We start from the raw sequence: 57,482 nt of genomic DNA, 5'->3' as shown, positions 1-57,482 counted from the left end.
ACGTCGGCGGCATCGCAGGTCAGGCGTTTCACCATGTAGCTCACGTCCTTGTCGCCGCCTTCGGCCGCCAGCTTTAAACAGCGCAGGTTTACATCGTAAAAGGCCATGTTGGTGAGGTGGGCGCCGCTGTCGTTAAAACCGGGCAACAGAAGCGGGTTCATAATCAGCTCGCGGACCTTTTGCGGGTCTCTATTCGCGGTGATCGTGCTCCACGATAGCGCGGTGTCAAAGCTGCGCAGCAATTGCAGCATAAAGTCGGCTTCGTCGTTGATTGCGGTGAAGTCGCGTTCGACGAGCTGCCGCTCTTCTTCGCCGAGGTCTTGCGGTGGCCGCTGCTGCAATATTGCCAGTACGCGCTCATACACGGTTTGCAGGTCTTTGCCCTGCCAGTTTTCGATGGGGCAGCGCTCGACGGTCATATCGGCAAGGGTGCGATTGAAGGCATAGTCTTCGAGCTTGAGTTTGCGCTTCAGGCGCGCCAACCCCCAGCCCTGTTTACCGCTCATCCACATGCGCTTAAAGGCGCGAATATAGTCCGGGTCATTGAGGATGGCGAGGCGCGCAGCGCGGTCTTCTAAGTCGGTTTCATTGAGCGCGCGAAGTTCGGGGATTTCCTCTGATAGTGGCGTAATGACGCCGTCGGCCCAGGTTTTGAACGCGGCGCCGAGGGCCTGCATATGGAAGTTGCCTTTCAGCCAGCGGCTGTTGAGCATTCGAGCCAAAAACAGGGCCAGGCGAACGATCTTCTTGTTGTTGGCGATATCCAGTGCGGCGACCACGGTGGTGGTGAGAGGGCGGCCGTGTAAGCGGCCGCTGGTGAGCAGAAACGTTTTCAGTGTGCCTAGAGCACTGTCTTTAGGCGGTGTTGCCTGCCAGATGCCGCCGGCGTCACGCACCACTTGGGTGAGCGCTTTTAGCTCGCCATATTTGGCAAATTGTGTGGGGATGGTTTTGTGGCAGTTGGGTTGGTTCGCCAGATAGTGAAAGGGCAGGGCGTCGGTGGAAAGGCCGACGTAGCCGTCGGCGAGCGCGCCTTTCAGTGTACGTTGCATGGCACTGAGCTCGGCCTGGCTGGGGTCGCGACTAATGCTGTCATTAAAGCCCATCGCATCAATGCGCAGCATGGAGTGGGGCAGCAGGGTGACCACATTCGGGCCGAGTGCGAGGCCATCGAGATGGTTCAGGTATTCGGCCGGTGTCTGCCAGGAGACTTTCTCGGCGCAGTCTCGCAGTACGCCCTTGGGAATATTCTCGACGCGGGCATAGCAGTCAACGATGGGGTCGGCGCCGTTTTCGCGTTGCGCGCCGAAAGCCAGCCCCAGGCTGCAGTTGGCGATCACCACTGTGGTAGTGCCGTGGCGGGTGGACTCGGGCAGTCCCGGTGCGACCTCCAATTCCAGGTCATAGTGGGTGTGAATATCAAAGAGGCCGGGCATGGCCCACAGGCCCTTGGCGTCGATGACTTCGGTGTTTGGCCCGGGTTCAAGTGCGGGGCCGCGGGCGACAATGCGGCCGTTGCCGATGGCAATGTCTTCGATAACCGGGTCATGGCCGCGGTTAAACACCTTGGTCTGTTTAATCAGGGTATCTATGTCGGTCGGGGCGATGCTGCTGTGTTGGTTTGTCATTATTGTTATTCCCGTTTTGGTTTAGCTTGGGTGGTGTAAATAGCTGGCGAGCATTCGGGCTGCCTGCTGAATAACCGCGTCTTTGTCCTGTTTTGTTTCGCTGTGAAATACATGGCGATGAACCACGCCTTCGGCCATCGCAAAGAGGTTGTAGGCCACGAGGTCAGCATTGGGCAGCTTGAGCGCGTGGACAAACTGCACCACGTGCTGCTGCAGTTTGGCTTCGCCGCGGTTGAGAATGTCGGCGAGCGTGCCGTCAACGTTGCGGCGGTGTTCGAAGATCTGGTGGAGCTCGGGCTTTTGTTCGTGGAAGTCGTAGATAAAACGCAGGCTGTTTTCCAGGCGCGCCTCGATGTCTGTCGTGGGCGGGCTGCTCTGGTGATCATCGAGGGCGTGCTCGAGCTCGAAAAACCACTGCTCCGCCAGCGTATGAAGCATGTCGTCTTTGTTGTCGAAATACTGATAGAAGGTTCCCGTCGCAACCTCGGCATGCTCAGCAACAATTTTTGCCGTACAACCCTCGTAACCCAGTTTGGCAAAGCAGCGCTCAGCGGCGCTAATCAGTGCATTGCGTTTGGCGAGTGCGCGCTGTTGTGTGGGCAGGGCTTTCATGAGTGTTAGTGAGCCTTGTGTCGTTGTGGTGGCTAAAGTCAGTTCAGTATAAATTGAACTAGACGTCAAGTTCGGATTTAGCTACGGTGATTGCAACAACAATAAAAAGGGGCGAAATAATGGCTGCCGCTAACGATAAAACACTGTGGAATGAGGCCAACAAACAGCTTTGGCGAGAACAAGGGCGGATGCTGACAGTGCTGGGCCACCGTCTGTTCGTGCGCGATGACGGCGCGGCAGATCAACCGACAATACTTCTGATTCACGGCTTTCCCACATCCAGTTGGGACTGGCAGGGTTTATGGGAAGGGCTGCGCCCGGACTACCGCCTGATCACTTTGGATATGCTCGGGTTTGGCTTTTCGGATAAGCCCAAGCGCCGCGACTACAGTATCCATTTGCAGGCTGATCTGGTGGAGGCCGTGCTCAGCGAGCTGGGCGTGCAGCGCTATCACGTGCTGGCCCACGATTACGGTGACACCGTCGCGCAGGAGCTACTAGCCCGTCAGCAGGAGGGCGGCGGCGTCGGGCAGTGGTTGTCAGGCTGTTTTTTAAACGGTGGCTTATTCCCGGAAACCCATCGCGCCTTGTTAACGCAGAAATTATTGCTGTCGCCGATCGGGCCGCTGCTGAATCGCCTGTCGGGCTTTGCCCAATTTCGCAAGAATTTCAGCCGGGTATTCGGCCCGGATACTCAGCCCAGCGACACGGAGTTAAACGCCTTTTGGTCGTTGATCAACGAAAATGATGGCAAGCATATCTTCCATAACCTGATCACCTATATGCGAGACCGAAAGCAACACCGGCAGCGTTGGCTGGAGCCATTGCAGCGCGCGGAGCTGCCGCTGGCGCTGATTAATGGCTCGGTTGATCCGGTTTCCGGCGACCACATGGTGCAGCGCTACCAGCAGCTTGAGTGCCGCCTGGACTTTCTTGCGCGCCTGCCGCGCATCGGCCACTACCCGCAGGTGGAAGCCCCCAATGAGGTGCTGACGGCGTACAAAAACTTCCTGGCCACGGCGTCTGCGGAAGACTAGCGCCAATATAAGACGGCGCGGCTTTCGCTAAATTTCGGTTCACGGCGCTGAGGCGGGGGCATTTATTGCGATGATTCCTGCCCCAGCGGGCCTGCGGCATGGCACCAGCGGCCAAAGAGCGTTAAAATGGCGGCCTTTTTCCCACCCTGCGGCCCAGGTGCCTGCAGGCGTTTTTCGGAGTGTGTTATGTCGGATATCAACAAGGTGGTACTGGCCTATTCTGGCGGCCTGGACACCTCGGTCATTGTTAGATGGCTTCAGGAAACCTATGACTGCGAAGTGGTGACCTTTACTGCTGACATCGGTCAGGGCGAAGAGGTTGAGCCAGCCCGCGCCAAGGCTGAGGCGCTGGGTGTGAAAGAAATCTACATCGATGATCTGCGCGAAGAATACGTGCGCGACTTTGTGTTTCCGATGTTCCGCGCCAATGCCATTTATGAAGGCGAGTACCTGCTGGGCACCTCCATTGCCCGCCCGCTGATCGCCAAGCGCCTGATCGAGATCGCTAATGAAACCGGCGCCGATGCCATTTCGCACGGTGCGACAGGTAAGGGCAATGACCAGGTACGCTTCGAGCTGGGCGCGTACTCACTGAAGCCGGGTATTCAGGTGATTGCTCCTTGGCGCGAGTGGGATCTGACCTCTCGTGAAACGCTGATGGCCTACTGCGAGACCCACAACATCCCAGTGGATTTCTCCAGCAAAAAGAAGAAGTCACCCTATTCTATGGATGCCAACCTGCTGCATATCTCCTATGAAGGCGGCAAGCTGGAAGACCCTTACTGGGAGCCTGAAGAAGACATGTGGCGCTGGAGCGTTAGCCCAGAGGCGGCGCCCGACACGCCAACCTATATCGAGATCGGCTACCAAAACGGCGACCCGGTTACGCTGAACGGCGAAGCCCTGAGCCCTGCGACCATGCTTGAGACCTTGAACAAGCTTGGCGGCGCCAACGGTATTGGTCGTCTGGACTTGGTTGAAAACCGCTACGTGGGTATGAAGTCGCGCGGCTGTTACGAAACACCGGGTGGCACGATCATGCTCAAGGCCCACCGCGCTATCGAATCAATCACGCTGGACCGCGAAGCGGCCCACCTGAAAGATGAGCTGATGCCGCGCTACGCCAAGCTGGTATACAACGGTTACTGGTTTAGCCCCGAGCGCCGGATGCTGCAAACGGCCATTGATGAGTCGCAGGGCTTTGTGAATGGCACCGTGCGTCTGAAACTCTACAAAGGCAATGTGGTCGTAGTAGGTCGCAAGTCAGACAACTCCTTGTTCGACGAAGCGATTGCCACCTTTGAAGATGATGCCGGCGCCTATGATCAAAAAGACGCCGAAGGCTTTATCAAGCTCAATGCACTGCGCTTGCGCATCGCGGCGAACAAAGGCCGCTCGCAACTGTAAGGCAGGGCGAGGATGAGTAAGGGGGCTGCGCAGGCCCCCTTTTGCTGTGCGTGGCAGTGACTTAACAACAATAGTAATGAATAAATGGCGCTGCGGCGCCTTCCTCTGATTTAAGGCGTATTGATGATGGGATCCACCAAGGCTTTTGCAAAAACTCTATCGGTGCTTGCCGCTGCCGCACTCGGCCTGGCTGCCTGTAGTGGCGACAGTAGCTCCAGCAGCCGCAGCTTGTCCTATGAACTCAATTCGCGACAGTTTTTTGTTGAGGAGTCACTCGGCAGCGTGCAATTCCAAGGTGGCGCCAGCTTGGATCTCAGCCTGTCTATTGGCAGTAGCGCATTTCGCTCGACCGATGAGGGGAATAATTTTTTCTACACCTTAAGCGATCGCGGTCCGACCTTTGACTGTTCGGAGAGCCAGGCAATTATCGGTGTAGCGAATTTGTGTGGCGGAAATGCGGGTACGGTTTTCGCTCTGCCACAGTTTGCGCCGCAAATTCAAAAGTGGAAACTCAGCGGTGTGGGCACCAAGCTCAGCATTGAAAAGCTTGAGACCATTCGTATTTCCACGCAAAACGGTTCGGATGTAAACGGCCTGCCCAATGAGGGCTCAGGCGAAGTGGGTTACGACCCCAATGGCAATGAGCTGGGCACCAGCGCCAATGGCTTCGACCCCGAGGCGCTGGTGCGCCTGAATAATGGCCGCTTCTGGGTGGCCGATGAATACGGCCCCAGCCTGGTGTTGTTGGAAAGTGACGGCCGCATTGTGCGCCGCGAAGTTCCTCAGGGGCGTGGCGTCGACTACGTTGCTGCCGGGTACACCGTGAGTGAAGGCTTCCTGCCCGGTATTCTTGCTCGTCGCCAAGTCGACCGCGGGATTTCAGCCTTGGCCGTGACGCCAGACAACGAATTCTTATACTTTGTGATGGAAGCGCCGCTGGCTAACCCCAGCGTGGCAGCGGTAGCCGATTCGCGCGTGGTGCGTATCGTTAAACTGGCGTTGAATGACGACGGCAGCATTGCCAGTGTTGATGGTGAATACCTGTATCGCCTGGATACGCCCTCGCAGTTTGCGACCAAACACGATGGTAAAGGCGCGCTGGACAATGGTGAGTTTGTCAGCCAAAACGAGGTGCGCGTAACCGAAGCGGCCGCCGTGGATGTGGATAGCCTGGTGGTGGTTGAGCAGGCTCGCGACGTGAGTAAGTACTACCGAATCAACCTCGCCAATGCGACCAGTATTCTGGGCAGTCAGTGGGACCAGGAGAGCACCTCGCCCAGCCTGGAAGAGCAGTTCCTGGTTAGCGACGCGCCCTTTGTCGTGAAGCAATTGGGCTTTGACAGTTTGAGCATGCCGCTGCCGGCGGGTATTGATGCGCTCGGCGAAAATATTGAAGGTCTGGCACTACTCAGCTCGGCGTTTGTCGCCGTGGTGTCGGATAACCGCTATGGCGTGTATGACCAAAGCAGTGCTGGCGCGCGCAGCCGTATCAGCATTCTGCCGCTGGGTAGCTTCATTATCAGCAGCACGCCGCCCTATCGTCCAAGCCTGGATTATGCCGAGTCGGCCAGCTATCAACGTGCCGATGCCCAACCCGATACTGGCGCGGCAGAGATTGTTGCCGTGGATACCACCAATGACCAGCTGTTTGTGGTCAATGCCCAGCTTGGCATTGTCGAAGTGTTAGATATTGAAACGCCACTGCAGCCTACGCTGTTAGGGCAGCTCGATATTGCGGCGGCGGCCACCGATAGCGGTGTGACCCTCGGTGCAATCAATAGCGTGGCTGTGGGCACACAACACGTTGCCGTTGCTATTGAAAACAGCGACCGTCAGCAAAACGGTATTGCCGCACTATACAACCTTGAAGACCTCACCCTCGCGGCTACGTTCGAGGTGGGTGCCGGGCCGGATATGCTGACCTTTGACCTGCTGGCGCAGCGCTTGCTGGTTGCCAATGAAGGCGAGCCCAATGATGACTACAGCATTGACCCCGAAGGCAGCGTAACCCTCATTGACCTGACTGACGGCGTTGATGCCGCGGAAGTCACACAGATCGGTTTCAGCGAATTTAATGCGGGCGGTGCGCGCGCCAGCGAATTGCCCGCGGGTGTACGGGTGTTCGGGCCGGGTGCCAGCGTCGCCCAGGATTTGGAGCCGGAGTACATAGGCGTTGCGCTGAACAACAGCAAAGCCTTCGTCAGCTTGCAGGAAAACAACGCCGTAGCGGTGATCGATTTCGATAGCAAATCCGTCAGCGAGATTTTCGCGCTGGGCACCAAAGACTTTGGTGTGAAGGGCAATGAGCTGGATGTTAACGATGACGGCAGCATTAATTTTGGGCTGTGGCCGGGCGTGGTGGGTATGTACCAGCCGGATGCGATCGCGGCCTATCAGTTTGCAGGTAAGAATTTCTTTGTTACCGCCAACGAAGGTGATGCCCGCGATTACAGCGGTTTTTCCGAGGAGCTGCGCGCCAGTGACCTCGATGGTGTGAGTGGCCCGGATATCGACCCGGCAAACCCCAGTGCCAATGCAGCCGCTGACGACAACCAACTTGGCCGCTTGAAGGTGAGCGGCGAGGCGGGTAACGCCGATGCTGACAACGACATTGAAGAAATCAGTGCCTTCGGTGCTCGGTCCTTTGCGATCTGGGATGAAGAGGGCAACTTAGTCTTCGACTCCGGCGCGGATTTGCTGCGCGTGACCCACGCTTTGCTGGGCAATAATGCCAACGACCGCGACACCCGCAGCGACGACAAAGGCGCCGAGCCGGAAGGCTTGACGCTGATCGCCAGCCTGGGACGTGTCTATGCCTTTATTGGTTTGGAGCGTACCGGCGGCATTGCGGTGTACGACGTGACCTCGCCCTACGGCGTGCAGTTTGTACAGTATGTGAACAATCGCAATTTTGCGGCTGACCTGCAAAACGAAACGGGCGATGTGGGTCCAGAAGGGCTGACCGGCTTCCTGAAAGAGGGCGTGGGTTACATTGTTGTCGGCAACGAGGTGAGCGGCAATGTACGCATCTTCGAACTCGATGCCGGAAACAGCGTTAGCGATTAATTCTGAGCCCTGCGGGGCCTTGCATCTCTGCCCTGGGTGTTGCCCGGGGCTGCTGACTTATATAGCCGTTTTTAAGACTTAACTGGCCGCTTCTGTAGTTTTCGCTGCAAGGTGCGTCGGTGCATCCCCAGCTGCCGTGCCGTGGCAGAAATATTGCCATCGTTATCCTTCAGAGCCTGTTGAATATGCTCCCAGGTCATGCGCTCCAGCGACGGTGCGTTACTGGGGGGAAGTGCTTGCCCCGGCTCAGGCTTTGAGCTCTCCTCCAGCGCGGCGAGAATCGCGGCGGTGCCAGCGGGCTTCTGCAGATAATTATCTGCACCCAGTTTTATGGCATCCACTGCGGTCGCGATGCTGGAATAGCCGGTCAGCATCAGCATGCGTATGTCGGGGAAGCGGTTGCGCAAATAGGGAATAATGTTCAGGCCCGACTCCTGGTCAATTTTCAGGTCCACCACCGCATAATTCGGAACGTACTGCTGACAGCATTCGCGGGCCTCATCGAGATTATTCGCCAGCTTTACCTCATAGCCCTTGCGCGTTAGCGAACGTTGCAAGGCGGTGCAAAAGGCGTCGTCATCATCAATGACTAAAAAGCGTTTAGCGGTCATGGCGTATCCCCTCAATAGCTTCGCTGAGTAATCGCGGCCAGCGGCAGGCTTAGCTCCAGGCGACTGCCGCCTTCCGGGCGGCGCTGCCACTGTAGCTGGCCGCCGTAGCGTTCGGCCGTGGCGTGGCTGAGCAATAGGCCCAGCCCGAGGCCCTTTCCTTTGGTGCTGACATAGGCGCGGTGAATACGCCCCTCCGCGCCGGGCAGGCCCGGACCGCGGTCACAAATCGTTATGTATAAATGAATGTCGTCGCGATGAACCGCCAGCGCAACATCGTCGGGGCTGGCGTCGGCGGCATTGTTTAGCAGGTTGAGAATGCTCTGCGAGACGGTGCCGTCTAAGTTGATGGACAGGCTCTTGCAGTCGTCGGCAATGGACACGGCGACAGCGCAAGCGGGGCGCATAAGCTGCCAGCGGTCGATAACACCGTCGATATAGCTAACCACTGCTGTGGCTTCTGCTTGCTGGGTACTCAGGTCGCGAGCGGTGCTCACCAATTTATCGAGAATCTGTTTGCAGTGGTCGACTTGCTCGCTAAGTGCCTCCACATCGTCGGCATAGTTGTCGTCTATTTCGTCCAGCAAATCCTCGCTAATTACCTTAATTGTGGCTAGCGGCGTGCCGAGTTCGTGCGCTGTACCGGCCGCAAGTGTGGCGACGGCGAGCAGTTGTTCGTCTTGTAGCTGGCGTTCACGCACCTGGGCGAGCTCGTTTTCTTTTTGGCGTAGGCTGGACGCCATGGCGGATACGAAGTAGCTAATAAGCAGGGCGCTGACCACGAAGTTCATCCACATGCCGACCATATGCATATTGATGGCCGGGGCGTTGTGCATATGCTGAGCGTGGGGCGAAAGGGGCGCCAGCGGGATGAAGTAAAACAGCAGTAGCCCATATGCCAGTAGCGATACGATGACCAGACCCCAGGTGTAGCGCAGCGGTAGTGTTGTCGCCGAGATGCACAAGGGCACTAACAGGTAAGAGATAAAGGGGTTGCTACTGCCACCGGAGAGGTACAGAACAGCGGTAAAGCCGGCGACATCAATGCACAGTTGAACGAAAAATTCTAAGTCGGTAACGGGCCAGCGCTGATAGCTGCGCCACCAGCAAAAGGCGGCAAAAATAGCGATGACGCCAAGCAGCAGCTCGAGTGTTACGTAGGGCAGGAGCCAGCCAAGCTGGTATTTGGCGAACTGCAAGGCACCGAATTGCCCGGCGATAACAACGCTACGAATCGCGCAGAGTCGGCGCATATTGGCGATGTCTGAGTTCACAGGCCGCTCCAGATAAAGAGGCGAGTATAGCGCTTGTCGCCATGTAGGCGAATGGCTGCGACATTTTGTCGCAGAGAGGGTGGCGGCGATTTTGCTACCATGTAGCCCACTTTAGGCTTAGTCATAACAACAGGCAATTTCTATGTCCCGCTCTACTCTTTGCACGGCGCTGCTGTCGGCTGCGGTTTTAAGCTCAACCCCTGTATTTGCGCACGACGACATTGTGCAGGTGGCGTCGATGGGCGCGGCCGCCCACGGCCCCATTGGGGTAATGGGTGACCACACTCACAAGGCGGGTGAGTGGATGTTCTCCTACCGCTATATGGCGATGGAGATGGAAGGCAATCTCGACGGTGGTGACTCGCTCTCTGCCCGAGAGATTACCGGCACGATGATGAACCCCGGCCCCTATATGGTTGCGCCGCTAAGCATGGATATGGAAATGCATATGTTTGGTGCCATGTATGCACCCAGCGATGACGTTACGCTGATGTTTATGCTGCCCTACCTGAGTAACGAAATGGATCACCAAACGCGCATGGGTGGCCGCTTTACGACAGAGAGCAGTGGTTGGGGCGACGTGAAGGCCTCGGCGCTGGTCACACTGTATACCTCTGCCGATAATGCCCATCGAGTGCACGCCAACCTCGGCCTAAGCTTGCCAACTGGTAGCATTGACGAGCGCGATGACACGCCAGCAATGAAAAATGCCAAGTTGCCCTACCGCATGCAACTGGGTAGTGGCAGCGTCGACCTCCTGCCGGGTGTGACCTACAGCGGTCAGGACGCGTCACTAAGCTGGGGCGCCCAGCTGGCGTTGACCATTCGCAGTGACTACAACGACAACGACTACCGTCTTGGCAATCGCGCCCAAGTAAGTGCGTGGTTGGCGCACAGCTTCTCTCCGGCGTTGAGCGCTTCGCTGCGCGTAACTCACAGCGCCTGGGGAAATATCGACGGTGCGCGAGACGATCTGAATCCGATGATGGTGCCAACGGCGGACCCCGATGCGCAGGGCGGCGAGCGCAGCGAGCTCTCATTGGGCCTCAATTACCTGTTCCTGAAAGGGGCCGCGAAGGGGCACCGGCTGGCGCTGGAATATGGCGAGCCGGTTTACCAGCACTTGGACGGCCCGCAAATGGAACTGGACTCGACGCTAACCGCAGGCTGGCAATACGCATTTTAATGCGCCTGTCATAGAGCTGCGTCAAACTCCTACATCAATGGCATGCTATTCTGGCATGCCATTTTTGGTTGTAAGGGAGTGCAGTAATGTCCAGAAAGCTAGTTATCAATATCCACCTGTATTTAGCCGCGTTCTTTGCGCCGATGGTGGTGATCATGGCGCTCTCAGGTGGGCTCTACCTGTTGGGTGTAAAGGGCAGTGTCGAAAAAGAGACCGTGGCCGTTGTGCCGGTAAAGATCGATACCCAAAGCCCCGACCTGGAGCAGCAGGTGCGCGACTTACTCCAAGAGCAGGGCCTTAACAGCAACTTCCAATATTTGAAGCACCGCGGCGAAAACCTGGATACTCGTCCGACCAACCGTCAGTTCTACCAGTTGTTGCAACGCGACGATGGCCTGCATATTGTCGCTGCCAAGCCCGATTTGATTGCCGCTTTAATCGAGCTGCACAAGGGGCACGGCCCCACGTTGTATAAGCAGTTTGAAATTGCGTTCTCGATGGCGCTGGTCGTGATTATGCTCAGTGGTTTGTATTTGGGCCTTGCCTCAAAAGGGCTGAAAACACGCACCATACAGCTGAGCTTGTCCGGCACAGCGCTATTTCTGATTCTTGCCTTATTGGCCTGACAAACTTGTGCAGCGGGCGAGCTGTGGTATGCTCCCCCGCGTTCTGAAGGTGCCTGTCGACACGAGCAATCGGTCTGGCAGGTTAAACGGGAAGTTTGGTAAACCGCCAAGGTGAATCCAACGCTGCCCCCGCAACGGTGATCATTTCGATGAGAGCCCGATACCGGCCTTTAGACGTTAACAGCAATGAAGCGGAGGGCTTCATGCGTTGGACTTCTTCTGGCCCTTGCGGCTCGCTGTCGAATTCCCTCGTCCCCTCCCTCATGCGTTTTTTAACTTACGTTTGAGGTTTCACAATGAACAATACGCGATGTTTGCTGCTGTGCAGCGGGCTGGTGTGGTGCGCGCCAAATTTTGCGGAGCATCTTCAACTTGAAGAAATGGCGGTGACCGCCGAAGCCGACACGTCGGTGGGCTTATCGTTGTATGAGCAACACCAGGCCGGGTCCCGGCTGGGCTTAACCGTGATGGAAATTCCCGCCAGTGTGGCGGTCATCACCGGAGAAGACATTGCTGAAAAGGGCGACTTCTCGGGCTTGTCTGCGCTAACGCGGGCGGCGGGCTTCGCCGCCAATGCCTCACCGGGAAATGGCGGCAGTGCCACGTCCGTTCGCGGGTTTGCCGGGCACAGTTCGGTGGTTAGCACCTATGATGGCAAGCGCTTGTATGTGGGCAGTGGCACGGTCAGCTTCCCTGCCGACACCTGGACAATGGCGCGCATTGAGGTGCTGCGTGGCCCTGGTTCGGTGATTAATGGTGTGGGCGCCATTGGCGCCACGGTGAATTACGTGCCGAAAAAGCCGTCCTTCGAGAAGGCGCCGAATGAGCTTGATATCAGTGCAGGCAGTTTTGGTTTACGACGTTTTGCGCTGGGCCTGGGGGATGCGGTATCCGACCAGCTCGCCTATCGCATTGATGCGGTGGATCACCGCAGCGATGGTTACGTGGACCGCGCCGATGAACATCGGCAGGCGCTGGCAGTTGGTGTCTTGTTTCAGCAGACGGCGCAGTTGTCGTGGCAGCTTGCCGTCGATATTGCCGACACTGATGCCGCGCCCTACTGGGGAACACCACTGGTCGATGGTCGGGTGCATCCGTCGACACGTCGCAATAATTACAATGTTAGTGATGCCATCGTGTCTTACCAGGATTTGTGGCCGCGGCTCTCTGTCACTTGGCAGATCAGCGAGGCGGCGGTACTGCGCAGTGAACTCTACTACATGCGTGCCGATCGCCACTGGCGCAATGTTGAGAGTTACGCCTACAACTCGGCCTCTGGTGAGGTGGATCGGAGTTTCTATCTGGAAATACTGCACGACCAGGAGCAGTTGGGCTATCGCGCGGATGTCACCTTAGCGCAACCCTTACTGGGGCGTGACAACCGATTCAACATCGGTTTGGAAGTGAACGATATCGACTTCAGCCACCGCAACAACTCCCCTTACCAAGGCAGCAGTAGCGTCGACCTGGAGCAGCCTGCGCCGGGCCGTTGGCGCGACGGTGTGCAGAGTGCCACCAGCGATGACTTCAGCAGTGAGACACAGCAAGTCGCCTTGTTTCTCGACGATCATCTGCAAATCACGCCACAGTGGAGTGCCGTGTTGGGCTTGCGCTACGACCGACTTGAGATCGAGCGCAACGACGTTGCGCGCAGCAACGGCCAGAGCGCGTCGCGCAGTACCTCGTCGCCCAGTGGTGGCAGTTGGCGTGTTGGTGTGGTTTACCAGCCGTCAGAGGAAACCTCTGTCTATGCGCAATACAGCCGTGCACTCGACCCCATTGGATCGGTACTGACATCGGTGAACGATGACGTAGAGCTGGCCAAGGGTGAGCAAGTAGAGCTCGGCGTAAAACAGCAGTACTGGCAGGGGCGTTTGCAAACCAGTTTAGCGGTATACGATATCGTCAAACGCGACCTGTTGAGCGCTGACCCCGGCGGTGTGCAGCGGCAAATTGGTGAGCAATCTTCCCGAGGTATCGAGTGGGAGGTGTATACACAGGTAAGCGAGTCGGTCAGCCTGGATTTTAATCTGGCATTGGCGCGGGCGCGTTACGAGGAGTTCGTGAAAGGTGGCGATGATCTCTCCGGGAACACCCCGCGCAATGTCGCCGAGAAAACCGCCAACCTGTGGCTGCGTTGGCAGTGGCACCCTCACTGGCAGCTCGGTGCGGGCCTGCGCTATGTGGGTAAGCGCTATGCCAACGACAGTAATACCTCGGTATTGCCGTCCTACCGCGTTGTCGACGCGGCCCTTCACTGGCAGGTTAGTGATGCCCTGCAAATAAGTTTGCGCGGTAAAAACCTGTCGGACACCCGCGACTATGTGTTGGCACCCTATGGTGATCAATGGATCCTGGCAGATGGGCGCGCTGCCGACCTCAGTGTGAATTATCGCTTCTGAGGCGCGGCGCGATGAAACTAAAGCGGTATTTATATCTGGGGCATCGCTGGCTGGGTGTGGCTATGTGCGTACTGTTTGCCATGTGGTTTATCAGCGGCATTGTGCTGATGTATGTGCCCTATCCTGGCTTGAGCGAGGAGGAGCGACTGGCGGGCTTGCCGCCGCTGCGGGCCTCTGCCGTTGCCGTTTCCCCGCGGCAGTTGTTGAGCGAGGCGGGCGTTACTCAGCTCAGCCTGCGCGCCATTGGCGATCGCGCTGCCTATGTTGTTGGTTTCAGCGATGGCCGAACAGAGCGGTATTACGCTGATACGGCCGAGCCCGTCGCCGCAATTTCTGCGGAGGAGGCCGTCGGGTTTGCGCAGGCCTTTGCCCGGCGCAGTGGTCGCCTGGCGGCCGGTGACGCTGGGGTGGTATCGGTGGCGAGTATCGACTACGACCAGTGGAGCTTATCGTCGAGCTTGCGCGAGCATCGCCCGCTCTTTCGGGTGGACCTTGGCACCGAGGATGGGCTTCAGCTTTATGTGTCGTCGCAAACGGGCCAGGTGCTGCGAGATACCACGCGCTTTGAACGCAGCTGGAATTGGCTGGGGGCCAACCTGCATTGGCTCTATCCGGCGGCGCTGCGTCGCCACTCAGAACTGTGGGCACAGTTGGTAATTGCTTTATCGCTATTGGGGTTGCTGTCTATTGCCAGTGGGGCCGTTGTAGGTATTTGGCGTTTGCGTCTGCGCAAACCCTACAAGGGGCGTCGTTATAGCCCCTATCGTGGGGTGATGAAATGGCACCACGTAATGGGGCTGATCTGCGTATTATTCTTCGCCACCTATATGTTCAGCGGTTTGATGTCGATGAGCCCGTGGGGAATTTTTTCGTCAGGCGAGCCCTACTCTCGGCAGGCGCAGCGCTATTACGGCGGAGGGGAAATCGCGGACGAGGTGGCGTCACTGCACGCGCTTCAACAGGTTCTCCGTAGCGGGGAATACCGAGAATTGCATTGGCGACGATTGGGCGGCGAATATTACCTGCTTGGCTCGCGCTCCCCTCGCCACACAGACTTATTGCGGCCGCTGTCCTGGCAGCGTGAGCCGGTGATGGCGGCGAAGGTCGCCGATGCCGCAGCGCAGCTGCTGCCCGGCTACGGCTACCGACTTGAAACGCTGGCCGGGCACGATGTGTACTACTACAGCCATCACCAGCGTTATCGTCCGCTGCCGGTGATGCGGCTGCGTTTTGACGACCCACAGGCAACGTGGTTCCACATTGACCCGCTAACGGGTGAGCTGCGTGGCAGGCTTAATCAGCGCGAGCGATTGCGGCGCTGGCTATACAACGGCTTGCATAGCTGGGACTTTTTGCCGCTGTTGAACCGTCGTCCTCTCTGGGATGTATTGGTGATTACAATGATGGTTTTGGGGGCTGGCTTTTCGATAACCGCGATAATCATCGCGGCGAAACGCCTTCAGGCGCGGCCCAGCAGGCGTCGCGCTTAACCGCGAAAATACACCTGCACCAAGTGATAGCCGAACTTACTCTTGATCGGGCCGTGGGTTTGGCGCAGGGCGTTATTGAAAATCACCTTGTCGATGCTGGGTACCATTTGTCGGCGGCGAACTTCGCCGAGATCGCCGCCTTTCTTCGCTGAGGGGCACGTGGAATACTTGCGTGCCAGCACATCAAAGGCCTGCCCTTTCGAAAGGCGGCGTTTGATATCCAAGGCTTCGGCCTCTGTCGCGACAAGGATGTGGCGCGCCATTGCTGTGTTCATTGCGGGCATTCCCGGGCTGGTAATTAGGGGAGGCTGATTATAATGTGGCGGGCCAACGGTCGCGAATAGTTCCGAGTGTGTATGTACCGCCCCGCCTTTAGCTTTGATGATATCGCTGCAGAATGCACGGTTACTACGGGATGCTATCGCCTGGATGGCCGTTTGTTAGGGCTTCGTATAGCCGTGCCTGAAGCGCTGCACAGCTGCCACCCTTTTAATGCCTCGGCCTACGACTTCTTGCAGCAGCTGCGCAAGGAAATTTTTGAATGGGGCATTATCGAATTCCCCGGTTTGCCGCTGAACCCCACCAATTACACCCTGGCGCAACGCGCGCCTCAGCAGCATGCATACAGCAGCAATCCCTATCTCACTGACTTTTGTCAGAGCCCTCACCAGGACACACCGCCGTATCCGACGGCCTTTTGGCTGGCTGCACCGCGCCGTTATTTCGCTACCTGGGTGATGGGCCATACGATGGCTGAGCGCTTTTACCAGTTGCAGGGCCAGCAGCCACAGCTTTCTGTTGATGCCTTACACGAGCAGTGGGTGGCTCGCAGTCTTGAGGAGGGCAGTGGTCTGCTGCTGAATCGTCAGCCGGGTTTATTGATACTCGATAATAGTCACCACAATCGCTTGTACCATGCGCGAACCAGCCTGCTGTCGGCGCAGCAGGCCGCCGATGTTTGCAGCGATACCCCGATGTACGCGTTTAACGAGGTGGGGCTGCTGCATTATATTGACCAAATGGACAGTCGGCGCGGCGACGAACATCGCGATGCGCAAGCGCGACAACAGGTTGCAGAATTTATGGCCCGCGAGGGCTTGCAGGGCTGAGCTCAGGCTGACAGGCGAGGGATAAAAAATGCGAATTTGTGTGGTGGGCGCTTCGGGCAAGTTGGGGCAATACATGGTTCGGCAGTTGTTGGAGGCGGGTGACGAGGTCGCCGCTGTGTGTCGCCCCGAGAGCGTGAAAAAGCTGGACGAATTTGCCGGCCGCATTGAGATCTTTCCCGGTAAAACCAATGATCGGGCAGTGCTGCGTCGCGCCCTTCAAGGCTGCGATGGTGCCGTAGTTGTGCTGGTGCCCTGGGGTGTCCAGCAGTATGCCTCTGGTACGGCGCAGGCGGTGCTGGATTATGCTGAGCCCGCCGCGCGCTTGGTATTTTCCTGTGGCTGGCACATCACCATGGATGGTCGCGACCGCTACCCCTGGCACTTCACGCTGTTGCTGAAACTGGTGGGTGCGATCGCAAAAATGCTGCGCCTGGTTGAGCTGGACGACCAGGTGGAAGCCTGTCGTCGGGTTTTTGCCAGCGACCGGCGCTGGACGGTAGTGCGTGGTTCCGACTTAGAGGAGGGCCCCAGCGAGGGGTTGCCAGTGTGGAGCGAGCACGTCGGCGACCCGATTTTGGCCAGCAATAAAACGCGGCGGGTGGATTTTGCTGGCTTTATGGTCGCGGCGCTTCGCGACGACAGTTTGCTGCACAAGGCGCCGGCAATCGTCAGTTGCCGCGCGCAATCTGTTATTGCTCAGCGTGGTGAATAGGCGGGTTTGGCTGCGGTTTTTACGGCCTAAAAAAAGCTATACCTCTATTCACTTTACCTATATAGTGGGCACCAGCTAGAAAGTAGCTCCTAATATTTATGCACGCCATTTCGATGTTCTACCTTTAGTTCTCGTCCTGATCTCATAAGTAATAGAAACACTTCCAGCACAACCGCCTCGTGTGAGGCAAAACTTATTTTTGAAAACTCAGGATAGAAATATGTCTACAGTTACTGGCACAGTAAAATGGTTCAACGAAACTAAAGGCTTCGGCTTCATCGAGCAAGAAAATGGCCCAGACGTGTTCGCACACTTCAGCGCTATCTCTGGCAGCGGCTTCAAAACTCTGGTTGAAGGCCAGCGTGTAGAATTCTCTGTAAGCCAAGGCCAAAAAGGCCCACAGGCTGACAACATCGTTGTACTGTAATGATGTGATCCGTTAGTCGGATCAGCATTACTCGGCTACGGCCGAATAACGAGAAGGGGCAGAACCGCGAGGTTCTGCCCTTTTGCTTTTGGGCTTTTAAAACACGGCTGAACTGGCATCATAGCCCTATACCCGCCAGCTCAATATACATAGGTACCACCTTGAATCACTACGATTTCGCCAGCCTGTCGCTCAAAAGTGGGCTGCGCAATAACCTTTCCTCTTTGGGCTATCAGCAAATGACTGCGGTACAGGCTGGCGCCCTGCCGCGCATTCTCGACGGCGTGGACCTGATCGCACAGGCCAAAACCGGCTCAGGCAAAACGGTGGCCTTTGGTTTGGGGGTGTTGCAGAAGCTGGAGGTCAAACGCTTTGCGGTGCAGTCATTGGTGCTGTGCCCAACCCGTGAGCTGGCCGATCAGGTGGCGAGAGAGCTGCGCAAGTTGGCGCGGGGCGTGCACAATGTGAAGGTGCTGACCCTGTGTGGTGGCATGCCCTTTGGGCCGCAGGTCGGCTCGCTGGAGCACGGCGCGCATATTATTGTGGGGACGCCGGGAAGGGTAGAGGAGCACCTGCGCAAGGGCAATCTTAAGCTCGACGCGCTCTCCATGCTGGTTCTGGACGAGGCCGATCGCATGTTGGAAATGGGCTTTCAGGCGACGCTGGACGCCATCGTGGAAAAAATGCCTAAGCAGCGTCAGACCCTGTTGTTCAGTGCAACATACCCGGATGAGATCCGTGCAATTTCCACGCGGGTGATGAACCAGCCTGAATTGCTGCAAATTAAAGAGCAGCACAGCGCAACGACAATCGCGCAGAGTTTTTATTACGTCAATGACAATGCCGAGCGAGTAGAGGCAGTGCTTCGCTTACTGCTTGAACACCGCCCCGACTCCGCCGTGGTATTTTGCAACACGCGGCGCGATACCGAAGAGGTGGCGGCGCGACTGCGCGAGGCCAATCTGAAGGTCATTGCACTGCACGGCGAGTTGGACCAACGCGCTCGTGACCAGGCCTTGGTGTGTTTTGCCAACAAGAGTGTGTCGGTGTTGGTGGCCACCGACGTGGCCGCGCGAGGCCTGGATATTGAAGAGCTGGATATGGTGATCAATTACCACATCGCCCGCGATCCCGAGGTTCACACTCACCGGATTGGTCGAACAGGTCGGGCCGGTGCAAAGGGGCGCGCCTGTAGCTTGTTTGGCGATCGCGAGCGCCAGAAAATTGAGCGGCTCGAAGCGCAGAGTCAGGCGGCGATCCGCCCTGAGCCCCTGCCCAGTGCGGCCGTATTGAGTGCCCCGGGCTACAAACCGGCGATGGTTTGCCTACAATTGGACTCCGGCAAAAAGCAGAAAATTCGCCCGGGTGACATCCTTGGGGCGCTCACTCGTGAAGACGGTGTTGCCGGCAAAGAAGTGGGTAAAATTCATATCTTTGATAACTGCGCCTACGTTGCCGTGCGCAGACATGTCGCCGACCAAGCATTGCGCACGCTGACGGCCGGTAAGCTGAAAGGCCGCAGTGTACGGGTGCGCAAGATTCGCTGATGGCCGCTGGGTGGCACTGCTTGAATTTAGGCGATGCGCTGCTGGCGGAGCCGCAGCACGCCGCTCTGGTAACCGACTTTCAGCGCCGCTACTCGGCGTCTGCCACGCCGCGGGTTTTGATAACCAGGCACGAGTCAGAGGGGCGCTTGCACTGTGAGGTACTGGTGTATTTTTCGCCCGGTTGCGAGGCACTGGCTGCGGTTTGGCAAGCGAGGCCTTGCCGAGCGCCCGGTGGCAGTGGGCTGAGTTATGGCACGGGTGCCGGTAGCGAATGGCAACGTGCGTTTCCACTGGCGTAGCGTCAATTTCGCAAACCGTCCTGCAACTGTTCCACGGGTTTGCCCGACAGACAAAGGGAGCTAGCGTTGATTCATTCACTGCCGCGTTGGTTGGAGCTGGGCGCCTTTACCTTGGCGCTGCTGGCCGGCATCGTTAATGCGGTGGGCCTGCTAGGCTTTGCCCACCAGTCGGTTTCCCACCTGTCTGGCACCGCTACGCTGCTGGGCGCTGGCCTACTGAGCGATACCGGGGCCTGGCATTTATTGGCAATTCTGCTGAGCTTTCTATTGGGCGCCGCAATTTCCGGGTATTTGAACCGCAGCGAAACCCTGAGCCTGGGGCGTCATTACGACACGTTGCTCGTGATAGAGGGGGCACTGTTGTTGATAGCGATCGCGTTTCTTCAGCGTGAGCAGGGCGCCGGGCACTACTTTGCGTCAGCGGCCTGCGGCCTACAAAATGCCATGGCGACCCGGTACAGCGGGGCTGTGGTTCGCACCACCCATGTGACCGGCTTGTTCACTGACCTCGGGATAATGATCGGCGCCGCGCTGCGGGGCGAGCACTTTGACCGCCGCAAAGCCAGCCTGTTTATGCTGATCATTTTGGGTTTTACCGGCGGCGGCAGTGCCGGGGCCTGGCTCTATGCCGGGCTTGGCTTCTTCGCTTTGACAATACCCGCTGTGCTATGTTTTTTGCTGGCGCTGGCCTACCGTATAACGCGGTTGCGTGCGGCGAGTACCCCTATAGGCACAGAGGCGACGCGGGATGAGTAAAGCGATTATTGAAGACTATTTTCGTACCTATAATTCAGAATCCCCCGATGCACTGAGGGATTTTTATCACCCCGACATTGTGTTGCATACCGCCGATGGGGCACTGCGTGGGCCTGACGCGATTCTAGCGGTGTACAAACACATTATCGCCCAGTTCTACGACCACATGACGCCTGAACATATTGCCTGCCAGGGCGACGAATACGTCGTTGATATTCGCGACCGCTTCACTGCCAAGGTGGCGGTGGCAGACTTTATGGGTCACTCATTTGCCGAGGGCGAGAGCCTGGAGTTGTTGTTGCACGCGCGCTATCGCCTGCGAGAGGGCCGCATTGTCAGTGCCGATATTCGCATGGCCGAGGAATCGTAATGGGCGCAGTAATTGTAGTATTGAGCTTGGTTTGCGTGGTGGCCTCGCTATTGCCGGCCCTGCCCAAGCAGCAGTGGTGGGTACGCGCGTTTGATTTCCCGCGCATGCAAATTGCTCTGCTGGCCAGCGCCTTGGTGGCAGCGCAATATCTGCTATTAGATAGCAATCAGGAGTGGGTGCAGGCGATGGTGGGGGTGACCGCAGCCTGCGCCGTCTATCAGTGGTGGTGGATCATTCCCTACACGCCGTTTTATCCCAAGGAGGTGCCAGATGCGCCGGCTCAAACACGGCTACCCACACTGCGTCTGTTAACGGCGAATGTGCTTACCCCCAATCGCAACGCTGAGGCATTTTTGTCGCTGGTGCGAGAGACGCGCCCCGATGTGCTCGTGACCCTGGAAAGTGATGCGTGGTGGCAAAACGCGCTGGCGGAGCTGGATGCCGACTATCCCCACAGCGTTAAATGTCCTCAGGATAATTTATACGGTATGCACTTGTATTCGCGCTGGCCGCTGCTCGATAGCCACGTTGAATTTTTGGTCGAAGAGGATGTGCCGTCGATACATGTGTTGCTGCAAATGCCAGGCGGACCGCGGCTGCGCTTACACTGCCTGCACCCTGCACCACCGAGCCCGACAGAAAATGACGAATCGGCGGAGCGCGATGCCGAGCTGATGGTGGTTGCCAAGAAGCTGGATGCCTGCCGCGAGCCAGTGGTGGTATGCGGCGACCTGAATGATGTGGCCTGGTCGCGAACAACGCGCTTGTTCCGCAAGAAAAGCGGCCTGCTGGACCCCCGGGTTGGGCGCGGGATGTTCAATACCTTCCATGCGAAATATCCGGGCATGCGCTGGCCCTTGGATCACGTGTTTCACAGCAGCCACTTTGCTGTTGCCGAGATTGACCGACTGCCGGCCTTTGGCTCCGACCACTTCGCCTTGTACACCGAGCTGGTATCGGTGGCTGAGCAGCATCGCGCAGATGCCGGTTTGGACGCCGACGCGGATACCGACAGCGAGGTCGATGCCTTGATTGCCCAGCAAGATGTGGGTGTTGACGATGTACCCACACCGAGAGCGTAGGGCGCGTTCGCGGACTGAATGGGATTTTTGCAAAGTGGCGCAGATATTAAAGCGGAACTTTATTTTATGCTGGGCCTCTACGTTAAGGTGAGCTTCACTGCCTGTTGATACCGGCCCACAGCAAGGACGAATCCATGACGCCGCAGGAACTTGGCGCAACCTACGACTACATTGCCCCGCTTTATCAGCGCGATATGCTGCATTCCGACTACGGACTGAGTGCCCTGCGACGCGCGATACGTTATTGCCCGATTGTGGGCGACGCACTGGATGTCGGTTGCGGCGTGGGAGGGCGGATGATTGACGCCCTTCAGCAAGCGGGCTTTACGCCTGAGGGCATCGATGTTTCGGCAGGGATGTTGAGTCTGGCGCAACAGTCGCACCCGGGGCTGGGGTTCTGTCGCGCCGACATTTGCCAATGGCAGAGTCAGCGGCGCTTCGCACTGATTCTGGCATGGGACAGTCTTTTTCACCTCCCGCTCAACGAGCACGAGCCAGTACTGAGAAAGCTGTGTCGACTACTTGATGACAACGGCGTGCTGATATACAGCTTCGGCGACGCCGAGGGCAGCCACATCGACCAGTGGCACGGTCGCGATTTTCACTACAGCTCTATCGGTATTTCGGAAAATCTCCGCGTGCTAATGAGCGAGGGGCTGACCATCCTCCACTGCGAGCGCGATCAGCACCCGCAATCCCATGTCTATGTGATCGCTCACAAGCGCCAAAAAGACGAGGGCGCCAGCGCGCAGCGTCTGCTTTAATCACGCTTTTATCGACAAGAGACTGTGCGAATGAAAGCCCTTCTTCTCTGCCTTGGCGTGCTGCTGGCTGCTGAGTTTGCGGTGGCAGAGCCTGCGCCGCAGACCCATATTGGCCGCTACAATATCCTCGACGCCGATATTCACTACCGCAATCCGAATACCGGGGTGGCACTAAGTCAGAGCGAGACGCGGGAGCTGGTCATCCGCCTTTATAACACCCGGGCGGTGAATCACGCTGATATCGTTGAGCAGCTCGCCCTGCAGAGTGATGTGAATCGCGGCGAGGGCTTTGCCAGCGCCAATCCCTATTATCCTCGCGCGGAGGAGGTCTCGATAGCGTTGCCCAAACCGCGCAGTGTCGTTCGCGACGGCAAAACGGTTCACAACCCGGAGGGTTACGCTGATATTGCTGAAGGCTACGAGCTGGAAAATGGCCGTCCCAATTACTTCCAGCAACAGCGCGTCAGCCAGTGGTTCAGCGACGTGAGTCACGGCAAGGCTGTGGCGCAGGAGGTGTGTGCGGTAAAGTTTACCGATGCAGCGCAGCAGCGCTATGAGCTGAAAACCTTCGCCAATGGCGAGGCAGCTAAACAAGCGGGCTGGACCATTACGCATCAGTACCACTGCGGCACGTGCTCGACGCTACAAGATCTAGCGGCATATATGGGCATTCCCGATCAAACGACACCGGTGCGCGCCTGTACCAAGAAGGGGCGAGGGCAGCTCAGCAAGCTGGACGACGTTAAGCAGTGCATTATCGAGGAAGTGGGCTTCACAGAAATGTGTGCGGAAAGCTGGGCGTACAACGGTATTCATACAGGCGCCGAATGTGCTCTGGACTGTATGCGCAGTTACGGGCGCGATGCCTGGTTATCGCCGCTGTTGCGCGGCGTTTTCAATACCATGGTGAAAGGCGAATTTAGTGCCTGCCCCGCGGATGTGGAAAGCGACGACCCAGCCTTGCGGGCCATCCTTCAGGCCAATGGCTGCCCGCTGGAGAATGAAAAAACCGGTAAGCTCAATGCCTGCTTGTGGTGTGACGAAAAAACCTCCGGCCCCGGTTTTAAGTACACCGCTGCGCGGACGCGGCGTGGCTCGGGCTTGCCCTCGGCCATTCCCCGTCCCAATGATCGTTTATTTTACGAGGCTGATCACAGCGCGTATTTCAATGACTGAGCAGCCTGCGATTAGTGTTTGTGGAGAGAAAACATGATGCCCATTATGCTGGGGATCGCGCTTGCGGTGGTGATCGCGGCATCTGCACGCTGGATGCAGTTTGACCGGGATAGAAGCTTTTACCCCACCGTGTTAATTGTGATCGCCAGTTACTACCTTTTGTTTGCCTGTATGGCTGGGCAAGCTGTTTTTGAGGAGGCGCTTGTTGCGCTGGCGTTTACCGCAGCGGCCTTGCTTGCCGCGTTTTACTGGCCGCTGGGGGTGGGCATTGGCATCGCGTTGCACGGCATATTCGATATCCTCCACGACGGCCTTATCGACAACCCCGGTGTACCGATCTGGTGGCCAGCCTTTTGCGCAGCGGTGGATCTTACCCTAGGCGCTTGGCTGGTGGTCTATTCGCTTAGGGCGCCGCAGAGTCGTCAATAACCGCCGGGGTATTACAGCCGCGATTACCGGGCGCCGATCGCTGGCTGATTTGCATCTTCAGATTTCACCGAGCGGTACGGGAGGTTTTGCGTGGAGCTACTGCTAATTGTCACCGCTGGATTTGTTGGTGGGGCGATGAATGCACTGGCGGGCGGCGGCAGTTTTGTCACCTTACCGGCACTGGTGTTTGCCGGATTGCCGCCGGTAATGGCGAATGCCACGGGTACAGCGGCGTTGCTGCCCGGCTATATCATGAGCGCCTGGCGCTTTCGTCGCGATATTCACGCGCCTGCAGGCCTGTCTTGGTCACGTCTGTTAGGGATTAGCCTACTGGGTGGTAGCCTTGGCGCGGCGCTGTTAACGGTCGGCGACCCGCAGTGGTTTGCGCGCCTGGCGCCCTGGTTGATACTGCTGGCAACCATGCTGTTCGCACTGGCCCCTTCATTACTGGCTTCCGTCCGCGAGGTTAGGCGACCTCTGGCCCTTAGCAGTGTGTTTGTGGTGTGTCTCTATGGCGGCTATTTCAATGGTGGTTTGGGCATTATTTTGTTGGCGGCCCTGGGCTTACTCGGGCAGCGCAATCTGCACAGCATGAACGGGGTGAAAAATGTGTTATCCGCGGTGCTGACTGCTATTGCGGTGTTGGTGTATGCGGCGGGTGACATGGTGGCGTGGGCGTCTTTCCTGCCGATGGCGTTGGCCGCAATTGTTGGCGGGTATGCGGGTGCTGCGCTGGCCTATCGTATTCCGGCGTCGTGGTTACGCGGCGGTATTGTGGTGGTGGGGCTGGTGATGGCAGCGGTCTTCTTTCTTCGTTTGCCTGCGTAAGATTTATTACTTGCATTGTGATACCTTTTTCCTGCCCGCCCGTGAGCGGTGAACCGAGAGGAATAAGGAGCAGAAATGGACGCGTACCTATACGACTGTTTGCGCAGCCCGCGAGCCAAGGCCAAAGCCGAACAGGGGAGTTTGGCGACGATGCCGCCGCACGAGATGGTTAGGCAGTTGTTGTCGGCCATGGAAGGGCGTCACCCGGGCGTGCGTGAGTCGGCTCAGCAGCTGCTGCTGGGCTGTGTCGGTCAAGTGTCCAGCCAGGGGGGCAATATTGCCCTGGTCAGCAAAATGGCCGCAGGGCTTAGCGACAGTGCAGCCGCTTACACGCTGAATAACTACTGCGTATCGGGTCTCACGGCCATTAGCCAGGCGGTGCTGGCAGTGCAGGCTGGCATGAGTCATATGAGCCTGGCGGGCGGCGTCGAGAATTTAAGCCAGGTACCTTTTATGGCCGACCGCGCAAGCTATTACAGTGACGCTAGTCTGCCGCGCAAGGGACGATTCATTCCTGTTCCGGTGGCCGCTGACCTGTTGGCCAGTCAGTTTGATGTGACGGTTGAACAACTCAATGCACAGGCATTGCGCTCCCACCAGCGAGCGGCGGCTGCGCAGCAACAGACGGCGTTCAATGCGTCGCTGGTGGCGATGACGTCGGCCGACGGCAGTGTGCTGGCAGATCGCGACGAAGCGATTCAGGCGCAGCTTTCTGCTGAAAGCCTGGCGGCGATGCCGCCGGCCTTTGCCGACTTTGCCAAGCCTTATGCTGAGACGCTGCATGGCCGCGCATTGGAAGCGCGACACAGTTTTGCGCATATGCCGCCCATGGTGGATGGTGCTGCGGTGGCGTTGATCGGCCCTGCGAATTTGCCGCTGGAAAGCGCGCCGCGGGCCCGCTTCATTGCACTGTCAGAGCACTGCGGCAGTCCTGAGGAGTCCCTGACGGGCGGCTTTGCGGCGATGGAGCAGGTGCTGAGCCGCGCGGGTTTATCGCTGGACGATATCGATGTTATCGAGATGATGGAGGCCTTTGCCGTTGTGCCGGCGCTGTTTGAGCAACGTTATCGCGTTGACCCCAGTAAAGTGAATATTGCTGGCGGCCACTTGGCAAAAGGGCACCCAATGGGCGCCACCGGTGCGGTACTATTGTCGTGTTTGGTGGATGCGTTGGAGCAGCGCGATGGCCGCCTGGGGATGGTTGTTGCAACCGGAGCCTCGGGTATTGGCGCCGCTGTCATCATAGAGCGACTGTGACGATAACGGTGACTGAGCGCGCGCGGCGGCGATGATATTGAGGAGCGAGTGTGAGTCTTAAATTGGCATTTGGCGAGGGCGATGCGTCCTACAAAGCGGCGGGGGAGCTGGCGGGCATTACTGCGCTGGTCGATGATTTTTACGCCGTTATGGACACCGAACCCCATGCGGCGGTAATCCGCGCCATGCACCCTGACGACCTGTCCTCTTCGCGCCAGCGCTTGAGTTATTTTCTGTCGGGCTGGTTGGGCGGGCCGCGCCTGTATCGTGAGCACTTCGGTGCGATCAGTATTCCCGATATCCACAAGCATTTGCGAATCGGGTCAGAAGAGCGAGACCAATGGCTGTGGTGCATGCAGCGCGCACTGGATCGGCAGGACTACCCGCCGGAGTTCAAAGAATATTTGCTCGCCCAACTCAGTATTCCTGCTGAGCGGGTTCGCCAGCGCAGCCAACTAGAGCACGCCGCCAAATCGGGTTGAATCCTGGCGGCCTTGGTCGGTCACAGTATTGATCTCGCCAAAAAGGATGCCGCGATGAGTGAGCCAGAAGAATCCGCGAAGAGCCGTCACAGCCGCCAACAGAGTAGCCGCCTGGAAGAGCAGTTGCTGCTGTTGTGGGATCTGTTGGTGATATTGTTAGTGTCGGCCAACCTGCTGCTTATTGTCTTCGATAGCCTGTTTATTTTCGCACCGTTTAACCAGTTTTTAGCTGACGTGTTGCCTGCTTTTCATCAGCGTTACACCGATCAGGTGCATGCAAATTTCCAAACTATCGACTTACTTTTTGTGGCGGTGTTTGTCTTCGACGTTGTTTTGGGCTGGGGCTTGGCAGCGTGGGAGCGCCGCTATGAGCGCTGGTGGTTTTATCCCTTCGTTCACTGGTACGACGTGCTGGGTTGCATACCCCTGGCGGGCTTCCGCTGGCTGAGAATATTGCGGGTGTTTTCGATATTGTTCCGCCTGCAGCGTTTGGGCCTGATCCATGTTCAGCAGTGGCCCGCCTACGGCATCGTGATGCGTTACTACCGCATTTTGATTGAAGAGCTCTCGGACCGCATTGTCGACAATGTGCTCTCCGGCGTTCAGTCTGAACTGCGCAGTGGTGCGTCGGAGCTACCTGACCAAATTTTGCAGAAGGTCATTGCGCCGCGTCGGGAGTCATTGTCATCGGCGCTGGCCGAGCGCATCGGTACAACGGCAAATACCGTTTACGGGCAGCGCCGCCAGGATATTCATCGTTACGTTACCGAACTTGTGCAGCGCACTCTTGCGCACAATGCGGCAGCGCAGCGCCTGGATCGGTTGCCGGGCGTCGGCGATGCCATTATCGAGGCACTGGAGAGTATTCTGGTCAGCGCCAGTTGCGACACCATTGATGAGTTATTTGGCTACGGCGACAACAACGCGGCTCTGGGTGGAGAACTACTGGAGAGCTTGGTGCGCAGTGTTATCGATGACCTCGTCGATGAGCACCGCGCCAGACCGCAAGATTTCGGCCCCGCGCTTGATGAGGTGGTTAGCCTGCTGCGCGCCCAGGTGCGACGCAAGCGCTGGTTGGAGGAAGATGGTTGCAATCAATGATAGAGTTGATAATCAATATCATTTGCAATAGCATGCTGCGCTCTTTCGTTAGATCATGGAGCGTGCAGTATGTCGTCTTGGCGGATTTACACCGGGCCACTGGCCCTGAGCCTTATTTTTAGCCCCCCTATTTTTGCCAATGACCACTTGGAAACCGTCGAGGTATACGGCCAGCGCGATGCCGCGCAGTACGGCCTTAGTGATGGCGAAACGGCTACCCGCCTGGGGTTGTCGGTATTGGAAACCCCCCAATCGCTAAGTGCGATCAGCCGTTCGCAACTCGATGATTTCGCTCTGCACAACCTCAATGACGCGCTGGCCAATCAGGCGACGGTTCAGGTACAAAGTATCGAGACCGATCGTACCTACTACACGGCTCGCGGCTTCGATATCACCAATTTTCAGCGCGACGGCATCGGTTTGCCGCTCAGCTCAGGTAGTGTGTATGGCAGTGTCGACTCGGCGCTCTTCGAACGTATCGACGTGCTGCGCGGTGCCAATGGCTTGATGTCGGGGGCCGGTAATCCCTCGGCCACGATCAACTTAATTCGCAAGCGCCCGAGTGATGGCCTCGCACTCTCGGTGGCCGCGACGCTGGGTTCATGGAACACACGGCGTTTAGAGGTGGATGCTGGTGGCACGCTTGCCGCAGGCACCCGTGGCCGCTTGGTCGCCGCCATTGAAAAAGGCGAGTCGCATTTAGATCGCTACGAAACCTACAATCGCGTTATCTACGGGGTGATTGAACAGGACCTCGCCAGTGCCGGTCGCTTAACCGCGGGGCTTACCATTGAAGACCGCCAGGCAGACAGTCCGCTTTGGGGGGCGCTGCCGATGAACTACAGCGATGGCAGCCAGACAGACTACGACGTGTCGACAAGTACCTCGGCAGATTGGGCGTATTGGGATAATCGCAACCGCAGTGCCTTTGTCGAATGGTCGGTGCCGGTTGCTGAAGACTGGCAGTTTAAAGCGGTGTATCAATACGACGACACCGATAGCGATAGCCACCTGTTTTATATGTATAACTTGCCGGACCGGGCGTCTGAGTCTGGCATGATCGGGTATGCCAGCGAATACACGCTGGATGATCGCCGCCAACAGCTCGATGCCTACTTGCAAGGGCGTTACACGCTGTGGGGGCGTGAACACGACGCTGTTTTCGGCGTTAACTATGCACAGAGTAATATTGAAGATGTTTCCCTGTATGACTACACCAATGGCTTCCCCGCGATAGGCGATTTTTCGCAGTGGCGGGGACGCGCGCCGACGCCGAATTTTGTCGATGGCCGCACGGGCAGCGACTGGCAGGATGTTCAGCAGGCGGCTTACGCCGCGAGCCGTATTCGACTGAGCGAGCAGTTAAGCTTTATTGGTGGCGCCCGGGTGTTGGACTGGCGCAGCAAGGGCGACAGTTACGGGAAGTCGAAGGCGACGCGGGCCAGCGGCAAGATACTGCCCTACAGCGGTGTGGTGTATGAATATGCCGATAATCACAGTGCCTACCTGAGCTATACCGAAACGTTCATGCCCCAGCGCGACCTGGATCGCAATGATGACCGTTTAGACCCCGCCGAAGGGAGCAATACGGAACTGGGCTTAAAGTCGGCCTTCTTTGACCAGCGCCTAACCGTTGCCGTGGCGCTATTCCAAGCCAAACACCAGCACGTTGCCGAGTCGGATGGTTTTGACACAACGCTGGGGCGTAACGTCTATGTTGGTCGCGACTATCAAAGCGAAGGCCTGGAACTGGATGTCTACGGCCAGATCACCGAGGGCCTGTCGGCGAATGTCAGCCTTACCCAACTGCGTATAGAGGATGAAGAGGGCGATACGGCCCGGCGCTTTGTGCCTAAGCGTATTCTTGCTGCGGCGCTGAGCTATCAATTGCCCTGGGCGTCGAAATGGAAGGTGGGTAGTTCCGTGCGATGGCAGGATGATACCCGCCGGGATACCAAAGATGGAATGCGTGTGGAGCAGGAGGCGTATTCCGTTGTGAATGCCTTTGTCAGCTACCAGTATGATGAAACGCTGAGCATCGCCATCAATGGCAATAACCTCGGTGATGAAAAATACCTGAACAGCCTCTATTGGGACCAGGCGTTTTATGCCGCGCCTCGCAACGCGTCGCTGACGGTGCGCTGGAACTACTGACATGAATAAGTGGCTGTTCAAATGGCACAGCTGGTTGGCGCTGGCCGCTTGCCTACCCTTGGTCGTTATCTGTGCGACCGGCAGTGTCCTCGTGTTCAAGCACGAAATTGACCGCCTGCTGATGCCCGAAAAGGTAAGGGTTGAGGTGGCCGGGCCGCGGCAGTCCCTGGATGCATTGCAAACGGTGCTGCACCAAGGTTTGCCGAATCATGAAATCGTCGGCTGGACGCTGTTTGGTGATCCACAGCGTGCCGATCAGGTGTATGTGATTGCGCACGGCAGCCGAGACTGGCTGTATACCCTGATAGATCCCTATCGCGGTGAAATATTGGCGCCAGCGGTGGCCACCGATCACTACCTCAGTGACTGGTTGCTGGAGTTGCACTACACCCTGTTGTTAGACGATGCCGGCATTATTGTGAGTGCGGTGGTGGCGGTCGTGCTGTGCCTGCTTGGTATTAGCGGCCTGATTCTGCATCGCAGGTTTTGGAAAAATCTATTCACCTTGCGCCGCCACGGTCGGCGCATCGTGTACTACAGCGACCTGCACAAATTGAGTGGTGCGCTGGCATCGCCGGTGTTGTTGGTGCTCGGTATTACCGGAGGCTATTGGAATATCGCGCACAGTATCGAGGAATACCAAGAGCATGCCGATGGCCACGAGCATCCGATAGTTGAAGGGCCGATGTACAGTCGCGACCTGTCGCTGGATGCCTTGCTTGCCAAGAGTCAGGCACAGTTGCCCGGCTTTACGGCCCGCTACCTGTCCCTGCCCTGGGAGCCCGGTCGGGCGATCCGCTTCTGGGGTGACGTTGGCTCGGCCAATCCTCTGCTGAGTGAATACGCGAGCAGCGCCGGTTTCAATGCCGATACGGGGGAGGCATTAGCGGCGAGCGACATTCGCACTGCTGGGGTGGGGGCAAAGGTATTGGACAGCTTTCGGCGCCTGCACTTTGGTAACTTCGCCGGGCTGACCAGTCGCGTGATATGGAGTGTGCTGGGGTTGGCGCCGCTACTGTTGGCTTTCACTGGCGGCTATCTGTGGTTGACGCGCCGCGCCAAACGACGCCGCGCCAGCCATAAGCGCCGCAGTAAGCAGCGAGCGGCGGCAGGCGTCTCTACCCGCGCCGCGCTCGGTCGGGATTAGCGGTTTCCATTTGCTGGCCGCGCACTGCGGTTGCCGTCAGCGGCGGGGCGGCGTCGACGCCGTCTCGCTTGCGGTGGGCGCTGTCCGTCCCGGTGCTCCGGGCGGGGTTTGCGGTTTTGCTGTGGCTTACGGCTGCGTCCGGGGCGCGCGTTCAGGCGCGATTCCGGCAATACGTGGCTTGGCTCAAAGCCTTCAATTTCTTCGCGGCGCAGCAGTTGTTTGATCAGGCGTTCAATGTCGCTGAGTTGATCAAATTCGTCGGCGCTCACCAGTGAAACGGCTTGCCCGGCGGCGCCGGCGCGCCCCGTGCGACCAATGCGGTGCACATAATCTTCCGGCACATTCGGCAGGTCAACATTCACAACGTAGGGCAAGTGACTAATGTCCAAACCGCGCGCGGCGATATCGGTGGCCACCAGCGCTTGAATTTTACCGCTTTTAAACTCTGCCAGCGCTTTGGTACGGGCATTCTGGCTCTTGTTGCCGTGAATGGGTGCCGAGGGAATGCCGCGTTCGTCGAGAAAACGGCTGAGTTTATTCGCGCCGTGTTTAGTGCGTGAAAACACCAGCACCTGATGCCAGCCATTCTCTTCGATTAATTTTGCCAGCAGTGCCGGTTTGCGTTTTTTATCGACCGGGCATATCCATTGTTCAACGCGTTCGGCGGTGCTGTTTGGCGGCGTTACCGACACTTCGACCGGATTGTTAACAATGCCCTTGGCAAGCTTGCGAATATCATCAGAGAAAGTCGCAGAAAACATCAAGTTCTGCCGCTTGGCGGGCAGCAGTGCCAGAATTTTGCGAATGTCGTGAATAAAGCCCATGTCCAACATGCGGTCGGCTTCATCCAGCACCAGCACTTCCAGTTCGTCAAAGCGAACAGCATTTTGTTGGTACAAGTCGAGCAGGCGGCCAGGGGTCGCCACCAAAATATCAACGCCTTTGCGCAGCTTCATCATCTGCGGGTTGATTTTTACGCCACCAAAAACCACCGTTGAACGCAGCGGCAGGTTCTTGCCGTACTTGTGAACATTGTCGCCGATCTGGGCGGCGAGTTCGCGAGTCGGCGTTAGAATCAATGTGCGCGCCTGGTTGGAGGACGCGCGCTTTCCTTTCGAGAGTATTTCCAAAATCGGCAGGGTAAAGCCGGCGGTTTTGCCGGTGCCGGTTTGCGCGGCAGCCATGACATCGCGGCCGTCGAGTACGGCGGGAATCGCTTTCGCTTGAATAGGTGAAGGTGTGCTGTAACCGCTATCGGCAACGGCTTCTAGAATCGGGGCCGACAGGCCCAGGGAAGTAAACTGCATAGATCGTCTCAATGTGGAAGGCGCAAGGGCGAGTGGCCGATGCCAGTCGCGCGGGCTTCCTGTATTCAAAACCGCCGATTTTGGCGGCGGGCTAGCTTACGCGATAACGCGGGGCAGCACCAGATAAACGGCTAAAATTTAAACAGTGCAGGCGGGGTGCGCTGGAAATCGACAAGCCCCGCGAATGCGGGGCTAGGGCGTGTCATGGCCAAAAGCCACTTTCGCTTAGAAGCTGTAGCTAACAGACAACCGTATATCTCGCCCAGCCTCCCAGGGCCCGGCAACCAGCTCATAGCCGGGTATCGCTGTATAATCACCAACACTGGAGTGATCGCGATAGTGTTTATCAAGCAGATTGATAACGGCAACGTTAAGGCTTAGTGCCTGAGTTGCTTGCCATTCAGCGAAAATATCAACTGTTGTGTAAGAGTCTTTGCTGAGCTGATACAGCTCGGGCACCCATCCTTCATTAACGTCTTGATAGAGCGTATCCATCTTTAACTCTTCCACGTGGACGATATTTATACCGGTTTTTAGATCCGGCCTAGGTGTGTAGTCCACCCCGAAATTCCACGTATCGCCGCGTGAATTCCCCAAATGCCTGAATTCATAGGCACTGAGTTTTATCGAGCTAAAGTCTTGGGTGTAGTAACCCGCTTTTGGGTCGAACTCGGAGTCAACATCGGAATATCCAGCGAAAATGTTGAAGTTGCCCCAGCGGTAGGCCATATCCAATTCGAATCCGCTGGTTTCTACGGTGCCCGCGTTGTCGTAGAGGTTGCCTGAGTAAAGCTGGTTAAAGATAACGTCTTCAATTTTGGATTCGAAAATCGCTAATTTCACGTTGAGGTTTTCATCCGAATACTCTGCGGAGGCTTCAATATTCGAGACCGTTTCTCCTTTCAGGTCATTGTCAACGGCGACGCCCACACTCGGTTTTTCTATCGTAAAGCCGTCGCCAACTTCTTTGCCGCGATACGCTTCGGCGTAACCTACGCCCAGCACCCAGTGCTCGGTAAGCTCGTAGGATAGGCCCGCATTTAGGCTGATATCTGAATCATCAAACTTACTTGGCTCTCCTGCATCACCGGGTAAAACCTTCTGCTCAAATTCGTAGTCGTCGTAACGAACGCCATAGCTAAGCAATAGCTGGTTTGTTAACTGAGAGTGGGCTTGGGCATAGATTCCAAGTACGTTGCCTTCTTCTCTAGCATTGAGTGGATCGCCGCTGTCAACTTGGTCATCCCGATAGTCCACACCATAAACAAGCCGGTGATCACCCAGTTGGCTGGTATTTCTAACATCAAAACCCGTGCTGCTAATCTCCGTAAACCAATCAAAGCGCCCTCCGGAAAATGATGAGGAGGTGTCGTACAGTGTGGCTTCTACGCTAAGCAGGTTACCTTGGTGCAGGGCGTAGTTTGCAACGTAAGTCTCTCGCTCTGCTTCGCTTGCATAGAGTGTCTCGCCAGGCTGAACATGCCAGTTGGGGCGGGCGCTAAAGTCGGCTTCTTCGTTACGGTTTTCATAACTCAGTGACAGCGACTGATTATCGCTGATACGTCCATTAATCTTGAGGAAGCCCAGGCTCTGGTCAGAGGCGGTTCCCAGAACTTCGTCGCCGTTTCCGTCTTCAAAGTTCTCGCGGTTGGTGTCGTTGTAATAGGCCAGAAATCCCCAGTTTTCAGCCAAGCGGCCGTATAGTGAAATGCTGTATTGATCGCCGTCGTTGGTAAAGTGGCTGGCTTTTACCTTACCCCCGAAGGCGTCACCCGGAGCGAGTAAATCATCAACATTTTTAGTTTTAAATCGAATCGCACCCCCGATGCTGCCGGCGCCCGAAGTTGCTTCTCCAGCACCTGCCTGCACTTCCACTTGTTTTAATAGATCCGGGTCGATGGTGACGCGGCCAATATGGTGAAACAAGGTGGATGTTTGTGGTGCGCCGTCAACCGTAACGTTGACGAAATTGTCTTCTAGGCCGCGGATATAAATCTTTTGCGCTATCCCTAAAGAGCCGCCTACGCTCACAGAGGGTGTGTGTCGAAAAACATCAACTAAGTCTTGCGCTTGATAGGACTGAATCTGGTCAGCGGTAATTAATGCATTGGTTGCCTGGCCTACAACCGCCACGGTTTCGATTGTGGTTTCTTGTTGCGTTTCTGGTTCCTCTTCGGCGAAGGCTGCAGTAGATAGCCCGCTCGCCGCCACAATCAGTGTCGTCAGTGCTTTTGTTCTCTTGGGAATGTACATCTTGACTGGTCCTGCTCTTAAGATATTGATGCAAATGGTAATGTGAATTATACTCATTTGCATCAATGCCGCAAGACAGGCTTCGCGTTAGATTGTTCTGCCCGTCGCGATAGGAGGGGCCTTTTGGGCTTGCTCTTTTTCAGATTTATCTAAGTCTAAGTAATAAATTCAGGTGGTTAGCCAGGTGAGACGATCTCCAACTTCCCTTATGTCGCGAACGGCGGCGGGCCTATTTGGCGGCTTTATTGTTGCGAATGCCGTGGGAGCGGCTCTGGCGAAGATTGCTCCAATGCCTCAAGCCGATGCGGCTGTGATGGCAATGATGCTTGGCTTCCTTATATATGCATTGGCGGCCCTTTGGGCGTTTTCCGCAACATCTGCCGGGGCGGCGTGGCTAGGGTTGTCTGGAGCGGCGTTTGTGTCGCTCTCCATGTGGGGGCTGCTGAGTTTCTGATGAACTTTCGCCACTCAATGACCTGGTTGCATACGTGGACCGGGCTAGCCCTAAGCTGGCTGCTGTATTTCATGTTTATTACTGGTTCAGCCGGGTACTTCGATGAGGAAATTACCCGCTGGATGCAGCCGGAAATCCCTGTTCAGCAATCTGAGTTTGATGCGGATACATTGATCCCGGCAGCACAGCGGCAATTGCAGGAGTTGGCGCCAAGCGCAGATGAGTGGTTTATAGAGCTTCCTCAGGGGCGGCATCCCTATTTTAAATTGTGGTGGCATAACCCCAGGATAGAGGCTGACGAAAAAACCACTGCAAGTCACCCTCCCGGGTGGCATGAACTGACCCTCGACCCAAATACCGGGGCGCCTGTCCACGTCAGGGAAACCGCCGGCGGCGAGTTTTTATATCGCCTGCATTACTCCCTGCACTACATGCCCAAAGAGCTTGCCTATTGGCTTACCAGTATGGCGGCAATGTTTATGCTTGTCGCACTCATCACCGGCGTGGTTATTCATCGCAGAATCTTTGTAGATTTATTCACTTTTCGTCGCGCTAAACGCCATGCCTCCTGGCTGGATATGCACAACCTGCTGGCGGTTCTCCCTCTACCTTTCCATTTAATGATTACCTACAGCGGCCTCATTTTACTGATGTTCACCACTATGATCGCTATTCCAGTATCGAGTTACGGGCCCAATCCGGAAACACTTAAAGCTGTATACGATACGGTCTTTTCAGAGCCTGAATACCAGGAAGCTAGCGGGACGGATGCGGCGACGGTTTCGCTACTGGATGTTTATCAAGAAGAGATAGCCGCGAATGAAGGTATCGCTATCGCCCATATTGGCGTTGAGCACCCTGGTGATGTAAACGCCGTTATCGAGATTTCGAGCATCGCGGAGCGAGGGCTCGAAGGCAGGAACGAGAGTTTGTATCGGGGCCTGGATGGTTCGCCCTTTGACGCACCTGAAAATCACAACAAGCAATCCGCTGTTGTAGCGTTTTATAAGGCGATGGAGAAATTGCACGAAGGCTTGTTTGCTTCCAGTTTCTTGCGCTGGATGTATTTTCTATCCGGGTTAATGGGGGCGGGAATGATAGCAACTGGCGCCATTTTCTGGGCGGTAAAGCGGCGTTATAGCCATAGCAAAGCGGGCCTAAATCCTCGGGGACTTGAACTGGTAGAGGGCCTGAATATCGGGACTGTGGTGGGGTTGCCGATCGCTATTGCCGCTTACTTTTGGGCCAATAGGTTGATACCTGTCTCTCTTGAAACAAGGGGTAATTGGGAGGGGCATTGCCTGTTTTTAGTCTGGCTTGCCATGCTGATACATCCGTTTGTCAGGCGAGGAAAAATCACCACAAGAGAAGCTTGGCTTGAACAACTTAACCTGGCTGCAGCTATTTATATGCTGATCCCCGTCGTTAATATTGCCACGTCAGACCACCATGTATTGGTCGCGCTGAAACATGGAGATTGGATTTTAGTGGGGTTTGATTTAGCTATGGTCGGTATTGCTCTCGGGTTTGCTTCTGCTTCGATGATAGTGAGCAGAAAGCACCGTGAAGCGATAACGTTAACGGCGGGAAGTAGGGCGGGGGTATGACTTTCCTTGCCAGTTTATTCTGCCTGCTTGGAGTGATCGTTTTAAGCCTTTCGAAAAAACGGCTGCGTAAAGATGGTTTACCACGGTATAAGGCGCTCACCTTGGCTGAGGTGCGCAGCCTCATCGTTATTGGTCTAAGCCTGCTGTTAACGTCGCTGGTAATTTTCATACGGACTAAAGGGCTTGGCTTGGGGCTGACGTATGCTTTTGGCTGGTTCGCAATGTCAGGTCTGTCACTTACCGTTTTGCTGAGTTATGTGCCACGTGTGTGCCTTTGGCTTCTTAGTGGGACGCTGCTTTTATTGCCCGTGAGCATTGTTTTCGTCATCTGATTGGGCGTCACTGGTTTTCCCTATCGCTAAGCGGTTGTATATGCGCTATGCAGGTAACGCCGGATAATACGGTCGAGGCGATTACCGTCGCGCATGCCCCCCGATCTTTCTATTTGTTTAAGCTGAAGCAGTTGCGCTGGATGCGTGCTTGCTTTGGCCGGCTAAATACCTTTCTCTGGCGTGGGCCGATCTTGCAGGCTCCCCGGCTGAGAGGGCGGTTATATGTCAATAGCCGGTTTTAGCGGGTATAATTTGGCCACTCATCTAGGGTGTGGAAGATACCACAGTCGCGAATGGTTCCATGCTCTCTCGCCAAGGCGAGTCGTAAAGGGTTTAAGCCGAGCTTGAACCCTTTTTTGATGGGGCGGTAACCGTCCGCCCCGCCCCAGACTTCTGTATAAAAATTTCGGACCGAGCCCATGTCAGAGCAGTCGCTAGATCAGCAAATCGCCAAGCGTCGCACCTTTGCGATTATTTCCCACCCCGATGCCGGTAAAACCACCATCACTGAGAAGTTGATTCTGCTCGGCCAACTGATCCAGGTCGCCGGTACGGTTAAAGGTAAAAAGAACGACAAATCGGCCACCTCTGACTGGATGAGCTTGGAAAAGGAGCGCGGCATTTCGGTAACTTCATCAGTGATGCAGTTCCCTTATCGGGACCGCATCGTCAATTTGCTGGACACCCCGGGGCACGAGGATTTCTCAGAGGATACCTACCGCACGCTGACCGCGGTGGATTCCGCGCTGATGGTGATCGATGGTGCCAAGGGTGTTGAGGACCGCACCATTAAGTTGATGAACGTGTGCCGCCTGCGAGATACGCCCATCCTCAGCTTTGTTAACAAGATGGACCGCGATATTCGCGACCCAATAGAGCTGCTCGATGAAATCGAAAGCGTGCTGGGGATCGAGGCCGCGCCGATCAACTGGCCCATCGGCATGGGAAGTGAGTTCAAGGGGGTATACAACCTCTACACCGATACCATCCATGTTTTTCAGCCTGGCAAGGGCAGTGTTATTGCTGAAGATATTCGTATCGACGGGCTTGAGAGCGACGCCGCCCGAGAGCTGTTGGGCGATGAGTATGAGGATTATCTCGACGAAATCGAGCTGGTGCGCGGCGCCAGCCACGAGTTTGACCACGACGCCTATCTGGCGGGTAAGCTGACTCCGGTGTATTTCGGTACCGCGCTGTCGAATTTTGGGGTGCGGGAAATGCTGGATGGCTTTGTGGAGTGGGCGCCTGAGCCATTGAATCGCAAGACCGACCAGCGCGAAGTCGATGCCGGTGAAAAGGACTTTAGTGGCTTTGTTTTTAAAATTCAGGCCAATATGGACCCGAAACACCGCGACCGCATTGCCTTTATGCGCATCTGCTCAGGCACTTACAGCAAGGGTATGAAGATGCGCCATGTGCGCCTCGGTAAAGACGTAAAAATCGCCGATGCGGTGAGCTTTCTTGCCGGCGACCGCTCCCTGGTGCAGGAGGCGGTTTCTGGCGATATCATCGGCCTGCACAACCACGGCACTATTCAGATCGGCGATACGTTTACCGGCGGTGAAGAGCTGAAATTTACCGGCATTCCCCACTTTGCGCCTGAGCTGTTTCGCCGCATCCGGCTGCGTGATCCGATGAAGTCCAAGCAACTGCAAAAGGGCCTTCAACAATTGTCTGAGGAAGGCTCTACCCAGGTGTTTATGCCTCAGCGCAACAGTGACTTGATCGTCGGGGCAGTTGGGGTGCTGCAGTTTGATGTGGTCGCCTACCGACTCAAGGACGAATATAAGGTTGAGGCGATCTACGAGCCGATCAACGTGTATACCGCTCGCTGGGTAGATTGCGACGATCCCAAAGCCTTTGACGAGTTCAAGCGCAAATGCGCCGAGAACCTCGCCATTGATGGTGGTGGCCACCTCACCTACCTTGCCCCGACAAGGGTAAACCTGTCATTAACTGAAGAGCGCCACCCGAAAGTCCGCTTCCGCGCGACCAGGGAACACTAGCGACAGGCGTCGGCGGCCTTTTGATAGGCCGCCATCAGCGACTGGCGGCCGCTCAAGCCGTTCTCGGTGCTGCGCATGGCGTTGATTTCTCCCAGGCCAATCTCTCCGCTCTCTGTCATCGCTGAAACAATGCAATTGGCTTGGCGGCGAGTCATACCGGGGGAGGCTGAAATAAATTTGCTGGCGGCAGAGTCGAAGAATCGCTTGCCGGTAAGTGGCTCGTCATTAGTATCGGCAGAATTACTGCCCGAGCAGGCCAAGAGTGAAAGGTTAACGCCGAGCGCTAATAGGTAAGGTCTGGCTAGTTGCATTGAGAACTCCTTCCTTGGTGTTCTTGTCTTCTTTTGCAATCACCCTAGTAAGATAGGGGTATTCCCAAAATTTGGCAATTGCACTTGCCGCGCAATACTCGCTTCGCCCGGTTTGTTTTCTGTGAGTCAGTGTTCATATTCCATTCAGCTAGGTGGTGTAAGCTGCGTTTGCGGTGGCGTTTTGCGCTGCCGGACAATACAGCTTGGATTTAGTTGCGGTGAATATTGCTGCTCAGGGCGCTTGAGTTCTTTGCCGCCAAATCTAGACTGTGAAAGTGGTAGATCACCCATCGACTTGGGTGAGCGCTGAAAACGACCCTAGGGTCGTGGTGCGTAACAATACGAAAAATCAAATACCAATATCTGGGGATACATTATGTCGATTAAACACTGTGTTATTGCTGCCACCGTGATGTTTAGCAGCACTGTGGCTTTGGCTGACGACGATCGCGGTTTCTTTGGGCGCTTGTTTGGCGGCTCTAGCGAAGCGAGTGTTGAGGCAAATGCCGAAGTAAATGCCAGCGCTTCAGCAGAAGAAGCGAACCAGTACGGCAAAGACAAAAGCGCTGAAATGAAGGCGAAAGCTGATGAGAAGCGTGCGGAAATGGAAGCCAAGCGCGAGGCAAAGCGCGCAGAAATGGAAGCAAAGAAAGCTGAGATGGAAGCCAAGCGCGCCGAGCGTGATGCCAAAGCTGAGCAAGAAGCCCAGGCACGTGCTGAAGCCCGAGCTGAAGCAAAAGCCGATGCAAAGGCGAAAGCGGATGATGCCAAGAAAGCGATTAAGGGCCTGGGTAATATTCGTGTGAACGCCAATGTAGAGGCGGGCGCCGAGTAAGTAGCGGCGGGCGTCTAAACTAGACGCTGCATATCGCGTTTAAGCATGTAAAATACGAAAGGGGCGCAAGCCCCTTTTTTGTGCCTGAACAGGATATATTGGGTGTCTTCCAGTAAAACCATCCGCCTAGACCGCTTTTTGGCAACGGTGACTGACTATTCTCGCAGTGATGCCAAGCGCCTAATTAAAGCCGGTGAGGTCAGTCTCGACGGCTCGCTATTGACCGATCCGCGAGCAGCGGTCGCCGAGGATGCCGATATCCGTCTGCGCGGGCAGCCACTGCGCAGTGCTCAGCCACGTTATTTTATGCTCAATAAACCGCAGGACTATGTTTGCGCAGCCCGCGATCGCAGGCATTTAACGGTACTGGATTTGCTCGATGAAGATAATCCCGAGAAGCTGCACGTTGCCGGTCGCTTGGATATAGATACCACTGGTCTGGTGTTGCTGACTGACGATGGCAATTGGTCTCACGCCGTTACCTCGCCCAAGCAGCAGTGTTGGAAGCGATACTGGCTGCGCACGGCCGAGCCCATAGCCGAGGCGGCGATAGCAAAGTTCGCGAAAGGTATTTTCCTGAAAGACGACAAGCAGCGTACCTTACCTGCCGAGCTGGAAATTCTCGCCAGCTGCGAAGCGCGCCTGCGTATTTGCGAGGGGCGTTACCATCAGGTTAAACGCATGTTTGGCGCGCTGGGAAATGCCGTTATCGAGCTGCATCGCGAGGCGATTGGGGATATTGAGCTCGATGAAACCCTGGAAGAGGGCGAGTACCGCCCGCTAACCGCTGAGGAGCGCGCAAGCGTGATGACACCACATGAATGATGGGCCGCTGCAACAGCTCTATGACCGCCTGCCCGAACTCGCGGGCCCGGTTTGGTGGTTTGCCGACGAGCAGGTCTCGGGAGAGCTGCCGGCCGCGCGGAGCGACTGTCACGTTTTCAGTAACCGCTGCGATACCGCCCAGGCGCTCTCTGCCGGGGGATTTTCCGTGTCGTTGGGCGACTTTGACGTGCCTGCAACGCTTGAGGCACCGCCGCAGACTATTGTGTACCGCGTGTCGAAAGAAAGGCCGCTGGTCAACATGTTAATCAACGTCGCGATGTCAGCGCTCCCGGTTGGGGGGCGCCTGCTGCTTAGCGGCTACAAGAATGATGGTGTGAAAGGCTACGCTGACAAAGCTGGCAAGGTATTCGATGCCTCGCGCCACATCGAAAAGTGCGACGCCGGTGCCTATGTTGCCACCCTGACCAAGCAGGGTGACAGCGATGCGAGGTTGCCAGATAAAGACTACCGGCAACTGCGGCTGATCCACGAGTCGCCGGCTATGTACAGCAAGCCGGGTATCTACGGCTGGCAGAAAATCGATCGCGGCAGCGCTCTGCTAATTGAGCAACTATCCGACGTGTTGGCGTCAACGGCGCGTGCCCCCAAACGGCTGGCTGACCTTGGTTGCGGCTATGGCTATCTCAGTATTATGGCCGCCCAACAACTTCCTGACTGCCAATGGTTGATGACCGACAACAATGCCACAGCGCTACTCGCCTGCGAGAAAAATGCGAAAGTGCACGGTCTGACTGCAGACATCCAACTGGCCGATTGTGCCGATGGCCTCAGTGGGCCGGTGGATTTAGTGCTGTGTAACCCACCGTTTCATCAGGGCTTTGCTATTGAAGGCGGCCTGATTAAGCGATTCCTAAAGGCCGCTGCGCGCTTGCTCAAGCGTAACGGCGAAGCGCTGTTTGTGGTTAACCAGTTTATTCCCCTGCCGCGCTATGCCGCAGCGTTGTTCGCTGAGCATGAGCTGCTCTGCGAACAGGATGGCTTTCGGGTGTACCGCTTAAAGAAAATGGCTGACTAACCCGCCCAGGGTTCGGGCTCTCTTAGGTCTTGGGCTGAGTCACTTGTTCTGTGCTGGCCGGTGCGGCGGGGTTGTCAGCAGGTTGCAGTAACTCCGGAGGTAGTTCGTCAGCGCTGGGAATTTCTTCCAAGGCGCCATCACAGGCACTCCCCGAATACAGCGCGCGCTTCATTAAACCCTGCGCGACCAGCGACAGACCGCCTGTGTAAATGGCCGCACCAGTAGAGAGACCCGAGGTAAACATACCACCGGGGTCGGCCTCCACGCGCGGTTTGCTGAAGCTGCCTCCCAGTCGCACCAAGCCGGCGGCGGCGCCAACATTAATGCCAACGCCCTTGCGAGCGATGGGCGAAATACCGAACCGCAACTCTTCGTTGGCAAAATCGATATGGCCTGTACCGATAATCTTACTGGCCTCGGTTTCCAGAGCGATGCCGTCGTTGCTAATGAATTTGCCGTCATTGCCTTTAAAGTGCACGGCCAGACACTCGATCTGTGTGGTGCTGCGTTTTTCCCGAAAGGGATTGAGCTTGTTAAACGTTTCAGTGAGCACGTCGCTACCGATCAGGTTCAGCGCATTGCCCTTGGCCTCCAGGTCGGTAATTTTGATATCGACCTGGCCGTTGAGGGAGGCGGCCAGGTCAGCAGGGCTGTTTCCGCTGGCGCGCAGATTAAGGCGTATATCGCCAGTACCACCGCGGATGCCCGCCGCTTTTTCTAAGCCGAGCTTGCCGTAGTCGCTACCGTCAACACGGATTTCACTGCGCAGTTGCGGGCGCTCGCCATTGGCGTCCAACCGCGCGGAAAGCTGGGCTTCACCGCCGTTGGTGAGAATGCGACTGTCGCTGAGAGTCAGCACACCTTTCTTCACGCTGGGCGCGAGAGAGGCTCGCTTAATGTAGGTGTAGCCGGTGTCGACATCTTGAAGATCAATGTTTAGCTGGCCTTCGAATTTATGCAGAGCATCAAAGGCGATGGGGTCTTTACTCAGCAATTTTTTGCTGCGCGGACGCGGCGTGCTGGTTTGCGTAGAAGCGCTTTCATTAGCGGGCGAAGTGAAGGCCATCGAGAGGTTTTTAAGGGTTAATTGGCCGTCTAGGTGGCCGTACTCCAAGGCCTCCGGCGTTTTGTATTCCAGCGTTACATCGGCCTGTTGCTCACCCAGTGAGGCGGAACTGTTTACCGTGTAGCCTTGCGCCTCACTGGCGAACTCCCCGGTTAGTTCCAGCGCGCCGGCTTCTTGCCAGGGCAGCTGTGCCAGTGCCCAAAGGTGTGCGCTTTGTGGCGCTTGCGCGCGGATCTTTAGCGCGTTGCCAGCCTTGCCGTTGAGGTTAACGTCACCTTCTATATCGATGTTTACGCCGCGCTCGCTTAGTGCCAGTTTTAAGCGGGCATCAGCGCCTTCGCTCTGCGGTGCCAATGGCGTCAGGCGCAATTCCCCCGTTAAGTCGTTTAGCTGACGTTGGCTGGCCGCCTCACTTACCGTGGCAATACTAAAGTCCGCGGACAGCTGCTCGCCCGTTGTGGCGGTGACCTTCAGTGCATCCAGTTGCCAGCCGCTGGCGAGCAGTCGCTCAACCGCGAGTGTTGCTTTCATTTCTGGTTTGCTCAACCACTGCCAGTCCATCGCGGTCTCAGCTGGTTCTGCTGTCGTATCGGCCTGTGTTGACTCCTGCGGGGCGGGCGCGAAAATTTCCTGCAGTGCATCGACATTCAATGCGGGGCTGCTCAGCGTGGCGTCGACCTGCGAAAAATCAGTGGCGATGGTCAGTGTGCCAGACAGGGTGTTGTCGCCAAGGGCCAGGGTGGTGTCGCTGAGCTGGTAGCCATTGTCGATGACTAAGGTTGTGGCTAGGCGGCTTTCGGGTAGCGCAGGTGCTTGCTCCAAACCTGCCATGGTTGCCAGTGCCTCCAGGCGCTGCAAGGCGAGGGATAGATCTATGCGGCTGCCGGATAGGTTGGGGCTTAGTGATAGACGGCCCTGGCTTTTAAGTTGGGCGTCTTCATGTTCGATGGCGAGTTGATAGTCCAGCACACCGGCACTGGGATCAAACAACACGATATCCCCGCTCACCAAAAAATGGTGCTGGGCATAGGCCAGCTCCAATGAGAGGTGACCGTTCGCTGTTTCACTGCGCTCACCTCTCACCTCGGGCAGGTCGATGTGATAGCGCTCGCCGTCGGCGCGCAGAATATGAATATGGCTGTCTAGCAGGACAATTTCCTGAAAATTAAAATCGCCCGGTAATTGCACGGGAGCAGGGGCAGAGGGCTCAGTATCTGGCGGAGGGGTTTCGCCGTTGCCACGCAGTTTGCTGGTCAGCCAGTTGAGTTCGCCCTCGCGGTTGTGCTCCAGATTAACGGTGAGCCCTTCACTGTGCAGCGACCAGAAGGCGCCGTCGTCAAAGGGGGAGGCGATAAGCTTCAGCGACAAGGAGTCTAGGCGTAACAGTGTTGGCTCGGGCCAGTCGGGATTGCGAAGCTCCAGTCCCTTCAGCTCCAGCCGCAGTGGGCTGCGGTGGGAACTGAGCGACTCGAAGGTGATGTCGAGGCCGGCAAAACGCTGGCCGCCCGTCGCGATTGCGCCCTGCAGAAGCTGTGGCTGAATGACAATGGCGGTGATGCCAATGATGATGAGTAGCAGTAAAACACTGACGCTAAGCAACAATTTTTTTAACATTGTGCGCTGGGCTGCCCCTGATTAACAATCTTAGTGGGTAGTGTGAGAGCTTCAGGATAGATGTGCAACGTCGATCACGTCGCTGAGAAAACAAAATGAAAAGGGTGCCCGTTTATGCAATGGCCGTCTCCTCTAACTCCCGCTGTACTGCTTCGTCGCTATAAGCGATTTCTCGCCGATGTGCGCCTGGAGTGCGGCACCGAGTTGACCGTACACTGCCCCAACACCGGTGCCATGACCGGTTGCGATACGCCCGGTAGTCGCGTGTGGTTGAGTTACAGCGACAACCCCAAGCGTAAGTATGCCTACACCTGGCAGTTGGTAGAGGTAGACGGTAACAAGGTGTGTATCCACTCGGCCTTGGCCAATAAGCTGGTGGCCGAGGCCTTGGATGAACAAGTGATAACAGAGCTTGCTGGGTGTTCAGGCTATCAAACTGAGCTGCGTTTGCCCGACGGCAGTCGCATCGACTTCGTCCTGGAGACAGCAAGTGGTCCCTGTAATGTGGAGGTTAAATCGGTAACCCTGTTAAGCGAGGACGGGGGCGGTCGTTTTCCCGATGCAGTGAGCACGCGGGCGCGTCGTCACATTCGCGGCTTGCGTGAACACGTGGCCGCGGGCGGGCAAGCGGTGCTGCTTTTTGCGGTGTTGCACGAGGGGATTAACGCGGTGGCAGCTGCGGCGGATATCGACCCTGCCTATGCGCGCGAATTGGCTGAAGCTCAGCGCGATGGCGTGCAACTGCTGGCATATCGCGCGCAGATTGATGAGCAGGGGATGCGCCTGCAATCATCGCTGCCAGTGACGGCTTAGGGCTCCTGCTCGGCGAGTAATTCGTCGAGTAATAGCTCGCCATTTTCTACTCGGCAGCGCAGTGCCTGCAACGATTGACCCAAGCAGGGACCGGAGACGCATTCACCAGACTCGATAATAAACAGCGCGCCGTGGGTCGCGCATTGGATCAGCGTTTCTTCCACGTCGAGGAATTGGTCTTCCTGCCAGTGCAGCTCAATGCCGAGGTGGGGGCAGCGATTGCGATACAGGTAAACCCCGCCATTACTGCGGACTGCAAACAGTGAGTGACCTTGATAGTTCAGGCCTTTGGAGCCGGGCTCGGGGATCTCGTCAAGGCGGCAAAGTACGGTCACAGTTCCTGGTCTCCGGCGGGGGCGGTCTGGACAAGTCGGTCATCACCTTCGCTATTAAAGGCGTGGCGTATCGCGGGCAGCATGCGATCCACGGCGTCGCGACCCTCGGCAATGGCCTCGGCGGCGTCGCCAAAGTCCAGCAGGCCGATGTGTCCCAGGCGCGGCCACAGCATAATATCCGCCGGTTCGCCGGCCAGGCGAGAGCGGGTAATGCGGTCCTGCATAATATTGATCGAGCTCATCATCACGCTGAGGGTGCCGGGCGCTTCTGGCTTTTTCTCGCTGGGGCTGCGCCAGTTGCTGGCCGCTTCTTTTACGCTGCTGGCAAAGCGGCTGAACGCGGCGGCGAGTTGCGATTCTTCGTCGCCCCCTCCGTCAGTATCCGGGCCGATAGCGGGGTGATCCTCCTCGGCCTCCTCCTCTTCGGCGATCTCCTCTTTGCGCTGTTGCTCGTTGTCGGGCGCGCGAGCATCTCGCTCAATTTTGCGGCGGCCAACTAAGTCGCTGTTCAGGTCAACGCCAATGGTGATGTCGGCACCGAGGGCGCGGCACACCGACACCGGAACGGGGTTTACCAAGCCGCCGTCCACAAGCCAGGAGTCGCGGTGAGCCACCGGCGTTAATACACCGGGCACCGCCATTGATGCGCGTACGGCCTCCCACAGCGGGCCGCGCTGCAGCCACACTTCTCGGCCGCGTTGGAGGTCTGTTGCGACGGCGGCAAAGGGCAGCGATAAGTCTTCGATATTGGGGTTGCCGTATTCACTGATGAAGTAGTCGATCAGTCGTGTCGCGTGAGCCACACCGCCTGCGGCTGTCAGGCTAACACTCATGTAGTGGAAAACCTGGGCGCTGCTCAGTGTTTGAATCCAGGCTGAAAAATCGTCCAGGTGTTCAGTGAGATAGCAGGCGGCAATCACCGAGCCAATGGAAGTGCCGACAATAATATCGGGCTTGATGCCCAGTTCTCCCAGGCGTTGAATAACGCCAATATGTGCCATGCCTCGGGCAGAGCCACTGCCCAGTGCTAACGCGATTTTTTTGTGGTCGGCGGTGTGAGCTTCCACAGTATTTTTGCTCCTGGTTTCGCCACTGAGTTGATGGCGTTACTATGATGCCATGACTTGAAAGGTGGACACTATCAGAACCCGCGACGACATGGACGATTACCGACTGACAGAAGCGCTCCTGTGTGGGCAAGACGAATCGCTGATGGTGGATGTGCTGGGCTGTCCCGTTCATCCCGCGATTGTTGCGCCCTTCGAAGCGCTGCGATCAGATGCCGCGCGCGCAGGCTTTGAGTTGAAAATTGTCAGCGGGTTCCGCGGCTTTGACCGACAGTTGGCGATTTGGAATGCGAAGGCCAGTGGTCGTCGCCCGCTGCTCGATAGCGACGGCCAGGCCCTGTGTTTTAACGAATTAAGCTGTGAGCAGTTGCTCGATGCTATCTTGCGTTGGTCAGCCCTGCCCGGCGCCTCCCGCCACCATTGGGGCAGCGACATCGACGTGTATGACGCCGCGGCGGTGGCCAGTGATTATTCGGTACAGCTCAGCCCGCAGGAGGTGAACGACGGCGGCCCCTTTGCTCCGTTGCACGACTGGCTGGACCACCAACTTGCCAACGGTGCCAGTTACGGTTTCTTTCGACCCTATGCTGAAGACCGCGGGGGTATCGCTCCGGAGCGTTGGCATTTAAGCTATGCGCCGCTGTCGGCACGCTGTGAGTCCGCACTCACGCCAGGGCGATTGCGCCAGGTACTCGCCGAGGCGGATATCGAACTTAAAGAGCCGATACTGACGCACTTAGACGAGTTATATCGTCGCTATGTTGCTGTGCCTAAAGAGGCATACCCTTCAGCGTATGCACCGCTGTTGGCAGTAGGAGAAGAATATTGAATTTAAGCGTCGCGCAGCTGTGGGCCGCTATGCAGGAGGAGGCCAAGGCCTTTGGTCGCAATGAACCCGTACTGGCCAGCTTTTATCACGCCAGTATTCTCAATCACGGTAGCTTTTCTGCCGCATTGAGTTTTCATATTGCCTCGCGCCTGGGCTGCGATTCGGTGCCCGCGATGCTGATACGCGATGTCGCAAGCGAGGCGTATGCCGCTGACCCGGAGGTGCTCGCCGCAGCCGTGGCTGATATTTGCGCCCACTACGATCGCGACCCCGCCTGTGACCACTACGGTATGCCCTTTCTATACTTTAAAGGCTTTCAGGCGATTCAGGCCCACCGTATCGCCCATTGGCTGTGGCAGCAGGGGCGAGAGTCCTTATCGCTGTTTTTGCAAAATCGTATCGCCACCGTATTCGATGTTGATATTCACCCGGCCGCGCGCATTGGCCGCGGTATTATGGTCGATCACGCCACCGGCGTCGTGATTGGTGAAACCGCGGTGGTGGGCAATAATGTTTCCATGCTGCACTCCGTGACCCTCGGCGGCTGCGGCAGTGGTCGCGGCCCACGGCACCCACACATTGAAGACGGTGTGTTGATCGCCGCCGGTGCCAAGGTGCTGGGCAATATCACCGTCGGTGAAGGCGCAAAGATCGCCGCGGGCAGTGTGGTGCTCAACCCTGTTGCCGCCCATACCACCGTGGCGGGCGTACCCGCGAAGCCGGTCGGGCGCCTGTCGCGAGAAATCCCCGCCCTGAATATGGATCAGAACATTAACGGCGATAGCTAGCGCCCATGCTCCTTTGAGCCTGAGCCTGAGCCTCGGGCGCGATTTTTGTGCGTCTGTGTCACGGTTTTTGTCGCAGCAGCTTGATAATTTCGTCAGAATGTTTAGATTACAATGTCTGCCAATAGTGACATTGCTGCTACGGCGGCAGTGACGATGACATAAGAAAACAAAAAAGAAGCATAAATAAGGGGTGCGTGTGAGCGTTAAGTTGCTGGATAACAAAGCTTTTTATGGCTACCGGGTCCGCCGGACAGTGGCGGGTGAGCTCTATCAGGAGTATTTCTCCCTGAAGAAAGACGGTAAGCGCCTAGAGGGACGGGCGCAAAAGGCCATAGAGAAGCAAGCGATGGAACGCGATCAAGAATTAGAAGCGCAGCAAAAGCGCTTTCTGGAGGAAACCAAGGAAGAACGCTGCTTCAAGCCAGACGGCAGCGTGCGCGGTATCAGCTATCTGTTGAAGACCGAGAAGAGTGGCAATTTGACGCCGATCTTTCAGGTGGGTGTGGCGTCAAAGGTCGAGAAAAAGACCGTGTGCACGAGTTTTTCACTCAATGCTCACGGCAGTGATGAGGCTTGGCATCGCGCGGTGGAAGCCTATGCGAAACATAAAACGATTCACAAAAACTCCAAACTCTATCAGCGCCTGTTAAGCGCCAAGCCCAAGGTGGCGTCTTAAGCGTTAAGCAAGCGGCCGAAGGTTTGTTGGCGCAGCGGTTTAATGGCCGCTACTGCCAGCACGACCAGCGCGGTCACCGCTAACCACTCGGGCAGCATGCTGTGCTGGTGTGCCTGCCCGCCGCTAATCTCCCAGTTAAACAGACTCACCAATTGGTCTAGCAACAGACCCGCAGCGATACTAATGGTGCTTACCGTACCCAGATAGGCAACGAGCGCGCGGCGTCCCAGTTCCTTGTGCACCATTCCCACAGCCGCGATATTGCTGGCCGGGCCCGCGAGCATAAAGACCAGTACCGCGCCAGGTGATACGCCCGCCATTAGCAGTCCTGCGGCGATGGGCGTGGACGCGCTGGCACAGATATACATGGGAATACCTACCAACACCATTACGACCATGGCAAGGGGGCCCCGGCCCCATTCGGCCAGCCAGGCCGCTGGCACAAAGGTCTGCACCGCCGCCGCAAACAGCATGCCCACCAACAGCCAGGGCAGCATGTCCTCAAGCAGTCGCCCGAAGGTGTAGTGAAGGCCCTCTCTCCAGGTGGTTTTCGTCGGCGCGGCAGAGCGCTTTGAGCAACAAGACGTTGTTGCCTCTTCTTGTATTGCGGGTTTGCTATCGTTCCAGCCCGTTAACAAGCCCGCGGCAATGGCATTGACGATGGCCACGATGGGCCGTGCAATGGTCATCACCGGCCCCAGTAGGCCGTAGCTCAGGGCAATGGAGTCGACGCCGGTCTCAGGTGTGGAAATCAAAAACGATACCGTTGCGCCCTTCGATGCGCCGGCGCGTCGCAGTCCCATCGCCACCGGCAGAACGCCGCACGAGCACAGGGGCATGGGAGCGCCAAATAGCGCCGCTTTGATCACCGAGCCAATACCGGGTTTGCCCAGCTGCCGTTCCAGCAGGGCATTGGGAATCCAGGCTTTCATCAAGCCGGCAAGCACCAGGCCCATAACGAGTAGGGGAGCGGCGTCCAAACTGAGTAGGTAGAGGTTGTTGAGGAAATTCATGCGTGCTGCTCCTGCTGGGCACTGAGTTCGTCATCGAGCGCTTGCAGGATACTGCAGTGATTGGCGGGAACATCGCCACCGCAGCAGGCCTCGACCACCCGGCTCAGGGCGTCGCGGATGCTTTTCAGTTCACTCAGTTTTCGTTCAACCTGGGCGAGCTTCTCTTGGGCAATGCCCTTCACTTCGCCACAGGACTTGGCTTCCGGGTCGACGCGAATGGCCAGTAATTCGCGAATATCGTCGAGGCTGAAGCCCATGCTCTTGGCGCGCAGGATAAACTCTAGCTGCTTAATAGAGGCGGTGTTGTAAAAACGATAGCCATTGGCGCTGCGCCCGGTGGCGGCCAGTAAGCCCTCGCGCTCGTAAAAGCGCAGCGTTTCCACTGTACAGTCGAGCTTTTTCGCGAGTTCTCCAATCCTTAGTTGAGCCATGGTGATTCCCCTGATTCCGTTGCTACTGAGATCAGAATAGAGCTTGTAGGTTACTACAGGGTCAAGGCTTGGCAGTAGGTTTGTTAAGAATGGCGATAAGCTGGGCACAAAAAAGCCCGGGCTCTTTTCAGAGACCGGGCTTTTTTTAGGCGGCGCTACTTAGCCTTTGTAAGCAGCAGCGGCTTTTTCAACTTCGGCCAGGGCTTCTTTGCTGCCTGCCCAACCGTCAACCTTCACCCACTTGCCTTTTTCGAGGTCTTTGTAGTTCTCGAAGAAGTGCTCAATCTGCTGGATAAGCAGCTCGGGCAGGTCAGAGGGCTCTTTTACGTCTTTGTAGAGCACGCTCAGTTTGTCGTGGGGAACGGCCAGCAGTTTGGCGTCTTTACCCGCTTCGTCGCTCATGTTCAGAATGCCGATGGGGCGGGCACGAATCACTGAGCCGGGAACAACGGGGTAAGGCGTAACAACCAGTACGTCCAGTGGGTCACCGTCTTCAGACAGGGTGTTGGGGATGTAGCCGTAGTTGGCTGGGTAGAACATTGGGGTGGCCATGAAACGGTCAACCATCAGCGCATCGTACTCTTTTTCAATCTCGTACTTGATAGGGCTGCTGTTTGCAGGGATTTCGATGGCGACGAAAATATCGTGCGGCAGTTCTTTGCCGGCTGGGATCGAGTTATAGCTCATGAGTCGTTTCCGTTATCAGCTGTGTGCAAGGTGAAAAAATCGCGCTGATTATACCCGCTAGGGCGGGTTAACACTAATTTGATTCACAGCCTTGCTGGCCGGCTTTTCGCCCGCTTCGGCCTGACTTTGAGGCCACGGGCTAACGGTTGCCAGGGCACGTAAGCAAATTGCGGCGAGGAAAGGGAGTGGTGAAAGGGCCGACTGCACGGGGAGTTGCCGCCGGCAAGGGGGAGACTAATCCTTGGAAGGTGCGTTTTATAGTTGGACCTGCACCAGGCCGTTCTCGTTGCGCGCGGGGAAGCGACGCACAGAGATACTGTCGTCTTCAAGGCAGTGTCCCGCCTCCAGACTGAAATGCTGTTTGTACAGTGGTGAGGCAACCACTAGCGTGTCGCCGACGCTACCAACAATTCCCCGCGCCAGCACATTGGCGCGGCTGAAGGGGCAGTGGTTGTCCAGTGCGAAGATGCGGTCATCGACGCGAAAGACAGCAAGCTGCGTGTCGCCGACTAAGGCGGCGGCGCCAGCATTGGGTAAAATGTCGTCGAGTGTGCAGACGGTGGTCCAGCTCATAGCTAATCTCCATACTTGTGCGAGGTTTCTCGCTACGTTGCTCTGTGTGGCTCCTGTCAGTGAGACCTTCAGGCAACAGCAATTAAGTTGTTGTTGAGTTGTTTTTCTTCTTCGTTGGCGGGCCTGATTTGACCGCGCTCTTCCACGAAAACAATGTCTTTGTCACCGTCATCGGCATTCACGAAGGAGCGGAATTGTTTGAGTTTTTGCTCGTCTTCGATGGTGGTCTTCCACTCGCATTGGTAGCTGTCGACCACGCTTTGCATGTCGCGCTCCAGTTCGTCGCAGATACCCAGTGAGTCGTCGATGATGACCTGACGCAGATAGTCCAAACCGCCCTCAAGGTTTTCCATCCACACCGAGGTGCGTTGCAGGCGGTCGGCGGTGCGCACGTAGAACATCAACAAGCGGTCGACGTATTTCACCAGGGTTTCGGTATCGATGTCGGAGGCAAAGAGGTCGGCGTGGCGGGGTTTCATGCCACCGTTGCCGCACACGTAGAGGTTCCAGCCTTTTTCTGTGGCGATCACGCCAACGTCCTTACTCTGTGCTTCGGCGCACTCGCGGGTACAGCCAGACACCGCCATTTTTATCTTGTGGGGTGAACGCAGGCCTTTGTAGCGGTTCTCCAGGTCGATGGCCTGGCCAACGCTGTCTTGCACGCCGTAGCGACACCAGCTGGAGCCCACGCAGGACTTCACCGTGCGCAGCGACTTGCCGTAGGCGTGGCCACTTTCAAAACCAGCATCGATCAGTTCCTTCCATATCGCCGGAAGTTGGTCGAGGGTGGCGCCGAATAAATCCACCCGCTGGCCGCCGGTGATTTTGGTGTAAAGCTTGTATTTTTTGGCGATGCTACCCACGGTGATCAAACCGTCCGGAGTGACCTCACCGCCTGCCATGCGCGGCACAACAGAGAAGGTGCCGTTGTTCTGCATATTCGCGAGGAAGCGGTCATTGGTGTCTTGCAGGCCGGCGTGCTGATTTTCCAGAATGTACTCGTTCCAGCAGGAGGCGAAGATGGATGCTGCCGTCGGTTTACAGATGGCGCAGCCTTTACCGGAACCGTGCTTCTCCAATAACTCGTCAAAGGATTTAATACCGCCTACGCGGATTAAGTGGAACAGCTCCTGGCGAGTGTAGGGGAAGTGTTCACAGAGGTCGGTATTCACTTCAACACCAAGTTTAGTGAGCTCAGCGTTGACCACCTGGCCTACCAGGGCGGTACAGCCGCCGCAGGTGCTGGCGGCCTTGGTGCAGCTTTTTATATCGCCAACGGTCATTGCGCCGCCCTGCACCGCCGCGCAGATATCGCCCTTGCTGACGTTGTTACAGCTGCAAATTTGCGCGCTGTCGGGGAGGGCATCCACCCCGAGGCCAACGCTCGCACTGCCGTCAATATTGGGGAGAATCATCGCTTCCGGGTGTTCGGGAAGCTCGATGCCATTGAGCGCAAATTGCAGCAAATTGCCGTAGTCGTCGGCATCGCCCACCAATACCGCGCCGAGCAAGTGCTTGCCGCTTTCGCTAACCACTATCTTTTTATAGATCTCGGCTTGTTCATCGATAAAGGTATAGGACTTGGCACCGGGGGTGTTGCCGTGGGCGTCTCCAATCGAGGCAACGTCGACGCCCATTAGCTTGAGCTTGGTGCTCATGTCTGCGCCGGTGAACTGCTTGTCGTCACCGTTGCCAAGGATATGCGCAGCGGCGACGCGGGCCATTTCATTGCCCGGTGCAATCAGGCCAAAGATGCGTTGGTTCCACAGCGCACATTCGCCAATGGCATAGATGGCGGGGTCAGAGGTCTGGCAGTAATTGTTTATGGCGATGCCGCCGCGTTCGCCGATCTTCAGTTCACACTGGCGAGCCAGCGCATCTTGCGGGCGAATACCTGCAGAGAAAACCAGAATGTCGGTTTCCAGTTCTGCGCCGTCAGCGAAGGACAGCTTGTGCACGCAGTGCTCGCCGTCGCCGATGTTTTGCGTGTTTTTCTGGGTGTGCACTTCAACGCCGAGATCTTCGATCTTGCGTCGCAGCAGTGCGCCGCCGCCGTCGTCGACTTGCACCGCCATCAAGCGTGGCGCGAATTCAATGACATGGGTTTTCAGGCCCAGATCTTTAATGGCTTTAGCGGCCTCCAGGCCGAGTAGGCCGCCGCCCACCACGGCGCCCACAGAGGCATTTTTTGCCGCCGCGGTGATCGCTTCAAGGTCTTCGATGGTGCGGTAAACAAAGCAGTTTTCGCGCTCGTGGCCGGGAACAGGGGGAACAAAGGGGTAGGAACCGGTCGCCAGCACCAGCTGGTCATAGTCGTAGTGGCGCCCTGAATCCGTTGTTGCGGTTTTTGCATCGCGATCAATGGCGACAACTTTTTCACCGCATCTAACGTCGATATTGTTTGTCGCGTAGAAGCCATCGGCAACCATGTTTAGCGCGTCGGCTTGTCGCGTTTCAAACCAGGCCGTCAGGTGTACGCGGTCGTAGGCGGGGCGGGGCTCTTCGCCGATTACGGTGATCTGGTAATCCGTCGCGCAGCCACTTTCGACGATTGACTCTAGGAATTGATGTCCAACGGGGCCGTTGCCCACAACAAGCAAGCGCTGTTTATGGCTCATAGTGACGTCCTTTGCTTCTTTCTACCATTGGCAGCACCGGGGAGTGCTGCATTATTAATGTGCCCTGGGGCGTGTAACAGGCATTAAGCAAAAGACGTGCCAGTGGGTTTTGTGTTCATTATGTGTTTGATTTGTAAGGTTTTTATATTTTTGTGGTCGAACTTGGGGCGCATTTTGGTGCTTTGTGGTGTGGCGCGGCTGATTGTTTCTGGGGCGCGCTGCTTCATCGGGGGGCGAAAATTCAGGCCGCAGGCGGTTGGCGGTGGTGGCTGGCACTTGCCTGGTCGCGTTAAGTTGTCGCTAAGTCATATTTATTGCTAACAATATCAATTGCTTAGTGGGCTGGTGTTGATGTTTGGCACGGCGTTTGCTCAGCAGCAAGCAAATTCCTCGTTGGCTGAATGGAGCTACTATGTCGTCCTCTACATTAAATTTGCTCGATCTCAAGCAGGATAAAGTCCGCTTGCTGCATCTGAGCTGGTTTGCCTTCTTCCTGACTTTTGTCGTGTGGTTTAGCCATGCGCCGATGCTGGCCTCTATTAAAGAGGCCTTCGATCTTACCGGGCAGCAAGTGAAAGCCCTGATGATTCTCAATGTGGCGCTGACGATTCCCGCCCGGGTGGTGGTTGGTATGCTGGTGGATCGCTACGGTCCGCGCATTATCTACTCGGCACTCCTCGTTAGTGGCGGCGCCATGTGTATCGCGTTTGCGTTTGCCGACAGCTATGAAACCATCGCGCTGCTGCGTTTTTTAATGGGTTTTATTGGCGCGGGCTTTGTGATTGGTATTCGTCTTGTTGGTGAGTGGTTTCCCGCGCGCCAGGTCGGCTTAGCCGAGGGCGTTTACGGTGGCTGGGGTAACTTTGGTTCGGCGGCAGCCGCGATGACCCTGCCAACCCTGGCGCTGATGTTCGGTGGCGACGATGGCTGGCGCTACGCCATTGCCAGCACAGGTGTGATGGCAATGATCTACGGCGTGTTCTTTTACTCACGTGCGCGCAACACGCCCAAGGGGTCTACCTACTTCAAGCCAAAGAAAAGTGGCGGCTTGGTGGTAACCAGTAAGCGCGACTTGGTGTTTTACATTGCCATGTGCATCCCCATGTACCTGGCGCTGGCAGTACTGACCTGGAAGCTGTCGCCGTCGAACCTGGGTATGTTAAATGGCGTTGCCGCAATGTCGCTTTACGGTGTGTTGGTGGTGTTGTTCATCGTGCAAGTTAGCCAGATTCTGCGCGTTAACCACGACGTATTGAACAATGTAGAAATCCCTGCCATGCAGAAATACCCCTTCAAGCAAGTGGCTATTCTGAACGTTGCCTACCTGGTTACCTTTGGCTCTGAGCTCGCGGTGGTATCGATGTTGCCGCTGTTCTTTATGGAGACCTTTGAACTGACCGCCGTAAAAGCGGGTATGTTGGCCTCCGGCTTTGCATTCATGAACCTGCTTGCTCGTCCCAGTGGCGGCTACCTGTCTGACCGGTTTGGCCGCCGTCGCTCGCTGAGCATTTTGATCTGCGGTTTGGCGGTGGGCTATATGCTGCTCAGTCAGATCACGTCTACGTGGCCGCTGCTGCTGGCAGTATTGGCGACCATGTGTTGCTCCTTCTTCGTGCAGGCTGGCGAAGGTGCGGTGTTTGCCATCGTGCCGTTGGTCAAACGCAGTATGACCGGGCAGATTGCGGGTATGACCGGCGCTTACGGTAATGTGGGTGCAGTTATCTTCCTGACCGTCCTCAGCTTTGTCGATGCTTCCAGCTTCTTTATGGTGATCGCCGCTTGCGCTGCCTTTGTGTTTGTTGCGGTGCAATTTATGGAAGAGCCGCAGGGACACATTGCCGAATACAACGACGATGGCAGTGTGGCGCTGATTGAAGTGAGCTAGTCTGCAACCTCAACTCGAAAAGGAGTGGTGTTTTGCACCTGGATGGTGGACTGAAATTGAGCATAGCCCAGCGCAGTAGCGCTGGGCTTAAGCAGTTTAATGAGGACAGTCTCGGCGCGCGAGTGCCCGAGGGTTCACTGCTGACGACCAAGGGCGCCGTCGCGGCTATTGCCGATGGCGTGTCGGCGGCCGAGGCGGGCAAAGAGGCGGCGGAAAGTTGCATTACCGGCTTTCTGAATGACTACTTTTCAACGCCCGAGTCATGGTCGGTGAAGCGCTCCGCGCAACAGGTATTAAACGCATTGAATCGCTGGCTGTTTGCCCAGGGTCAGGGCTATGCGCAGGCGGAAAAGGGCTATGTATCCACCCTGAGTGTGGCGGTATTTAAGTCCCAGCTCGCCCACTTGTTCCATGTGGGGGATAGCCGCATATACCGGCTTCGCGACGGCGCGCTGGAGCAGCTAACGCGCGACCACGCTCGGCGAATCTCTCCGGAACACGCCTATTTGACCCGGGCAATGGGGCTGGACGTCAATCTCGATGTCGACTATCGCTCAGTCGATATCTGCTGTGGGGACCTGTTTTTACTTTCTACCGACGGTATTCACGACGTGCTGCCTGACGAGCAGATTCGCCAGCGCCTTGCCGAGGCGTCCGGTGCGCTGGAGCCCGCCTGCGAGCAGTTGATCGACGATGCATTGGCCGCGGGCAGCAAGGATAACCTCAGCTGTCAGCTGCTGCGTGTAGAGGCGCTGCCGCTGGCCGATGCCGACGATGTTTATCAGCAGCTGAGTGCCTTGCCATTCCCGCCGCCGCTGCCGCCGGGTGCGGTGGTCGACGGTTTGCGCATTGAAGAAGAGCTTCACGCCAGCCCGCGCAGCCAGTTGTATCGGGTTGTGGATACTCGCAACCAGCGACAGTTAGTGATGAAAACGCCGTCATTGCTGTACTTGGATGACCCGGCCTACATCGAGCGCTTTGTGCTGGAGAGCTGGATCGCCAAGCGACTGGAGCATCCGGCTGTTGTGTCGGTGGTTGAGCCGCCCCAGCGTCCAAGCTGTTTGTACTACCTTGCTGAATATATTCCCGGTCAGTCGCTGGCGCAGTGGATGGCCGCGCGCGACCGATCGGCCGTGAGTGAGGCA

General features: G+C 56.7%; 52 protein-coding genes and 1 riboswitch (2 of these 53 running past the window's edge). Of the genes, 36 read left to right on the top strand and 16 right to left on the bottom strand.

Going from position 1 to position 57,482, the window contains the following annotated elements:
* Together B3K78_RS05630 and B3K78_RS05625 are read right to left on the bottom strand one after the other, a co-directional pair.
* A protein-coding gene (locus B3K78_RS05630; RefSeq protein ID WP_286694652.1) for an N-acyl-D-amino-acid deacylase family protein crosses the window boundary here: on the bottom strand, window positions 1-1,628 show its 5' portion. The gene continues 268 nt to the left of window position 1, outside the view; the window shows 1,628 of its 1,896 coding nt (coding positions 1-1,628); its start codon is at window positions 1,626-1,628; its stop codon lies off the left edge, out of view.
* Between the two features lie 21 nt (window positions 1,629-1,649).
* Window positions 1,650-2,240, bottom strand: a complete 591-nt coding sequence (locus B3K78_RS05625; RefSeq protein ID WP_286694651.1) for a TetR/AcrR family transcriptional regulator — start codon at window positions 2,238-2,240, stop codon at window positions 1,650-1,652.
* A 119-nt stretch (window positions 2,241-2,359) separates the two neighbouring features.
* Between B3K78_RS05625 and B3K78_RS05620 the strand changes: the two genes are divergently transcribed.
* From B3K78_RS05620 to B3K78_RS05610, 3 genes are all read left to right on the top strand, one after another.
* Complete coding sequence (locus tag B3K78_RS05620; RefSeq protein WP_286694650.1) at window positions 2,360-3,277, top strand: alpha/beta fold hydrolase; 918 nt, start codon at window positions 2,360-2,362, stop codon at window positions 3,275-3,277.
* Between the two features lie 186 nt (window positions 3,278-3,463).
* Window positions 3,464-4,684: an argininosuccinate synthase gene (locus B3K78_RS05615; RefSeq protein ID WP_286694649.1), complete on the top strand. Its 1,221-nt coding sequence runs from the start codon at window positions 3,464-3,466 to the stop codon at window positions 4,682-4,684.
* Window positions 4,685-4,807: 123 nt separating this feature from the next.
* Window positions 4,808-7,750: a choice-of-anchor I family protein gene (locus B3K78_RS05610; protein ID WP_286694648.1), complete on the top strand. Its 2,943-nt coding sequence runs from the start codon at window positions 4,808-4,810 to the stop codon at window positions 7,748-7,750.
* 71 nt (window positions 7,751-7,821) lie between these two features.
* Here the strand turns inward: B3K78_RS05610 and B3K78_RS05605 are convergent, their stop codons facing one another.
* Both B3K78_RS05605 and B3K78_RS05600 read right to left on the bottom strand, forming a co-directional pair.
* Window positions 7,822-8,361 carry a response regulator transcription factor gene (locus B3K78_RS05605; protein WP_204996277.1) on the bottom strand — a complete coding sequence of 180 codons (540 nt, stop codon included), beginning with the start codon at window positions 8,359-8,361 and terminating at the stop codon, window positions 7,822-7,824.
* 11 nt (window positions 8,362-8,372) lie between these two features.
* Window positions 8,373-9,632 (bottom strand): ATP-binding protein, encoded by a 1,260-nt coding sequence (locus tag B3K78_RS05600; protein ID WP_286694647.1) that lies wholly within the window; start codon window positions 9,630-9,632, stop codon window positions 8,373-8,375.
* A gap of 142 nt (window positions 9,633-9,774) precedes the next feature.
* On the opposite strand from B3K78_RS05600, the gene B3K78_RS05595 reads away from it, so the two are divergent.
* The 4 genes from B3K78_RS05595 (at window position 9,775) to B3K78_RS05580 (ending at window position 15,336) form a co-directional block, all read left to right on the top strand.
* Window positions 9,775-10,818 carry a transporter gene (locus B3K78_RS05595; RefSeq protein ID WP_286694646.1) on the top strand — a complete coding sequence of 348 codons (1,044 nt, stop codon included), beginning with the start codon at window positions 9,775-9,777 and terminating at the stop codon, window positions 10,816-10,818.
* Between the two features lie 86 nt (window positions 10,819-10,904).
* Complete coding sequence (locus tag B3K78_RS05590) at window positions 10,905-11,444, top strand: hypothetical protein (RefSeq protein ID WP_286694645.1); 540 nt, start codon at window positions 10,905-10,907, stop codon at window positions 11,442-11,444.
* 30 nt (window positions 11,445-11,474) lie between these two features.
* A riboswitch (cobalamin riboswitch) is annotated at window positions 11,475-11,630 on the top strand.
* A gap of 110 nt (window positions 11,631-11,740) precedes the next feature.
* The gene (locus B3K78_RS05585) at window positions 11,741-13,846 is read left to right on the top strand and encodes a TonB-dependent receptor (protein ID WP_286694644.1); all 2,106 of its coding nucleotides are present in this window, start codon (window positions 11,741-11,743) and stop codon (window positions 13,844-13,846) included.
* Between the two features lie 11 nt (window positions 13,847-13,857).
* Window positions 13,858-15,336, top strand: a complete 1,479-nt coding sequence (locus B3K78_RS05580; protein ID WP_286694643.1) for a PepSY domain-containing protein — start codon at window positions 13,858-13,860, stop codon at window positions 15,334-15,336.
* Here the strand turns inward: B3K78_RS05580 and B3K78_RS05575 are convergent.
* Window positions 15,333-15,611, bottom strand: coding sequence for a peptidylprolyl isomerase (locus B3K78_RS05575; RefSeq protein WP_286694642.1), 279 nt, complete (start codon window positions 15,609-15,611; stop codon window positions 15,333-15,335). The genes B3K78_RS05580 and B3K78_RS05575 overlap by 4 nt on opposite strands.
* A gap of 81 nt (window positions 15,612-15,692) precedes the next feature.
* Here B3K78_RS05575 and B3K78_RS05570 point away from each other — a divergent pair, with 81 nt between their 5' ends.
* From B3K78_RS05570 to B3K78_RS05490, 17 genes are all read left to right on the top strand, one after another.
* Window positions 15,693-16,445 (top strand): hypothetical protein, encoded by a 753-nt coding sequence (locus B3K78_RS05570; RefSeq protein ID WP_286694641.1) that lies wholly within the window; start codon window positions 15,693-15,695, stop codon window positions 16,443-16,445.
* Window positions 16,446-16,473: 28 nt separating this feature from the next.
* Window positions 16,474-17,157 carry an NAD(P)-dependent oxidoreductase gene (locus B3K78_RS05565; protein ID WP_286694640.1) on the top strand — a complete coding sequence of 228 codons (684 nt, stop codon included), beginning with the start codon at window positions 16,474-16,476 and terminating at the stop codon, window positions 17,155-17,157.
* A 220-nt stretch (window positions 17,158-17,377) separates the two neighbouring features.
* Window positions 17,378-17,584, top strand: coding sequence for a cold-shock protein (locus B3K78_RS05560; RefSeq protein ID WP_168448358.1), 207 nt, complete (start codon window positions 17,378-17,380; stop codon window positions 17,582-17,584).
* A 161-nt stretch (window positions 17,585-17,745) separates the two neighbouring features.
* Complete coding sequence (dbpA, locus tag B3K78_RS05555; protein WP_286694639.1) at window positions 17,746-19,131, top strand: ATP-dependent RNA helicase DbpA; 1,386 nt, start codon at window positions 17,746-17,748, stop codon at window positions 19,129-19,131.
* Window positions 19,131-19,430 (top strand): hypothetical protein, encoded by a 300-nt coding sequence (locus tag B3K78_RS05550; RefSeq protein WP_286694638.1) that lies wholly within the window; start codon window positions 19,131-19,133, stop codon window positions 19,428-19,430. The genes dbpA and B3K78_RS05550 overlap by 1 nt, the downstream gene beginning before the upstream one ends.
* Before the next feature lie 66 nt (window positions 19,431-19,496).
* The gene (locus B3K78_RS05545; RefSeq protein ID WP_204996287.1) at window positions 19,497-20,186 is read left to right on the top strand and encodes a YoaK family protein; all 690 of its coding nucleotides are present in this window, start codon (window positions 19,497-19,499) and stop codon (window positions 20,184-20,186) included.
* Complete coding sequence (locus B3K78_RS05540; RefSeq protein WP_286694637.1) at window positions 20,179-20,556, top strand: nuclear transport factor 2 family protein; 378 nt, start codon at window positions 20,179-20,181, stop codon at window positions 20,554-20,556. Before B3K78_RS05545 ends, B3K78_RS05540 begins: the two co-directional genes overlap by 8 nt.
* A complete protein-coding gene (locus tag B3K78_RS05535; RefSeq protein WP_286694636.1) occupies window positions 20,556-21,638 on the top strand; it encodes an endonuclease/exonuclease/phosphatase family protein in 1,083 nt (360 codons plus the stop codon). Before B3K78_RS05540 ends, B3K78_RS05535 begins: the two co-directional genes overlap by 1 nt.
* Window positions 21,639-21,772: 134 nt before the next feature.
* Complete coding sequence (locus B3K78_RS05530; protein ID WP_286694635.1) at window positions 21,773-22,402, top strand: class I SAM-dependent DNA methyltransferase; 630 nt, start codon at window positions 21,773-21,775, stop codon at window positions 22,400-22,402.
* A gap of 30 nt (window positions 22,403-22,432) precedes the next feature.
* Complete coding sequence (locus B3K78_RS05525) at window positions 22,433-23,578, top strand: hypothetical protein (RefSeq protein ID WP_286694634.1); 1,146 nt, start codon at window positions 22,433-22,435, stop codon at window positions 23,576-23,578.
* A gap of 33 nt (window positions 23,579-23,611) precedes the next feature.
* The gene (locus B3K78_RS05520) at window positions 23,612-24,007 is read left to right on the top strand and encodes a hypothetical protein (RefSeq protein ID WP_286694633.1); all 396 of its coding nucleotides are present in this window, start codon (window positions 23,612-23,614) and stop codon (window positions 24,005-24,007) included.
* Between the two features lie 90 nt (window positions 24,008-24,097).
* On the top strand, window positions 24,098-24,835 hold the full coding sequence (locus B3K78_RS05515) for a sulfite exporter TauE/SafE family protein (protein ID WP_286694632.1): 738 nt from the start codon (window positions 24,098-24,100) through the stop codon (window positions 24,833-24,835).
* Window positions 24,836-24,910: 75 nt separating this feature from the next.
* Window positions 24,911-26,092: an acetyl-CoA C-acyltransferase gene (locus tag B3K78_RS05510; protein ID WP_286694631.1), complete on the top strand. Its 1,182-nt coding sequence runs from the start codon at window positions 24,911-24,913 to the stop codon at window positions 26,090-26,092.
* A 50-nt stretch (window positions 26,093-26,142) separates the two neighbouring features.
* On the top strand, window positions 26,143-26,574 hold the full coding sequence (locus B3K78_RS05505) for a group II truncated hemoglobin (protein ID WP_204996295.1): 432 nt from the start codon (window positions 26,143-26,145) through the stop codon (window positions 26,572-26,574).
* 54 nt (window positions 26,575-26,628) lie between these two features.
* Window positions 26,629-27,675, top strand: a complete 1,047-nt coding sequence (locus B3K78_RS05500; RefSeq protein ID WP_286694630.1) for a hypothetical protein — start codon at window positions 26,629-26,631, stop codon at window positions 27,673-27,675.
* 69 nt (window positions 27,676-27,744) lie between these two features.
* Window positions 27,745-29,829: a TonB-dependent siderophore receptor gene (locus tag B3K78_RS05495; RefSeq protein ID WP_286694629.1), complete on the top strand. Its 2,085-nt coding sequence runs from the start codon at window positions 27,745-27,747 to the stop codon at window positions 29,827-29,829.
* 1 nt (window position 29,830) lies between these two features.
* Window positions 29,831-30,976, top strand: a complete 1,146-nt coding sequence (locus B3K78_RS05490; RefSeq protein ID WP_286694628.1) for a PepSY-associated TM helix domain-containing protein — start codon at window positions 29,831-29,833, stop codon at window positions 30,974-30,976.
* Here the strand turns inward: B3K78_RS05490 and B3K78_RS05485 are convergent.
* Entirely contained in the window at window positions 30,973-32,283 is a 1,311-nt protein-coding gene (locus B3K78_RS05485) for a DEAD/DEAH box helicase (protein WP_204996299.1), read from the bottom strand. The genes B3K78_RS05490 and B3K78_RS05485 overlap by 4 nt on opposite strands.
* Window positions 32,284-32,508: 225 nt before the next feature.
* Complete coding sequence (locus B3K78_RS05480; protein WP_286694627.1) at window positions 32,509-34,536, bottom strand: TonB-dependent receptor domain-containing protein; 2,028 nt, start codon at window positions 34,534-34,536, stop codon at window positions 32,509-32,511.
* 453 nt (window positions 34,537-34,989) lie between these two features.
* On the opposite strand from B3K78_RS05480, the gene B3K78_RS05475 reads away from it, so the two are divergent.
* The 3 genes from B3K78_RS05475 to B3K78_RS05465 all read left to right on the top strand — a co-directional run bounded on the left by B3K78_RS05475 (window position 34,990) and on the right by B3K78_RS05465 (window position 38,935).
* Window positions 34,990-36,597 carry a PepSY-associated TM helix domain-containing protein gene (locus tag B3K78_RS05475; protein WP_286694626.1) on the top strand — a complete coding sequence of 536 codons (1,608 nt, stop codon included), beginning with the start codon at window positions 34,990-34,992 and terminating at the stop codon, window positions 36,595-36,597.
* Window positions 36,594-36,929, top strand: coding sequence for a DUF3325 family protein (locus B3K78_RS05470; protein WP_286694625.1), 336 nt, complete (start codon window positions 36,594-36,596; stop codon window positions 36,927-36,929). The genes B3K78_RS05475 and B3K78_RS05470 overlap by 4 nt, the downstream gene beginning before the upstream one ends.
* A gap of 419 nt (window positions 36,930-37,348) precedes the next feature.
* Window positions 37,349-38,935 carry a peptide chain release factor 3 gene (locus tag B3K78_RS05465; RefSeq protein ID WP_286694624.1) on the top strand — a complete coding sequence of 529 codons (1,587 nt, stop codon included), beginning with the start codon at window positions 37,349-37,351 and terminating at the stop codon, window positions 38,933-38,935.
* On the opposite strand, the gene B3K78_RS05460 is transcribed toward B3K78_RS05465, so the two are convergent.
* Window positions 38,932-39,246 carry a hypothetical protein gene (locus B3K78_RS05460; RefSeq protein ID WP_286694623.1) on the bottom strand — a complete coding sequence of 105 codons (315 nt, stop codon included), beginning with the start codon at window positions 39,244-39,246 and terminating at the stop codon, window positions 38,932-38,934. The genes B3K78_RS05465 and B3K78_RS05460 overlap by 4 nt on opposite strands.
* Before the next feature lie 376 nt (window positions 39,247-39,622).
* On the opposite strand from B3K78_RS05460, the gene B3K78_RS05455 reads away from it, so the two are divergent.
* From B3K78_RS05455 to B3K78_RS05445, 3 genes are all read left to right on the top strand, one after another.
* A complete protein-coding gene (locus B3K78_RS05455; RefSeq protein ID WP_286694622.1) occupies window positions 39,623-40,081 on the top strand; it encodes a hypothetical protein in 459 nt (152 codons plus the stop codon).
* A 102-nt stretch (window positions 40,082-40,183) separates the two neighbouring features.
* Window positions 40,184-40,906: a 16S rRNA pseudouridine(516) synthase RsuA gene (gene rsuA / locus B3K78_RS05450; protein WP_286694621.1), complete on the top strand. Its 723-nt coding sequence runs from the start codon at window positions 40,184-40,186 to the stop codon at window positions 40,904-40,906.
* Entirely contained in the window at window positions 40,899-41,942 is a 1,044-nt protein-coding gene (locus B3K78_RS05445; protein WP_286694620.1) for a class I SAM-dependent methyltransferase, read from the top strand. Before rsuA ends, B3K78_RS05445 begins: the two co-directional genes overlap by 8 nt.
* Before the next feature lie 22 nt (window positions 41,943-41,964).
* Here B3K78_RS05445 and B3K78_RS05440 read toward each other — a convergent pair whose 3' ends face one another.
* A complete protein-coding gene (locus tag B3K78_RS05440) occupies window positions 41,965-44,622 on the bottom strand; it encodes an AsmA family protein (protein WP_286694619.1) in 2,658 nt (885 codons plus the stop codon).
* A 114-nt stretch (window positions 44,623-44,736) separates the two neighbouring features.
* On the opposite strand from B3K78_RS05440, the gene sfsA reads away from it, so the two are divergent.
* Window positions 44,737-45,435, top strand: a complete 699-nt coding sequence (sfsA, locus tag B3K78_RS05435) for a DNA/RNA nuclease SfsA (protein ID WP_286694618.1) — start codon at window positions 44,737-44,739, stop codon at window positions 45,433-45,435.
* Here the strand turns inward: sfsA and B3K78_RS05430 are convergent.
* Together B3K78_RS05430 and B3K78_RS05425 are read right to left on the bottom strand one after the other, a co-directional pair.
* Entirely contained in the window at window positions 45,432-45,770 is a 339-nt protein-coding gene (locus tag B3K78_RS05430; protein WP_286694617.1) for a Rieske (2Fe-2S) protein, read from the bottom strand. The two genes, sfsA and B3K78_RS05430, sit on opposite strands and share 4 nt — an antisense overlap.
* Entirely contained in the window at window positions 45,767-46,837 is a 1,071-nt protein-coding gene (locus tag B3K78_RS05425; protein ID WP_286694616.1) for a patatin-like phospholipase family protein, read from the bottom strand. The genes B3K78_RS05430 and B3K78_RS05425 overlap by 4 nt, the downstream gene beginning before the upstream one ends.
* Before the next feature lie 64 nt (window positions 46,838-46,901).
* Between B3K78_RS05425 and B3K78_RS05420 the strand changes: the two genes are divergently transcribed.
* The 3 genes from B3K78_RS05420 (at window position 46,902) to B3K78_RS05410 (ending at window position 49,130) form a co-directional block, all read left to right on the top strand.
* Window positions 46,902-47,666: a M15 family metallopeptidase gene (locus tag B3K78_RS05420; protein ID WP_286694615.1), complete on the top strand. Its 765-nt coding sequence runs from the start codon at window positions 46,902-46,904 to the stop codon at window positions 47,664-47,666.
* 29 nt (window positions 47,667-47,695) lie between these two features.
* Entirely contained in the window at window positions 47,696-48,454 is a 759-nt protein-coding gene (gene cysE, locus B3K78_RS05415; RefSeq protein ID WP_204996345.1) for a serine O-acetyltransferase, read from the top strand.
* A gap of 196 nt (window positions 48,455-48,650) precedes the next feature.
* Window positions 48,651-49,130, top strand: coding sequence for a hypothetical protein (locus B3K78_RS05410; RefSeq protein ID WP_027873981.1), 480 nt, complete (start codon window positions 48,651-48,653; stop codon window positions 49,128-49,130).
* Here the strand turns inward: B3K78_RS05410 and B3K78_RS05405 are convergent.
* From B3K78_RS05405 to nirB, 5 genes are all read right to left on the bottom strand, one after another.
* On the bottom strand, window positions 49,127-50,143 hold the full coding sequence (locus tag B3K78_RS05405; RefSeq protein ID WP_286694614.1) for an SO_0444 family Cu/Zn efflux transporter: 1,017 nt from the start codon (window positions 50,141-50,143) through the stop codon (window positions 49,127-49,129). The two genes, B3K78_RS05410 and B3K78_RS05405, sit on opposite strands and share 4 nt — an antisense overlap.
* Window positions 50,140-50,574, bottom strand: coding sequence for a Zn(2+)-responsive transcriptional regulator (gene zntR, locus B3K78_RS05400; protein WP_286694613.1), 435 nt, complete (start codon window positions 50,572-50,574; stop codon window positions 50,140-50,142). The genes B3K78_RS05405 and zntR overlap by 4 nt, the downstream gene beginning before the upstream one ends.
* A 159-nt stretch (window positions 50,575-50,733) precedes the next feature.
* Window positions 50,734-51,261, bottom strand: a complete 528-nt coding sequence (gene ppa / locus B3K78_RS05395; RefSeq protein WP_027873978.1) for an inorganic diphosphatase — start codon at window positions 51,259-51,261, stop codon at window positions 50,734-50,736.
* A 255-nt stretch (window positions 51,262-51,516) separates the two neighbouring features.
* Window positions 51,517-51,834, bottom strand: coding sequence for a nitrite reductase small subunit NirD (gene nirD / locus B3K78_RS05390; RefSeq protein ID WP_204996310.1), 318 nt, complete (start codon window positions 51,832-51,834; stop codon window positions 51,517-51,519).
* 68 nt (window positions 51,835-51,902) lie between these two features.
* Window positions 51,903-54,452: a nitrite reductase large subunit NirB gene (gene nirB, locus B3K78_RS05385; RefSeq protein WP_286694612.1), complete on the bottom strand. Its 2,550-nt coding sequence runs from the start codon at window positions 54,450-54,452 to the stop codon at window positions 51,903-51,905.
* Window positions 54,453-54,864: 412 nt separating this feature from the next.
* Between nirB and B3K78_RS05380 the strand changes: the two genes are divergently transcribed.
* Both B3K78_RS05380 and B3K78_RS05375 read left to right on the top strand, forming a co-directional pair.
* On the top strand, window positions 54,865-56,337 hold the full coding sequence (locus B3K78_RS05380; protein ID WP_286694611.1) for a NarK family nitrate/nitrite MFS transporter: 1,473 nt from the start codon (window positions 54,865-54,867) through the stop codon (window positions 56,335-56,337).
* 56 nt (window positions 56,338-56,393) lie between these two features.
* Window positions 56,394-57,482, top strand: partial view of a bifunctional protein-serine/threonine kinase/phosphatase gene (locus B3K78_RS05375; RefSeq protein WP_286694610.1) — the 5' portion only. It continues 606 nt past the right edge of the window; 1,089 of the gene's 1,695 nt are visible here — the first part of the coding sequence; the start codon lies at window positions 56,394-56,396; its stop codon lies off the right edge, out of view.

This window comes from Spongiibacter sp. UBA1325 (genome assembly GCF_002306875.1).
Classification (GTDB): Bacteria; Pseudomonadota; Gammaproteobacteria; order Pseudomonadales; family Spongiibacteraceae; genus Spongiibacter; species Spongiibacter marinus.
Note: the sequence above shows the minus strand (reverse complement) of the source record. Positions and strands in the feature narration are given on the sequence as shown.

Coding starts and splice junctions, on each gene's coding strand:
- B3K78_RS05625 (WP_286694651.1), bottom strand. CDS start 2,240: ATGAAAGCCCTGCCCACACAACAGCGCGCACTCGCCAAACGCAATGCA.
- B3K78_RS05620 (WP_286694650.1), top strand. CDS start 2,360: ATGGCTGCCGCTAACGATAAAACACTGTGGAATGAGGCCAACAAACAG.
- B3K78_RS05615 (WP_286694649.1), top strand. CDS start 3,464: ATGTCGGATATCAACAAGGTGGTACTGGCCTATTCTGGCGGCCTGGAC.
- B3K78_RS05610 (WP_286694648.1), top strand. CDS start 4,808: ATGATGGGATCCACCAAGGCTTTTGCAAAAACTCTATCGGTGCTTGCC.
- B3K78_RS05605 (WP_204996277.1), bottom strand. CDS start 8,361: ATGACCGCTAAACGCTTTTTAGTCATTGATGATGACGACGCCTTTTGC.
- B3K78_RS05595 (WP_286694646.1), top strand. CDS start 9,775: ATGTCCCGCTCTACTCTTTGCACGGCGCTGCTGTCGGCTGCGGTTTTA.
- B3K78_RS05590 (WP_286694645.1), top strand. CDS start 10,905: ATGTCCAGAAAGCTAGTTATCAATATCCACCTGTATTTAGCCGCGTTC.
- B3K78_RS05585 (WP_286694644.1), top strand. CDS start 11,741: ATGAACAATACGCGATGTTTGCTGCTGTGCAGCGGGCTGGTGTGGTGC.
- B3K78_RS05580 (WP_286694643.1), top strand. CDS start 13,858: ATGAAACTAAAGCGGTATTTATATCTGGGGCATCGCTGGCTGGGTGTG.
- B3K78_RS05575 (WP_286694642.1), bottom strand. CDS start 15,611: ATGAACACAGCAATGGCGCGCCACATCCTTGTCGCGACAGAGGCCGAA.
- B3K78_RS05570 (WP_286694641.1), top strand. CDS start 15,693: ATGTACCGCCCCGCCTTTAGCTTTGATGATATCGCTGCAGAATGCACG.
- B3K78_RS05565 (WP_286694640.1), top strand. CDS start 16,474: ATGCGAATTTGTGTGGTGGGCGCTTCGGGCAAGTTGGGGCAATACATG.
- B3K78_RS05560 (WP_168448358.1), top strand. CDS start 17,378: ATGTCTACAGTTACTGGCACAGTAAAATGGTTCAACGAAACTAAAGGC.
- B3K78_RS05550 (WP_286694638.1), top strand. CDS start 19,131: ATGGCCGCTGGGTGGCACTGCTTGAATTTAGGCGATGCGCTGCTGGCG.
- B3K78_RS05540 (WP_286694637.1), top strand. CDS start 20,179: ATGAGTAAAGCGATTATTGAAGACTATTTTCGTACCTATAATTCAGAA.
- B3K78_RS05535 (WP_286694636.1), top strand. CDS start 20,556: ATGGGCGCAGTAATTGTAGTATTGAGCTTGGTTTGCGTGGTGGCCTCG.
- B3K78_RS05530 (WP_286694635.1), top strand. CDS start 21,773: ATGACGCCGCAGGAACTTGGCGCAACCTACGACTACATTGCCCCGCTT.
- B3K78_RS05525 (WP_286694634.1), top strand. CDS start 22,433: ATGAAAGCCCTTCTTCTCTGCCTTGGCGTGCTGCTGGCTGCTGAGTTT.
- B3K78_RS05520 (WP_286694633.1), top strand. CDS start 23,612: ATGATGCCCATTATGCTGGGGATCGCGCTTGCGGTGGTGATCGCGGCA.
- B3K78_RS05510 (WP_286694631.1), top strand. CDS start 24,911: ATGGACGCGTACCTATACGACTGTTTGCGCAGCCCGCGAGCCAAGGCC.
- B3K78_RS05500 (WP_286694630.1), top strand. CDS start 26,629: ATGAGTGAGCCAGAAGAATCCGCGAAGAGCCGTCACAGCCGCCAACAG.
- B3K78_RS05495 (WP_286694629.1), top strand. CDS start 27,745: ATGTCGTCTTGGCGGATTTACACCGGGCCACTGGCCCTGAGCCTTATT.
- B3K78_RS05490 (WP_286694628.1), top strand. CDS start 29,831: ATGAATAAGTGGCTGTTCAAATGGCACAGCTGGTTGGCGCTGGCCGCT.
- B3K78_RS05485 (WP_204996299.1), bottom strand. CDS start 32,283: ATGCAGTTTACTTCCCTGGGCCTGTCGGCCCCGATTCTAGAAGCCGTT.
- B3K78_RS05480 (WP_286694627.1), bottom strand. CDS start 34,536: ATGTACATTCCCAAGAGAACAAAAGCACTGACGACACTGATTGTGGCG.
- B3K78_RS05475 (WP_286694626.1), top strand. CDS start 34,990: ATGAACTTTCGCCACTCAATGACCTGGTTGCATACGTGGACCGGGCTA.
- B3K78_RS05470 (WP_286694625.1), top strand. CDS start 36,594: ATGACTTTCCTTGCCAGTTTATTCTGCCTGCTTGGAGTGATCGTTTTA.
- B3K78_RS05465 (WP_286694624.1), top strand. CDS start 37,349: ATGTCAGAGCAGTCGCTAGATCAGCAAATCGCCAAGCGTCGCACCTTT.
- B3K78_RS05460 (WP_286694623.1), bottom strand. CDS start 39,246: ATGCAACTAGCCAGACCTTACCTATTAGCGCTCGGCGTTAACCTTTCA.
- B3K78_RS05455 (WP_286694622.1), top strand. CDS start 39,623: ATGTCGATTAAACACTGTGTTATTGCTGCCACCGTGATGTTTAGCAGC.
- B3K78_RS05445 (WP_286694620.1), top strand. CDS start 40,899: ATGAATGATGGGCCGCTGCAACAGCTCTATGACCGCCTGCCCGAACTC.
- B3K78_RS05440 (WP_286694619.1), bottom strand. CDS start 44,622: ATGTTAAAAAAATTGTTGCTTAGCGTCAGTGTTTTACTGCTACTCATC.
- sfsA (WP_286694618.1), top strand. CDS start 44,737: ATGCAATGGCCGTCTCCTCTAACTCCCGCTGTACTGCTTCGTCGCTAT.
- cysE (WP_204996345.1), top strand. CDS start 47,696: ATGCAGGAGGAGGCCAAGGCCTTTGGTCGCAATGAACCCGTACTGGCC.
- B3K78_RS05405 (WP_286694614.1), bottom strand. CDS start 50,143: ATGAATTTCCTCAACAACCTCTACCTACTCAGTTTGGACGCCGCTCCC.
- zntR (WP_286694613.1), bottom strand. CDS start 50,574: ATGGCTCAACTAAGGATTGGAGAACTCGCGAAAAAGCTCGACTGTACA.
- ppa (WP_027873978.1), bottom strand. CDS start 51,261: ATGAGCTATAACTCGATCCCAGCCGGCAAAGAACTGCCGCACGATATT.
- nirD (WP_204996310.1), bottom strand. CDS start 51,834: ATGAGCTGGACCACCGTCTGCACACTCGACGACATTTTACCCAATGCT.
- nirB (WP_286694612.1), bottom strand. CDS start 54,452: ATGAGCCATAAACAGCGCTTGCTTGTTGTGGGCAACGGCCCCGTTGGA.
- B3K78_RS05380 (WP_286694611.1), top strand. CDS start 54,865: ATGTCGTCCTCTACATTAAATTTGCTCGATCTCAAGCAGGATAAAGTC.